Source organism: candidate division WOR-3 bacterium (assembly GCA_039802005.1).
Classification (GTDB): Bacteria; Hydrothermota; Tepidihabitantia; order SM23-42; family JAOAFX01; genus JAOAFX01.
In genome coordinates this window covers 1,451-59,121 of sequence record JBDRVV010000014.1, presented here as the reverse complement: position 1 = coordinate 59,121, position 57,671 = coordinate 1,451, and the positions used below count along the sequence as shown (strand labels likewise).

The 57,671-nt window shown below is 38.2% G+C and carries 36 protein-coding genes and 3 tRNA genes (1 of these 39 cut by a window edge); 28 read left to right on the top strand and 11 right to left on the bottom strand.

The window, feature by feature from the left end; translation table 11 throughout:
• From ABIL69_06125 to ABIL69_06110, 4 genes are all read left to right on the top strand, one after another.
• A protein-coding gene (locus ABIL69_06125) for a PilC/PilY family type IV pilus protein (GenBank protein ID MEO0123565.1) crosses the window boundary here: on the top strand, nucleotides 1-1,047 show its 3' end. Its footprint begins 2,595 nt before the window's first position; only the last 1,047 of its 3,642 coding nucleotides appear in the window; the start codon falls outside the window, past its left edge; it ends in the stop codon at nucleotides 1,045-1,047.
• Nucleotides 1,048-1,059: 12 nt separating this feature from the next.
• A complete protein-coding gene (locus tag ABIL69_06120) occupies nucleotides 1,060-1,413 on the top strand; it encodes a hypothetical protein (protein ID MEO0123564.1) in 354 nt (117 codons plus the stop codon).
• 106 nt (nucleotides 1,414-1,519) lie between these two features.
• The gene (locus ABIL69_06115; protein ID MEO0123563.1) at nucleotides 1,520-2,434 is read left to right on the top strand and encodes an Ig domain-containing protein; all 915 of its coding nucleotides are present in this window, start codon (nucleotides 1,520-1,522) and stop codon (nucleotides 2,432-2,434) included.
• A 213-nt stretch (nucleotides 2,435-2,647) separates the two neighbouring features.
• Nucleotides 2,648-3,355 (top strand): hypothetical protein, encoded by a 708-nt coding sequence (locus ABIL69_06110; GenBank protein MEO0123562.1) that lies wholly within the window; start codon nucleotides 2,648-2,650, stop codon nucleotides 3,353-3,355.
• Nucleotides 3,356-3,386: 31 nt separating this feature from the next.
• Here ABIL69_06110 and ABIL69_06105 read toward each other — a convergent pair whose 3' ends face one another.
• Complete coding sequence (locus ABIL69_06105) at nucleotides 3,387-3,797, bottom strand: hypothetical protein (protein ID MEO0123561.1); 411 nt, start codon at nucleotides 3,795-3,797, stop codon at nucleotides 3,387-3,389.
• 254 nt (nucleotides 3,798-4,051) lie between these two features.
• Here ABIL69_06105 and ABIL69_06100 point away from each other — a divergent pair, with 254 nt between their 5' ends.
• The 23 genes from ABIL69_06100 (at nucleotide 4,052) to ABIL69_05990 (ending at nucleotide 41,836) form a co-directional block, all read left to right on the top strand.
• Nucleotides 4,052-4,756, top strand: a complete 705-nt coding sequence (locus ABIL69_06100; GenBank protein MEO0123560.1) for a YggS family pyridoxal phosphate-dependent enzyme — start codon at nucleotides 4,052-4,054, stop codon at nucleotides 4,754-4,756.
• Nucleotides 4,731-6,215 (top strand): nucleoside kinase, encoded by a 1,485-nt coding sequence (locus ABIL69_06095; GenBank protein ID MEO0123559.1) that lies wholly within the window; start codon nucleotides 4,731-4,733, stop codon nucleotides 6,213-6,215. Before ABIL69_06100 ends, ABIL69_06095 begins: the two co-directional genes overlap by 26 nt.
• A 57-nt stretch (nucleotides 6,216-6,272) precedes the next feature.
• Nucleotides 6,273-6,347 (top strand) — tRNA-Asp (locus ABIL69_06090).
• Nucleotides 6,348-6,637: 290 nt separating this feature from the next.
• The gene (locus ABIL69_06085) at nucleotides 6,638-7,618 is read left to right on the top strand and encodes a DUF6588 family protein (protein ID MEO0123558.1); all 981 of its coding nucleotides are present in this window, start codon (nucleotides 6,638-6,640) and stop codon (nucleotides 7,616-7,618) included.
• Nucleotides 7,619-7,830: 212 nt separating this feature from the next.
• Nucleotides 7,831-7,912 (top strand) — tRNA-Leu (locus ABIL69_06080).
• A 38-nt stretch (nucleotides 7,913-7,950) separates the two neighbouring features.
• Nucleotides 7,951-9,162: a trigger factor gene (gene tig / locus ABIL69_06075; GenBank protein ID MEO0123557.1), complete on the top strand. Its 1,212-nt coding sequence runs from the start codon at nucleotides 7,951-7,953 to the stop codon at nucleotides 9,160-9,162.
• A complete protein-coding gene (clpP, locus tag ABIL69_06070) occupies nucleotides 9,137-9,724 on the top strand; it encodes an ATP-dependent Clp endopeptidase proteolytic subunit ClpP (protein ID MEO0123556.1) in 588 nt (195 codons plus the stop codon). Before tig ends, clpP begins: the two co-directional genes overlap by 26 nt.
• Complete coding sequence (clpX, locus tag ABIL69_06065) at nucleotides 9,724-10,938, top strand: ATP-dependent Clp protease ATP-binding subunit ClpX (protein MEO0123555.1); 1,215 nt, start codon at nucleotides 9,724-9,726, stop codon at nucleotides 10,936-10,938. Before clpP ends, clpX begins: the two co-directional genes overlap by 1 nt.
• A 16-nt stretch (nucleotides 10,939-10,954) precedes the next feature.
• Nucleotides 10,955-11,713 carry a hypothetical protein gene (locus ABIL69_06060; protein ID MEO0123554.1) on the top strand — a complete coding sequence of 253 codons (759 nt, stop codon included), beginning with the start codon at nucleotides 10,955-10,957 and terminating at the stop codon, nucleotides 11,711-11,713.
• The gene (locus ABIL69_06055) at nucleotides 11,710-13,548 is read left to right on the top strand and encodes a sensor domain-containing diguanylate cyclase (GenBank protein ID MEO0123553.1); all 1,839 of its coding nucleotides are present in this window, start codon (nucleotides 11,710-11,712) and stop codon (nucleotides 13,546-13,548) included. Before ABIL69_06060 ends, ABIL69_06055 begins: the two co-directional genes overlap by 4 nt.
• Nucleotides 13,529-14,698 carry a HAMP domain-containing sensor histidine kinase gene (locus ABIL69_06050; GenBank protein ID MEO0123552.1) on the top strand — a complete coding sequence of 390 codons (1,170 nt, stop codon included), beginning with the start codon at nucleotides 13,529-13,531 and terminating at the stop codon, nucleotides 14,696-14,698. The genes ABIL69_06055 and ABIL69_06050 overlap by 20 nt, the downstream gene beginning before the upstream one ends.
• 1 nt (nucleotide 14,699) lies before the next feature.
• Entirely contained in the window at nucleotides 14,700-16,208 is a 1,509-nt protein-coding gene (locus ABIL69_06045) for a response regulator (GenBank protein ID MEO0123551.1), read from the top strand.
• Between the two features lie 40 nt (nucleotides 16,209-16,248).
• Nucleotides 16,249-16,692 carry an Hsp20/alpha crystallin family protein gene (locus ABIL69_06040; GenBank protein ID MEO0123550.1) on the top strand — a complete coding sequence of 148 codons (444 nt, stop codon included), beginning with the start codon at nucleotides 16,249-16,251 and terminating at the stop codon, nucleotides 16,690-16,692.
• A 3-nt stretch (nucleotides 16,693-16,695) separates the two neighbouring features.
• Nucleotides 16,696-19,035 (top strand): endopeptidase La, encoded by a 2,340-nt coding sequence (gene lon / locus ABIL69_06035; protein MEO0123549.1) that lies wholly within the window; start codon nucleotides 16,696-16,698, stop codon nucleotides 19,033-19,035.
• On the top strand, nucleotides 19,035-20,084 hold the full coding sequence (locus tag ABIL69_06030; GenBank protein MEO0123548.1) for a GWxTD domain-containing protein: 1,050 nt from the start codon (nucleotides 19,035-19,037) through the stop codon (nucleotides 20,082-20,084). The genes lon and ABIL69_06030 overlap by 1 nt, the downstream gene beginning before the upstream one ends.
• Nucleotides 20,081-21,361: a GWxTD domain-containing protein gene (locus ABIL69_06025; GenBank protein ID MEO0123547.1), complete on the top strand. Its 1,281-nt coding sequence runs from the start codon at nucleotides 20,081-20,083 to the stop codon at nucleotides 21,359-21,361. Before ABIL69_06030 ends, ABIL69_06025 begins: the two co-directional genes overlap by 4 nt.
• A gap of 3 nt (nucleotides 21,362-21,364) precedes the next feature.
• On the top strand, nucleotides 21,365-22,018 hold the full coding sequence (locus tag ABIL69_06020; GenBank protein MEO0123546.1) for an NYN domain-containing protein: 654 nt from the start codon (nucleotides 21,365-21,367) through the stop codon (nucleotides 22,016-22,018).
• 1 nt (nucleotide 22,019) lies between these two features.
• Nucleotides 22,020-22,856: a histidinol-phosphatase gene (locus tag ABIL69_06015; protein ID MEO0123545.1), complete on the top strand. Its 837-nt coding sequence runs from the start codon at nucleotides 22,020-22,022 to the stop codon at nucleotides 22,854-22,856.
• A gap of 160 nt (nucleotides 22,857-23,016) precedes the next feature.
• Nucleotides 23,017-26,493, top strand: coding sequence for a S8 family serine peptidase (locus tag ABIL69_06010; GenBank protein MEO0123544.1), 3,477 nt, complete (start codon nucleotides 23,017-23,019; stop codon nucleotides 26,491-26,493).
• 57 nt (nucleotides 26,494-26,550) lie between these two features.
• The gene (locus tag ABIL69_06005; protein ID MEO0123543.1) at nucleotides 26,551-31,128 is read left to right on the top strand and encodes a C25 family cysteine peptidase; all 4,578 of its coding nucleotides are present in this window, start codon (nucleotides 26,551-26,553) and stop codon (nucleotides 31,126-31,128) included.
• A 136-nt stretch (nucleotides 31,129-31,264) separates the two neighbouring features.
• Complete coding sequence (locus ABIL69_06000; protein MEO0123542.1) at nucleotides 31,265-35,848, top strand: S8 family serine peptidase; 4,584 nt, start codon at nucleotides 31,265-31,267, stop codon at nucleotides 35,846-35,848.
• Between the two features lie 91 nt (nucleotides 35,849-35,939).
• Nucleotides 35,940-38,573, top strand: a complete 2,634-nt coding sequence (locus tag ABIL69_05995) for a M28 family peptidase (GenBank protein MEO0123541.1) — start codon at nucleotides 35,940-35,942, stop codon at nucleotides 38,571-38,573.
• Nucleotides 38,574-38,833: 260 nt separating this feature from the next.
• Nucleotides 38,834-41,836, top strand: a complete 3,003-nt coding sequence (locus ABIL69_05990; GenBank protein MEO0123540.1) for a C25 family cysteine peptidase — start codon at nucleotides 38,834-38,836, stop codon at nucleotides 41,834-41,836.
• A 400-nt stretch (nucleotides 41,837-42,236) separates the two neighbouring features.
• Here the strand turns inward: ABIL69_05990 and ABIL69_05985 are convergent, their stop codons facing one another.
• From ABIL69_05985 to ABIL69_05940, 10 genes are all read right to left on the bottom strand, one after another.
• Nucleotides 42,237-42,872 (bottom strand): DUF4388 domain-containing protein, encoded by a 636-nt coding sequence (locus ABIL69_05985; GenBank protein MEO0123539.1) that lies wholly within the window; start codon nucleotides 42,870-42,872, stop codon nucleotides 42,237-42,239.
• Nucleotides 42,872-43,816, bottom strand: coding sequence for an acetyl-CoA carboxylase carboxyltransferase subunit alpha (locus ABIL69_05980; protein MEO0123538.1), 945 nt, complete (start codon nucleotides 43,814-43,816; stop codon nucleotides 42,872-42,874). Before ABIL69_05980 ends, ABIL69_05985 begins: the two co-directional genes overlap by 1 nt.
• 6 nt (nucleotides 43,817-43,822) lie before the next feature.
• Entirely contained in the window at nucleotides 43,823-44,656 is an 834-nt protein-coding gene (locus ABIL69_05975; GenBank protein ID MEO0123537.1) for a hypothetical protein, read from the bottom strand.
• Entirely contained in the window at nucleotides 44,657-45,781 is a 1,125-nt protein-coding gene (locus ABIL69_05970) for a hypothetical protein (protein ID MEO0123536.1), read from the bottom strand. It lies immediately after the preceding gene.
• 45 nt (nucleotides 45,782-45,826) lie between these two features.
• Nucleotides 45,827-46,660, bottom strand: coding sequence for a deoxyribonuclease IV (locus ABIL69_05965; GenBank protein ID MEO0123535.1), 834 nt, complete (start codon nucleotides 46,658-46,660; stop codon nucleotides 45,827-45,829).
• A 13-nt stretch (nucleotides 46,661-46,673) separates the two neighbouring features.
• Nucleotides 46,674-48,815 (bottom strand): type I DNA topoisomerase, encoded by a 2,142-nt coding sequence (gene topA, locus ABIL69_05960; protein ID MEO0123534.1) that lies wholly within the window; start codon nucleotides 48,813-48,815, stop codon nucleotides 46,674-46,676.
• 44 nt (nucleotides 48,816-48,859) lie between these two features.
• Nucleotides 48,860-50,401 carry a hypothetical protein gene (locus tag ABIL69_05955; protein MEO0123533.1) on the bottom strand — a complete coding sequence of 514 codons (1,542 nt, stop codon included), beginning with the start codon at nucleotides 50,399-50,401 and terminating at the stop codon, nucleotides 48,860-48,862.
• A 22-nt stretch (nucleotides 50,402-50,423) separates the two neighbouring features.
• Nucleotides 50,424-50,497: transfer RNA gene (locus tag ABIL69_05950), tRNA-Pro, on the bottom strand.
• 277 nt (nucleotides 50,498-50,774) lie between these two features.
• Complete coding sequence (locus tag ABIL69_05945; protein ID MEO0123532.1) at nucleotides 50,775-51,902, bottom strand: hypothetical protein; 1,128 nt, start codon at nucleotides 51,900-51,902, stop codon at nucleotides 50,775-50,777.
• Nucleotides 51,903-52,764: 862 nt separating this feature from the next.
• Nucleotides 52,765-54,990, bottom strand: a complete 2,226-nt coding sequence (locus ABIL69_05940) for a hypothetical protein (protein ID MEO0123531.1) — start codon at nucleotides 54,988-54,990, stop codon at nucleotides 52,765-52,767.
• Nucleotides 54,991-55,135: 145 nt separating this feature from the next.
• On the opposite strand from ABIL69_05940, the gene ABIL69_05935 reads away from it, so the two are divergent.
• Nucleotides 55,136-57,523 (top strand): YCF48-related protein, encoded by a 2,388-nt coding sequence (locus tag ABIL69_05935; GenBank protein MEO0123530.1) that lies wholly within the window; start codon nucleotides 55,136-55,138, stop codon nucleotides 57,521-57,523.
• The last annotated feature ends 148 nt before the right edge of the window (nucleotides 57,524-57,671 follow it).

Here is a 57,671-nt window from a genome sequence, read left to right as displayed (position 1 = left end):
ATTACCGACCCATTTGACCCTGTTCCGATGTGGGAATTTACTGTGGATGACCTTGACCTCACAGTGTGTTATTCTACGGTTGTGAAGGTAAAGGACAAATGGTATTTAGTATTTGGCTCAGGTCCCGTAAACTGTTCTGGCGAGGCTGCACAGCGGGCAAGAATTTTTGTTCTTGATTTGAAGAGCGGAACACTCCTGCGAACATTTGTCTTCCCTGAGAACAATTCTTTCTTTACCAACATTTTTGGTTGCGATTGGGGTCTTGATTATACCGTTGACAGACTTTATACAGGAATGTGTTATGGGACTTCACCCAACTGGTACGGGAAGATATATAGAATAAAGACGAACGACAACCCTGACCCGGCATCTTGGGATACAACAACTGTTATGAACCTCGGTTTGAATCTCCCGATTACCGCTGAAGGGAGCATTGCGACTGATGAATATAACCACCTCTGGGTATATTTTGGAACCGGTAGGCTCTTTAATGAATTTGATATGGCTGATACAACGATTCCTAAACTCTATGTTGGATTCAGGGACGATACTACACATACCCTTGATCCATTCCAATTGTTTAATGCGACAAATGTCTGGGTTGATACTAATGATGTTGTACATATAGGTGCCCAGACAATTACCTATGATTCGTTGATAAATCTTGTTAACAACAAAAAAGGATGGTACAGGTGGTTTTCAAAACCGGGTGAGCGCAATTTGAATCCCACACTGGTGATTGGCGGGGCTGTATTATTTACTACATTCCGTCCGAGTGCTGCAGTATGTTCTTATGGTGGTGAAGGAAAACTTTATGCCTTATACTATAGAACTGGTACTGCATACAAAGATCCATTCCTTGGTGTCTCGGGTGATACAAATAGGGTCTTTATATCACTCGGTCCTGGAATGCCATCAGAACCATCACTTTATATCACCGCTGACCAGACAAAGGTCTTCATTCAGGTAGGTGGTGGTATAGTTTCACCTGAAACAGGTATCCCAGGTTTGCCAAGAAGTGGTGTGATACTGTGGAAGGGAAGATAAAGGAGGTTTAATATGAAGAGGATCATTCTTTCTTTGATTTTGTTATGCCTGCCATTACTTGCAAAGGAAATATGGCTCGGTGTGGTGGATGGTATGAAGGGTGATACATTATGCCTCGTGGATGGTTTGAATATTTATGTACCTGGATTATCCGGTGGAAATTTCTATTCTGAAAATGGTATTCCCTTAGATGTATCTGCCATTACTTTTCCACTAAAAGCATCCCTGGTTATAGACGAACGTGCCCGCGATATCTCTGATATATTGACTGAAACGGGAGTAAAACCCGGATTCGGACATTTGGTTAAGGTTAAAGTCCATAATTTCTGCGAATTCAAAGACGGCAGGCTCGTAGACAAAAAATAATCTGCAAAGAAAAGGGGTCGGACATTGATAATATAATGGTTCCGACCCCTCCCTTGACTCCTTAAAAATTCTGGATAAAATATTAAAATGGAAACTGGAGGCTCAATTGAGAAAAATTAAGAGATATTATGGATTATGGATTGCACCAATATTTTTGCTATTTTTTGTCGTCTTTTGCGGTGGTAAAAAAGAGGAAGGCACTGCAGGAAATCACCCACCTGAAATACACGAGGTTTCTCTATTGCCTTTAAATCCTACGATTCAATCAGAGATCACAGTTAGGATTCTGGCATCAGATAGCGACGGCGACCCCTTGACATATAAAGTAAAATGGTTTGTGAATGACAAAGAGATTGGCGAAGGGATGTCATTAAAATATGAAGATGCAAAAAAAGGCGACAAAATTTTTGCAGAGGTGACACCATTTGATGGGAAAGATTGGGGTAAAACAGTAAGGACCAGGGAAGTCAAAATTGGAGGTTTACCACCAAAAATTATTTCACTCAAAATTACTCCGGAGACAATCTTTGCTACTACCCCAAGTGTTGTGGTCTCTGCAATGGTAGAAGATCCAGACAAGGATTCGGTACAGTTATTTGTTCACTGGTTGGTTAAAGATGAGGTAATACCTGATACCTCGAATGTTCTTGATTTAAAAAAATACAATCTGAAAAAAAATGATGTGATAACTGGTGTAGCCTTTGCATCTGACGGTGAATTTAAATCAGAGCCTTTCCCATTTGAAATTCATATCGCAAATTCTGCGCCTGTCTTTAGTACCAAGATTGATTCTATAAAGGCAAAGCCGAATGAGATATATTATCAGGTGCCGATTGTTGACCCGGATGGCGATAGATTGACATTTGAAATACTCTCCGCACCTAAAGGGGTTATAATAGATAATAATACGGGTGTGATTTCCGGAAATGCAGGCGATGTCAATTCCTTTGAAGTTCTGGTTCGCGCGACCGATACCGATGGTGCTTATCTTGATGCGAAGTTTACACTGACTGCGCCGTAAAAGAGTAGTCAGTAGGACAGTAGCCGGTAATCATTAAGCACTGACAGACAACAAGAATAGTAAGGAGTAGTGATTTTAGGAGCGATAAATTTTAAAGTAATAAGTAAGGAAATAAATGGGCATAAAGTATGATTAAGGATCATAAGTATTATGAGGTGAAAAATAATGGGTCTTAAATTTAGAATCAGAAAATGTTTATTTATTGGAATTTGTTTGGGTTTTGGGATTTGGGATTTGGGATTTACTCAATCACTTGTTTTCCAAACTGGAGATACATTAAAATTTTATAAAAATGATAGTCTGATAGAACAAAGGGTTCTGAAAAGAGAAGAGAATACAAATGATGGAAGTTATTATATTGAAAAGGCTGGTGTATCACCAGATAATAAAAGATTTTTTATATGTGAAGAGAGATATTTTCCTGAAAAGGATAGCATATATACAAAACTAAGTGTGTATTATTCCAATCAGAAAAGAATATTTACCCATATAATGGGCGGTAGTAGAAAAATATGTGCAGACCTTACAAGGGTCTATCCGGATAAGATTGTTTTTTTTGTCACCGATCGCTTGAATGACAACCCGGTGATGGTGATAATAAAAAATAGTAATAATAGAAAGACAATTGATTTGAGACACTGGACGGGTATTGCTAATTATGCATTTTCACCAGGTGGAAAATATATTTTATTCCACGCCAGAAAACCTTATAACAACAGACTCTGGGATTATATCTATTTTTTAGACCTGCAGACAAATAAATCATGGGAGTACTTATTCCCTTTTTGTTTTTCCTGTAAAAGGGGTTGGATTGATTTAAAAGTATATGATGATGGCAAGAGTGAAGTGATTTATAGAAATGAGCATAGGATTTTTGATAAAGAGGGGAATCTGATTGATGTATTTGTGAAATTGGATTAGCGCAAAGACCTAAAAAGTTTCGCAGAGAACACTAAAAAATTGCCTGGAAGCCTAAGGTTGCGAGGATGCCAAGAATAAATACCCCACCAAGACAACTGAAGACTTTTGCCTTTGCTTTACTTGGTGCTGAGCGCACAGCCTGATAGTTTAATTCAACAATTGTCTCTTTATTCGCTTCAATCCGTACCTTTACAGTTCCTTCGCCGAATTTTGCAATACGCCACAAGGCACCAATATTCCCGCTTTTGAACTGATAGGATGCAGTTTCAATTGAATCCTGGGGGAAGAATCCCACATTATATTCGTCAGGTTTGAGCGGATATTTGACTATTGGAGTATTGCCGATATAGTCATCATCAACAAATACAGGCAGACCATCTTTATCTGCCTTTACAGTTAAATAACCATCATTTAGTTGGAGAAATAATAAAAATATCATCATAGAAAATTATATTTAAAAACAATCTTTAGTCAAGATAAATTGAAACTGAATTCTCCCCACATTTGTTCAAATTTTTCTTAATCTGTTGAAATGTAGTGGCTGAGTTTACTCGGCTTTTAAATATCTGCAGACCAAGGTCTGCCACTACAATCTTACGAAATTTTTATCTACTATTTTTTAATTTTGGGTTTATCCGTTATTCAGAATTTCAAATCGCAACATTGACAATTTTTTTCATTTTTGTATAATTGACAATGGAGATCAAAGAGAATATTGCCCGGCTCAAAGAAAGGATAAAAAATGCGGCAGAGCGGGTGGGCAGAAACCCCGAAGAAATAACAATCATTGCCGTGACCAAGACCGTGCCGCCAGATATTATCCAACAGGCGATTGATTGCGGGATTGCGATCATTGGTGAAAATAGGGTACAGGAGGCAAAGGAGAAATTCGCAATTATTGGCAATAAAGTACAGTGGCATCTGGTCGGGCATCTTCAGACGAATAAAGTCAAGGATGCCTTGAAGATATTTAGCCTTATCCATAGCCTTGATTCGATAAAACTTGCTGAAGAGATTGAGAAAAGGGCAACTGGGATGGTTGATTGTTTGATTGAGGTTAATACATCGGGTGAGCCAACAAAATTTGGGGTCAAACCAGAACAACTATTTGAATTTTATGAATCTATAAAAGATTTTAAGAAAATCCGTATTCAAGGATTGATGACTATCGGACCGGGCTGGGCAATCACTGACCCTGAGGCATCAAGGGGTTCTTTTAAATTATTGCATGACCTGCGTGATGAATTAGCACAGGCGTTTGACCAGGATTTTCCTATTTTATCAATGGGGATGACTTCTGATTTTGAAATAGCAATAGAAGAAGGCTCAAATATGGTCCGTATCGGAACTGCAATCTTCGGACCAAGGGGTGAATATGGACAATCAAAAAAAATGCATTGACGAAATAAATTGTCTGAATCAATGGCGTCGTTATCAATCAACGCTTTCTTTTATCCTTTATGTGGCAACAAAAAAATTATTTCCAGATTCTGCGTTGCGTATTGAACATTCAATGAGTCAGGGATTTTATTGTCTTCTCAATAGAAAATTGATTGATAAGGATTTGATTGCAATTGATTTAAAGATGCGCGAAATAATCAGGGCAGATTTACCGATTCAGAAATTTTTATTGCCAAGAGGTGAGGCTATAAGAATATTTGAAAGACAGGGGCAGAAGGATAAGGTAAGACTTTTTAGAAACATAAATATAAATAAAATAAAGGTTTTTAAGATAGATAAATATTTTGATTTTTATCCCAACCCACCATTTGAAAGAACTGGTATGGTTGATAAATTTTATTTAACCAATTTCCCCCCGGGTTTTATAATTGTATTTCCGAACTGGCAGAATCTTGATTCCTTACCACCATACATACCACAGCCAAAATTAGCACGGATTTTTAGTGAATACCTGAAGTGGGTCCAGATTCTTGGTATTACTGATATTGCTGATTTAAACATTGCTATAAAAAATGGAGAGGGTCCGGATATAATTAGAGTGGCAGAGGCACTTCATGAAAAAAAGATTGTCTATATAGCTGACCGCATCACATCAGAAAAGAGGCGTGTATTATTAATTGCTGGTCCAAGTAGCGCAGGAAAAACAACATTTACAAAAAGGCTCGCTGTGCAGTTAATGGTAAATGGTTTTAGACCGATTTTGATTTCAACAGATGATTATTTTTTGCCCCATAGTAAAACTCCAAAAGATAAATTTGGCAGGCTTGATTTTGAGACAATAAGGGCGGTAGATATACCTCTATTAAATAAGCATCTCCTTTCTATTATAAAGGGTGAAAGGGTTTTAATACCAAAATTCAATTTTATAAAAGGCAGGCGTGAAAAAGGAAGGGTTGTAAAATTACCAAGAAACGGAATTGTTATGGTTGAAGGGATACACTCTTTGAATGAAGAATTGACGCCGCTTGTTCCCAAAAATATAAAATTCAAGATATATATCAGTGCCCTTACCCAGTTAAATATTGACGACCATAATCGCATTTCAACGACTGATACGAGAATGATGCGCAGGATTGTCAGGGATACACATTATCGCGGTTATACGGTCCAGGGTGTTTTGACACAATGGGGTAGGGTCAGGGCGGGTGAAGAACAAAATATTTATCCGTTCCAGGAAGAGGCGGATGAAATGTTTAATTCTGCCCTTATATACGAATCAGCGGTGTTGAAGAAATATTGTGTACCGCTCCTTAAAAAAGTAAATAAAGATGATCCCCTTTATCCTGAAGCAAAAAGACTTCTTGATTATTTTGCATTTTTTTATGATTTAAACGACCGCGATGTCCCTTCAAATTCAATTTTGAGAGAATTTATCGGCGGCAGTTCATTTGTTTATTAAGTCTTGACATAAAGAAAAAATTTTATATAATTATCTTGCTTGTTCAATGCAATAAACGGGGTCGTAGTTCAGCTTGGTTAGAACGCCTGCCTGTCACGCAGGAGGTCGCGAGTTCAAATCTCGTCGGCCCCGTTTTCCTTAGCTCTGAGGTATCCAGCATAAAAATTGCTGGATTTTTGCCATATCTTATACTCTTGAGATATTAAGTCTTCATACTAAATGTCATTATGCATTTTTTCTGTTGTATTTCCACAGATATGCAGGTAATCTTACTTTCAATCCCCTTCTTTCCCCCTTTTGTAAATGGGGATAATGGGGAATTATTAAATAAAGAACTAACTCTTATAATATTGCAAAATTTGTAAAGGAATCAATATTTTTGGTTCTTGACAGATTGTCATATATAGTTATACTTATCTACTATGAAAGTAAAAAAAATCATATTATTGGTCGTTTTATGTATCGCTTCTCTCTTTGCACAGCAGAATTATGAGGCACTGGCAGAGAAGATAAAAAAAGTAAGCGAGGACCTGCTTGAAGGCTATACGCAGCCGTTAATAACATCATTCGGAACCGGAATTTCAACAGGCCTTTTTCATAGCGCAAGGAGTCATAAATTTCTGGGATTTGATATCGGCGTAAGGGGTATGTTCATTCAGATACCAGAAATGGGTAAGTATTTTGACGCAAAGGTTCTAACCTGTTCGCTTGCCAATAATACACTTGTTTATGATTCCCTGGTTCTTGATAGTGTGAGTACAATATTCGGACCTAAAGAGAGAACAAATGTGCCAGTTACAGGTAATGCAGTTGGTATCCCACCCTATATCCCTGGTGGTTTTAATCTTCCGGTCGTTCCACTTGCAATACCCCAATTGAATGTTGGTCTTATAATGGGGTCAGAGATTTGCATCAGGTATATGCCATTTACTTTTAAGGGTTCAAGGGTACAATTTCTTGGGGTAGGATTGAAACAGCATATAAATAGTCTGCCGTTTATGAAGAATGTGTCCCTACCTTTTGATATTGCTATTGGTGGTGCTACCCAGGATTTTGGGATAATGGATTCTACAGGTTATAAGATTGTTGCAAGCCATACCTGGAATGTGCAGATGATTATTTCCAAAAACTTGATTGTTTTTGAACCCATGGCAGGATTCGGCTTTGAAGGCACAAAAGTTCACTTTACTTATGAATTTGAATTCGAAATCCCTGATACATTAAATCCCGGAAATAAAATAAAGACTACCAAGGAGGTGGATGTTGAACTTGTTGCCCAGAATAGTTATCGAGCAATTTTAGGTGCTACATTTAAACTGGGAATTTTCTTCATTCATTATGACTATAATTTTGTGCCCCATTACCAGACCCATAATTTGATTGCGGGGTTTACAGTGAGGTGATTTGGAAAATAGAACATCCATCGTCATACGGTTGCGATAAACGTTTCTTTTATCGTTTTGAATATTGGTTGATTTAAAATTCACTTTTTTTCAGTTGCATATAACTGCCACATCAGGGGTAGATAATATAAGTAGTGAGCTATTTTCTCCGTGATATTGACATCATATTTTTTTAGGATATAATTAAGTAATGAGCGTTTATTTTAGTTTTTGCGAGGATGGCGGAACTGGCATACGCGCTGGATTTAGGATCCAGTCCTGCAAAGGTTGGGGGTTCAACTCCCCCTCCTCGCACTATTTTAATATCATTAAGGATAAATAAAGGGGGTTTTTTGGAATATCAGATAGTAAATGAAACCGAGACCGAGAAAGAGATTGAGTTTAAACTCGGTACCCAGGAACTTGAACCTTTTATAGATAATTCTATTGAGAAATTGAAAGACAGAATTTCAATAAAGGGTTATCGGAAGGGCAGGGCTCCAAAGTCTTTGATCAGAACCAGGTATTATGATACACTCAAGGCTGAGGCTATAAATGATTTAATACTTGATCTTTATAAAAAGGTATTACAGGAAAAAAACTGGAAACCTGTATCAAATCCAGAATTGGTAAGTTTTAATGATACGGGTGAGATAAAATTCAATCTCAGGTTTGAAGTCCAACCCGAATTTGATGTAAATGATTATAAAGGTTTGGAATTGTTCAGGGAAGAACCTTTACCCTTAGACTATTTATATGAACAGACATTGAATCGCCTTAAAGAGAATTATGCTGATGTTGTTGAGACATCAAAACCTGCTGCAGTTGATGACTTCATAACGCTTGATTTGGAGATCATTGAAAATAACAATGTCGTTGATAAACAGTCAGACCTTGTTATAAAACTCGGCGATAGAAGTTTTCCTGATGAATTGAATCGGGCGCTTGTGGGAGTTAAAAAGGGTGAAAAGAAGGATGTCCAGATTAATAAGCAGATTTATCGGCTAAAAATTAAAAAAGTTGAAGAGAAAATCTTAGCCAAGGTAGATGAAGAATTTGCAAAAATGTTAAATTACAATAGTCTTGAGGAAATGGAAAAGGGTTTAAAAGATATGCTTCAGAAACAGGAAGAAGAAAGATTGAATGATGAATTGAAGGAAAATTTAGCCCAGATACTCCTTGAACGGTTCCATTTTCCCGTGCCCAAATCACTGATCGAAAGGGAATATCAGGTTATGCTCAGGAGTTCAAACCTTAATGATAACGAAAGCAATCGTGAAAGATTTATACCTATAGCGGAGAAAAGGGCAAGGTATAATATGATTCTTGATAAGATTGCTCAGAAAGAGAATATACAGGTGAGTGAAGAGGAACTAATTAATCTAATTCAGAAAAATGGATTTAACATTGATGAAGTCAATGAGGAACTTAAAGAATATTTTAGAAGGGCACTAATGCGTGATATGGTCGTTCAATTTTTATTAAAAAATTCAAATATTGTACAAAAAGGTAGAATTTTATCGCCAGAGGAGGCAAAAAATGCTAACCGTTCCATTCGTCATTGAACAGACCGGCCGGGGGGAGCGGGCATATGATATCTATTCTCGTTTGTTGAAGGAAAGGATTGTTTTTATCGGCACACCGATTGACGATACTGTAGCCAACCTTGTCATTGCCCAGCTTCTATTCCTTGAGGCAGAGGATGCAGCAAAAGAAATATACCTTTATATAAACTCACCTGGTGGAATTGTATCATCCGGATTGGCAATATATGATACAATGCAATATATTAAACCTGCAGTATCAACGATCTGTATTGGCATGGCAGCAAGTATGGCGGCATTATTACTCGCCGGCGGTGCCAAAGGCAAGAGATATGCATTGCCACATTCACGGATTATGATTCACCAGCCTGAAGGTGCATTTCAGGGACAGGCTACCGATATTGAGATTCACGCCCGCGAGGTATTGAAGATTCGCGAACTTTTAAATAAACTTCTGGCAAAACATACCGGAAAAACAGAGGATAAAATTGCAAAAGATACCGATCGCAATTATTTTATGTCGGCTGATGAGGCAAAAGAATACGGTATTATTGATGAGGTGATTGAGACGAGGAAGGGATGATGACAAAGATCTTCTGTTCATTTTGCCAAAGGCCCAGGACTGCGGTTAAAAGACTCTTTCGTGGTAATCATGCTTATATCTGTGATGAATGTGTCAAATTGTGTAATGAGTTGCTTGAGGATGAGAAGAAATCTTTACAGCAGCCAAATTTTGTTCTTCCCAAACCTCAAGATATAAAATCTTTCCTTGACCAGTATATAATTGGACAGGAACGAGCAAAGAAGGTCATATCAGTTGCGGTTTATAATCATTATAAGCGCACAATGATAACAGATGATGATATTGAATTACAGAAGAGTAATATTCTTCTCATTGGACCGACAGGCACCGGTAAAACACTACTTGCTGAAACCCTTTCCCGTCTGCTCCATGTACCATTTTCCATTTCTGATGCTACACCACTCACCGAGGCAGGATATGTTGGTGAAGATGTGGAAAATATACTTCTTAGATTGATACAGGCAGCCAATTATGATATAAAGGCAGCTGAGATGGGCATTGTATATCTTGATGAGGTTGATAAGATTGCGCGGAAGAGTGATTCTCCTTCTATAACCAGGGATGTTTCAGGTGAAGGTGTTCAACAGGCTTTACTGAAAATCCTTGAAGGAACTATTGCCAATTGCCCGCCCCACGGAGGGAGAAAACATCCAGAACAGGATTATATACCGATAAATACAAAAAAGATTTTATTTATACTCGGTGGTACATTCGCAGGTATTGAGGATATAATAATGCGGAGATTAAAAAAGACCAAGATAGGATTTCTTACGGATGCCGAGATAAAAGACTTGAGCTATGACGAAATCATCGCCCGGGTTGAACCTGAAGATTTAATTAAATATGGAATGATTCCTGAATTCGTGGGCAGGGTTCCGGTAATCGCTCCATTCCATAAATTATCCAAGAACGCAATGATTGAAATACTGACAAAACCTAAAAATGCACTATTAAAACAATATGCCAAGTATTTTGAAATGGAAGGTGTAAAACTTGAATTTACAGATGAGGCGGTTGAAGAAATTGTTCTACAGGCTATGAAGTACAATACGGGTGCCAGGGCATTACGTTCTATTGTTGAAAACCATATGCTGGATATAATGTTCAATCTTCCCAATCTTACGGGGATTGAAAAATGTGTGATTACCAAAGATGTGATAATAAATAATGCGTCCCCAGAATATGTGAAGGCAACAAAGAGACGTGCTCAGTAAAGTCTAAAAACTGTTTATGAATTTGATTCGTAACCTTTATCTAAAAGCTCAGAAACGCAAATTTTATAGAGCTTTCAAACCAATTGGTATCGGCAGGAGAGAGAGTTTTTTTATCGCACCAACCGACAATATAAAAGATTTTTTAAAGGAACTTCCGTTTATTGCTGGGATAAGAAAACTGGGTAGTGTTACACTCTTTGTCCCCGAGGTCTTCTCGCCGTATCTAAAGTTGTTAAGGACAAATTATTTCCAAATTTTCTATTATAAAGAAATTCCCAAAATTTTAACACGCGAGTTTAATCAACTAAAAACTGAATTTAAAAAAATAAATTTTCATTGGCTTATTGACCTTAACCAGAGGGCAAATCTTAATTTACCCGACCTCGTAGATGCCGAAAAAAGGGTTGCCTTTTATGATAAGGGGAATTTTCCATTTTATAATATTTTAATCAAAGGCGGGATTGAAGCAATGAAAAATTTTTTCCAAATTCCTTCAGTTGATCCGATTTCGTTGTTTAAATTTAACAAACTTGAGCTCAAAAGTATATTGAAAGAGTTACCCCAGGAACAGCCAAGATTGTTTTTTAATCAGGTTGATAAAAGCATTAAAGAATTGGAAAAAATACAATGGCAGGGTGCGATTGTATATCATAATAAAAATGATGAGATAGAGATTGGATTGAAAAAATTATATTTATGCGATGCCTATTGCGGACCCGACGATGCATTATGTGAAATTGCAAGAATTTTCAAAAAAGATATCAGTATAATATGATCACGATTGAGAAGAGAATAGATAAATTTCTTTCCGTTCTAAACAGCATTAGAATACAGGAAATTGATGTAAAGGAGTTTGCGCGGCTTCTGGGGACAAATATTGCGAGTCAGGGTTGTCTACTTATGCAGGACAATAAGATTTTATATCAATATAAGAGTACACCGGACCAGATTAAGTATCTGCGAGAAAATTACTTTTTTGAAGAATTCGAAATAAGTGGATTAAAATATAGTCTGTATATGATGTTTGAACCCGGGGAAATGTTAGACAGCAATATTATGGGAAAATTGAGAAGTATCGTTAAACTCATAACTCAAATTATTGCGGTCAGCAATGTTGCGAGGGAAAGGATTTCTGAGTTTCAGGTAATCAATGAATTAAACTTGAATGTTATTACAACCCTTGAATTGAATAAGGTTGTATGGTTTGTAGAAAGTGCTGCCCAGAAACTTCTTGATACAAATAAGGTATTTTTATATTATATGGTTGAAGACCATCTTGTAGGCAGGAATAAAAAAAAATCTATAAAATTACTTCCCGATGCAGTATATCGTCAGATATCACAAAGCAGACAGATTTTGAAATTGGAAAAGTCCAAAAATAAATTTTTGAAATTTTTTCTTGATAGTTTGAATCCGGGTGTCGTACTTATCGTTCCTTTTACAGTAAAAAATATGGGCAGGGGATTCTTTTTACTGGATGACTATGATAAAATGAGAAATCAGACAAATGCAATAATGCGCTTGAAATTTCTTGGAAATCAGGCATCTATTGCCCTGGAAAGGATTGAACTGTTCCAGGCATTGAATAAGGCACTCCTTGAAAGCAGGGGACTGCAGGATATTGCAAAACTTTTATTATCTCCTTATGAATTAAAACATTTCTTCACCGAGGTTTTACGCCGTGCTCAGCAGATTCTTGGTTTTAAGAAAATTATGTGCTCAGTTTATGACCCTGAAACAGACTCGTTTGAGCGTTTTCATAGTGCAGGCATTTCATTGAAAAAATTCCGTGAAGCAAAAAAGGTCCACCCTCCGTATAAACTGATAAAAATTTTAATGGAAGACCGGTTCCGAATTTCTAATTCATATTATGTACCAAGCGAAGAAGTTTTTAAAGAAATAAGAAATTATGAAGTATATAAAATCCCATCGGTGCCAAAAAGGGTGCATAATCTATGGTCGCAGGGTGATATTTTGATCAGTCCAATCTATTCAAGGAACGGTGAGATATTGGGTATTTTATCCCTTGCCGATCCAGTGGATAACCGTGTGCCAGACCTTAATAAGATTAGATTATTAGAGGCATTTGGTGATTTTCTCGGTCTGGCAATGGAAAATAACAGACTCTTTGAAAGGAACCTAATAATTTCGTATACGGATGAACTTACCGGTGTTTACAATTATAGATTTTTAAGGGAAAAATTGAATGAACTAATTGAAAAGTCGCATAAACAATTTGCGATTGCAATGATTGATCTTGATCGATTCAAAGAATATAACGATCAATACGGGCATATCGCAGGAGACCATTTGTTAAAAAGAATTTCACAGATATTTAAAGAAATTATAAAAGACGGTTATGTCACCCGGTATGGCGGTGATGAATTTATAATAATCTTGCCAAATGCGGGTGCCCGTGCAATAAGATCTCGTATTGAAAAGGCAAGGGCACTGATAACCAGATTGAAAAAGGATGAATTGTTTGTCAATTTCTCTTGCGGCATTGCTACTTATCCTGAGGACGGTAAAGACTTTGGAATACTGATTGATAATGCAGATAAGAGATTATATCTTGAAAAAAGAAAGAAATATGAGGCTATTAAGGCGTAGAGAAGAAAAAGGAGTTTTGCCTGAGACCAGCGGATTTACATCGCGGACTCTGGTCATATATTTCTTAATTGGCATCGGTCTGATTGGTATCGGCACATATATTTATTCCAACTTTTTAATCCAACGAATACGCAAAGAAACCGAAACTACATCAAGGATATTTGCCAGTTATGCATCGGGTCCCGGGGCAAGTGAAGAAGAGTTGCTTGCATTGTTATTCCGTGAGGTGATTGAAAAAATTGATTTTCCGGTGGTCTTAACCGATGCACAGGGTAGACCATATTCAGCAAAGAATGTTTCAGATACGAATCTGGTAAGGGTAGCGAGGAATCTTGATCGTGAGCACAAACCGATACCGATAGTAATAAGAAGCGGTTCTGACTCTACTTTTGTGGGGTATGTCCATTATGGGCTATCACCATTCACAAGGTCGCTTAGAATTCTTCCTTTTCTAATGACCGCATTTTTACTTGCCTTTTTGTTTTTGGGTTTCTGGGGGTATCTTATTTATAGAAGGAGTGAAGAAGAAAAGATATGGTATTCACTTGCCAAAGAGACTGCACATCAACTTGCAACTCCACTTTCTTCTCTTTCGGGTTGGCTTGAAACATTAAGAAAGAGTGTACCCAAAGAGATCTACGAAGGTATTGCTGAGGATGCCCAGAGAATGAAAGAGGTATTAGAAAAATTTTCCAGAATCGGTATGCCGCCGCGACTTGTGGAGAAAGACCCTATACCAATTATACAAAAGGCAGTAAACTATGTAAAACGGCGTGCCCACAATCAAATTCAATTCATTGAAAATTATCAACCATTGCCCATGATAAAATTTGATGATATTTTACTTGATTGGGCAGTTGAAAATATTTTAAAGAATGGCCTTGATGCGATAGGTTCAAAGCCAGGAATTGTGTCAGTCAAAACCCAAACCGCTGATGGTGGGGCATTGATTGAAATAACCGATACCGGTGGTGGAATAAAACAGGCGAAGGATATATTCAAGCCCGGATATACAACAAAAAAATATGGATGGGGTCTGGGATTGGTGTTGACAAAAAGAATAATTGAGGGCTATCATAATGGAAGATTGATATTAAAAAAGACCGGTCCTGGTGGTACAACATTTCAAATTTTTATACCAAGGAGTTAAAATGAAAATTTTATGGATTGATGATGAAATTGAACTTTTGAAACCATTTATTTATCTTTTAAATCAGGAAGGTTATGAAGTAAAAACAGCAACAAGTGGCGAGGATGGGGTAAGGATTGCCAGCCACGAGGTGTTTGATTTGATTTTTCTTGATGAGATTATGCCCGGTGTTGATGGACTTGAGGTTTTGAAAAGAATAAAACTTGATAATCCCCAGCAACTTGTTGTGATGGTGACTAAGAGTGAAGAAGAAACACTGATGAAACAGGCTTACAGTGGTTGGGTTGATGATTACATCACAAAGCCGTTCAGTTTTAATCAGATTCTTTCTGTACTTAACAGGATTTTAAAAAGAAGGCAATTGATTGAAGAAAAGATGGCTGAAGAATATGCGAACCAGTTTAATGCAATTTCTCAACCTGTTGATTATAATGAGTGGATTGATTACTACCGGAACCTTGTGACCTGGGATTTGCGTTTTTTGGAATATGGGAGCAAGGAATTAAAAGAGATACATGATGAAAGAAAACAGAGTGCGAACTCTGGTTTTTCAAAATATATTATTTATGAATACAAAAATTTTATTAAAAATAAAGGTCCAATACTCTCCCATAATTTATTTAATTTGGTCGTTTTCCCGGCATTAAAAAACGGTCCGCTATTTTTTGTTATATTTGATTCCATGCGTCTTGACCAGTATCTAAAACTCCAGCCTTATCTGCGTGATTTTTTTGAAATAAATACACAGTATTACTATTCAATTTTGCCATCGGCAACGCCATATTCAAGAAATAGCATTTTTGCCGGTTTATTACCGCTTGAAATTCTTCAGAAATATCCACAATACTGGCTCTTTGAAGAAAAAGGTCAAAATCGTTTTGAAAAAGAGTTATTTACAGAATTGTTGAAACGCAACAACCTCAAAATCACTTTTAGTTTTCATAAATTGTCAACTATTGAGGACCTTGAAAAAAATATTCAGAAGATTGCCCAGGACCGTAGTGATATAACGATTGTGATAATAAACTTTTTTGACCTTTTGTTGCATTCAATTCCGGGAAGGGGAGATATGAAAGGACTTTTAGATGATGAACGCGTATTGCTAAATCTTTTGAGCTACTGGTTTCCAATATCACCTATTTTTGAATTATTTAAATTGATTGCAAACAAAAAGCGGCAGGTAATTCTTACAAGTGACCATGGTTTTATACATGTGCGGAGACCAACGATTGTATACGGGGGCAGAGATATTTCACCAAATTTGAGATATAAATATGGTCCAGCATTGAGGGCTGATGAGAAGGCCGCATTACTATTAAACAATCCTGGTGAATTGTATTTACCCGCTGAAGACCCTTCGGTCCGTTTTCTTATTGCACGCGAAGATTATTATTTTATATATCCAACCAAACCGACTGAATACGAAAGAGAGTTTAAATACACATTCCAGCATGGTGGAATCTCAATGGAAGAGATGATTCTGCCTATAGGATTTTTGAGACCCCGCTAATCCTTTCTTGACAGGAATAGTATTTGATATATAATTTACTATGAAGCAGAATAATACGGGTATGGATAATATTGATATTTCTGAAATCAGAATAATTTTTGAGAAAGATAAAACATTGGCTGAAGAATATAGCACAGATTATTTTATAAACTGGCAACCCCTTTATGATTTGTATATCATCGATGAGAAGATATTTGTTATTATTGAAATACCCGGGGTGGAATTAAAAGATATTACGATATATGTCGGACAGAATCATATGACAGTTACGGGAACTAAAAAGCCTAAAATAGCAGAGCAAAGTACAAAGAGACAAAATGTGGTTTTTCATAATCTTGAGATTGCCTATGGTAGATTTTTTAGAAGGATAGAATTTCCTTTACCCGTTGACCCACAATATGGAAGATATAAATTAAAACATGGGATTTTGACAATAGAATTTTCTGTTTTAAAAGAATATATTATACCGATTGAGGAGAACTAAAATATGGAAGAGAAAGAGATTGCGATTCCTGATGAATTAGGTATTATTCCAATCAAGGGCGGTGTTATATTTCCTGATCAGATGGTACCTCTGATCATACAAACACCAAGGCTTGCTAAATTGATTGATGAGATACTCACCACAAACAAACTTGCTGGTGCTATAACCCAGCGAAACCCCGATATTGAGGAACCAAAACCTGAAGAAGTTTATCAGGTGGGATGTGTTATACAGATTACAAAAATGCTTAGATTTCCTGATGGGACAATCAGATTGCTGGTTAAGGGACTGAAACGTTTCAAGGTTCTGGAATTTACTCAGGTTGAACCATATCTCAAGGCAAAAATTCAGTTATATACAGATGGGTATAAAAAGAATGTATCAATTGAGGCTTTGATGCGGAATGTGGTAACAATGTTCCAGCAACTTGTATCATTGGCGCCATACCTACCCGATGAACTTGGAGCAATTGTATTAAATATTGATGATCCGGACCGTCTCATTAATTTTGTTACCGGATACACAAACCTGGATGTGAATGAAAAACAGGCAATTCTTGAAATTGCTGAACCCAAGGAAAGATTTTTGAAATTGATCCCACTTTTGCAGAAAGAGATTAGTATCTTAGAACTCGGAGCCAAGATTAGAACTCAGGTTAAGAATGAGTTTGACAAAGGTCAGAAAGAATTTTATTTAAGGGAGCAGTTAAAGGCAATCCAGAAGGAACTCGGAGAGACCGATGAACATACCCGTGAAATTGAAGAATTAAGAAAAAAAATTCAAGAAGCTAAAATGCCAGAAAATGTGGAAAAGGTTGCGTTGAAAGAACTTGACCGCCTCTCCAAAATGCCACCCCAGGCTGCAGAATATACAGTTTCAAGGACATATCTTGATTGGTTGATTTCTCTGCCCTGGTCAATCTCAACAGAGGATAATCATGACCTCATAAGGGCAAAAAAAATCTTAGATGAAGACCATTATGACCTTGAGAAAGTAAAAGAAAGAATACTTGAGTATTTAGCAGTGAAAAAATTAAAACCAGACTCAAAAGGCACAATTCTTTGTTTTATCGGTCCACCGGGTGTAGGTAAAACATCATTGGGAAAATCGATTGCCCGTGCATTGGGCAGGAAATTTGTTCGCATATCGCTCGGTGGGATAAGGGATGAGGCAGAAATTCGAGGGCATCGTCGTACTTATATCGGTGCGCTTCCGGGTAGAATTATTCAATCTATAAAGAATTGTGGTTCAAAGAATCCAGTCTTTATGCTTGATGAAATTGACAAGGTAGGTACTGATTTTAGAGGCGACCCTTCAAGCGCCCTTTTGGAGGTTCTTGACCCTGAACAAAATTATGCTTTTTCTGACCATTATCTTGAAGTTCCTTTTGATTTATCAAATGTAATGTTCATTGCCACAGGCAATCTAATAGATCCAATAATTCCTGCATTGAAAGATCGTATGGAGATAATAGAACTGCCTGGTTATATCCTTGAAGAGAAAGTTGAGATTGCAAAAAAATATTTGGTTCCACGGCAGACTGCTGAAAGTGGTTTGAAACCAGAATATATTCAATTTGAAGAATCAGCAATAAAAATGATAATCAATAATTATACTAAAGAAGCAGGGGTGAGAAATCTTGAACGAGAAATTGGTTCAATATGCAGGAAGGTTGCAAAGCGTTTTGCTGAAGGGAAAAAGAAACCCGTACGTGTGGACGAAAAGAATCTTTGTGAATTCCTTGGACCACCCAAAACATTCTCTGAGGTTGCTGCACGCCGGGGTGAAGTAGGACTTGCCACAGGACTTGCCTGGACACCTACGGGCGGGGAGATAATTTTTATTGAATCAATAAAAGTTAAAGGAAAAAAGGGTTTGATCCTGACCGGTCTATTAGGTGATGTGATGAAAGAGTCCTGTCAGGCGGCAGTCTCATATCTCAAGACAAAGTTTGATAAGTGGGGTATAAAAGAAAATTTTGATGATTACGATTTACATATTCATATTCCTTCAGGCGCCATACCCAAGGATGGGCCGTCTGCTGGACTGGCAGTAATTATGTCATTAAGTTCATTATTTAGAAATCAGGTGATAGATCCAAAGATTGCCTTCACGGGTGAAATAACCTTAACAGGAAGGGTCTTACCAGTTGGTGGTATCAAGGAGAAGGTTATTGCTGCAAAACGCGCAGGTATTGATACGATTTATTTACCCGAAGAAAATAAGAAGGATCTGCTTGAGATACCCCCACATGTGAAAAAGGGACTCAAATTTCATTTTGTAAAGAAAATTGACCAGGCTTTAAATTCAGTGTTTAAAAACAAAAATCTGGAAAAGATATAATGATGTTAATTTATTTAATATTATCAACAATAAAATGGCAGGTTGCATACGCACCTCTTGATGATTCATCTTTTAATATGAATGTTATGTTGGAAATTCCTGCCCAGATTTTGAGATTTACTTCAGTTGATTCAATTACTATGGCAACCTATGAAATCCAATTGGTAGTATTTGACAAAAAGAAACACCAGGTTGCAGGCGATTACTGGCTCAGAGAGAGGGAAAGAGATTCTACAAATTACTATGATTCAATCAATCTAATCATACCGAGAACAGCATCAAGGTTTAATCTTAAAATAATTGATTTACAGGGTGCTGAACTTCTGAATGTAAATGACAATATCCAGACTTTTGAATATCTCGCCAATGTGCGTTCGCGATTTATAAATGATACGATAATTATCACATTTACGGTGATCAATCCTGAAAACAGGTCGGGAGATATCAATATCTATCTGCAGAATATGAAAAAAACTGAGTCGTTGAAGTCTGGTACCTATGAGGATACAGTTGACTTTTTTGTCGGGCATCTTTCAAATGGAAAATATAAATTAGATTTTGTCATAGAAAACAATGGGAAAAAAATTGAGGTATTGAACATTCCCATTGATATTGATAGGCCATTTTATTTAGATGAAAAGACCTGGTATTTAAGGGTAAGCCAGCTTGAATATATAGCAACACCGAATGAACTGAGCCAGTTGAGGAGAGCAAGGTTAGAAGAAAGGGATTCACTCTGGAAGGCATTCTGGAAACAATATGACCCAACACCCAATACTGAGTATAATGAAAGAGAGCGGGAATATTTTGACCGCATTGCCTATGCCGATGAGCATTTTTCATTCGGTGACAAAGGCTGGCGGAGTGATCGTGGAAGAATATATATTAAATTCGGACCTCCAGATGAAATACAATCCAGACCCTATGAACTTTCAACAAAACCCTATGAAATTTGGTTTTATTATAAACTGAATTTAAAATTCGTATTTTATGACCGACATGGATTCGGCGAATATATCCTCATAAATCCCCAGGGAGAAAGAATATGATTTTTATACAGATATTGTTTTGTTCAATAAATTTTTATGTTCAGCCTGTTCTGTACTACACCCCATTAAATGTCAAAGACTCACTCGGTATTCAGACAAGAGTTGAAAATATTTTTTACCTTGAATTTAATTGTGCGATACCTTATAATGAACTTTATTATAAAGAAATTGACGGAAGGATAATTGCTGATTGTCTTTTAAAATGTAAAATAGTAAATCAATCAGGAACTGATTCTATTTATGATTCCTTATCAAATAAATTTACAATTCCTTCCTTTTCTCAAGCAGCAAAGGAAGAGATGGTATTTTATCTGCAATTTGGTAAATATCTGCCTTACGATGATTACAATTGGAGTGTTGAATTAGTTTGTGGCGCGAATAAAGGAGTGGTTAAAGGTAAGAAATCAATCACTGAATTAGATTATTTTATGAGTGATCTTTTACTGGCAAGTTCAATAATAAGTGACACAACTGGGGGGTATCTGACAAAAGGCAATTTAAGAATTATGCCTAATCCTTCAGGTATTTTTGAAGAAGGTACCAAGAATCTATTTTTATATTACGAAATATATAATATCATCCCGGATACCACAAAATTAACGGTCTCATATATAATTACAGATACAAGCGAAAAAATTATAAGAAAAGTTACTAAATCTATTGAAAAAAAATTCATCCAACAGGCACTGAATTTAGGTATCAATATTGAAACCCTAAAACCCGGGAACTATCAGCTTAAGGTTGTTGTTTTTGATTCACTTATCAATCGTAAATTAGAAAAATCAATCAGTTTTGCAATAAGGAAAACAAAAGAAAAGATAGAAATTACTTCTGAAGATTTACCTTATTATGATGCAATTGAATACTTTGTAAGCAGTCAGGAATATAAATATTTTAAAACACTCAAGGATGAGGGAAGGAGGTTATATTTAAAGAGATTCTGGGAGAAACACGACTATAAGGAAATTTCTCGTCGTTATGAATATGCTGATGCAAATTTTCAGGAGGGATATCTGCCGGGCTCAAAGACTGATCGGGGACGTATATATATAAAATTTGGCCCACCGGACGAGATTGATAATAAACAATTTGAAGAATCCAAACCCTATGAATACTGGCAGTATTATAATGGGCAAGAATTTATCTTTGTTGATATACGGGGGACACAAGAATATACTCTGGTATGGACCAATGCCCCGAATGAAAAATCAAAGCCTTCTTTGTATAATTATCTACCGCTTTTTAAAAGACGTGAATTAGGAAAAGACAAGGAGTAATATATGGAGACAATAGAAATTAAAAAAGAAGATATAAATGAAATTTTGGAAAAAAAATTCACCCTTTTATTTCAAACCTTGGAAGATATTAAATCCCTAATGACAAAAAGTATTGAATGGAACAGCAAGGTTTATGAAGAAGTCCGTTTGCTCAGAACCTTGCTTGCTGCCTCCAGTCTAACAAAGAAAGAGAACATTGCAATATTTGTTGATTCGCAAAACTTATATTATTCGGCGAAGATGAGTTATGGTGCAAAGGTGAATTATGAGAAATTATTGAGATTAATCACCGGGGACAGAAATCTGGTTAAGGCATATGCTTATATTGTGCAGCCACCGGAAGGAGATGTAAAACCTTTCGCAACCAGCCTTGAGCATATCGGTTACATTGTTAAAATAAAAGATGTGCGCACCCGTGCCGACGGTTCAGCAAAGGCAAACTGGGATATGGGTATTGCCCTTGATATTTTAGGAATGATTGATTATGTTGATACAATAGTCCTTGCATCAGGCGATGGTGATTTTGTGCCGCTCGTGGAATTTGTTAAGAACAAACATAAAAAGGTTGAGATTTTTTCATTTCCAGATAATACGGCTTATGATTTGAAAGAAAAGGCAGATAGATTTGAACCTCTTGATGATCGAGTGATTTTATAATATGGTTGATTATCATATCCACACAGGTCATTCAATAGATGCGGATGGCAGCCTACGCGATTATTGTGAAAAGGCGCTTAGTCTTGGGTTAAAAGAAATCTGTTTTACTAACCATTGTGAACTGGATAAAGAAAGAAATGATAATTTAATAAGATTCAATGGTGAAATTAAGCCAATTGGTAATAAAAGCCTCTTGAAATTACAGAACGAAATATTTGATTTAAGAGAGCAATACCGAAGTAAAGGTTTGAACATAAAATTTGGTATTGAAGTGGGATTCTTTGATGGCGTGGAAGAACGTTTAAAAGAAGTGATTAAAGGGCTTTCTCTTGATTATCTTCTTGCTGGTATCCATTGTCTTGACCATATCTGTATTGATAGTTCCAGAGAATGCAATTATTATTTTGAAAAACATAACGCGGAAGTTTTGCTTGATAAATATTTTTCAACAATGGAAATCCTTGTCCGTTCAAGGCTTTTTGATGCTGTTGCTCATTTTGATGTATATAAGAAATATGGATTGAATTTTTATGGAGAAAGGATTAAAAAATTTAATCGTGAGTATGTATATCAAATTTTCCAACTTATGGCAGAATATGAAACAGGGCTGGAGATAAATACTGCAGGGCTTAGAAGAAATAACGAATTTTATCCATCGGTTGAATTTATCAAACTTGCGAAAGAAGCCGGTATTGAGATAATCACAATTGGTTCTGATTCTCATAAGGTGGAAGACCTTGGGAGAGGAATAAAAGATGGACTTGAATATGCAAAATCTTCTGGTTTTTCAAAGGTGTATGTATTCAATAGACGCTGTCGTTTCCCCCTTGACATTTAATAGATTTTTATTATAATTTACAATAGATGGTGGATTAAATGTTATGGATTCTAACTTATAATTATGCACAATTATTGATTAAAAAAAGAAAGGGGGTGGTACGGATAAAAATGACAAATAAGAAAAATGAGTGGAATAAAATGAAAAAAAGGGAGGTATAATGCAAATCATTTTGATATTGAGTCTTATGACTGTTGTAGACCCATATCTGGTATCACAACAGAGTGGGACATTTACACCACCCTATCTGCCAGAATATGATTATGTTGCGATAGGGGAATATTATTTCAACCCGAGAGAAAAACTTCCGGAGATTCCGGCAGAGCTCACTGGTGAATCAGATTATTATCTTATCCATATTAAAGGTCCTATCTATGAGGATATGAAACAGGCAATTGAATCCCATGGAGTGAAACTGATTCAATACATTCCGTTTAACGCATTCATTGCAAAGATGGATAGAAGTAGAAAGGCAGTTGTTGAAGGATTACCTTTTGTTAACTGGATTGGAAACTATGAACCCGCTTACAAGATTAGCACTTTATTTAAGGAGTTACCAAATGAAAGGGAATGGCTGGTGATTTTATTTATGGATGAAAACATATATCTTGTTAAAAATCGTCTGGAGAAGATCGGTTGTGAAATCCTTGAGGTGTCTGATACCGAATATGGTAAGATTTTAAAGATTCGTTCTGATCGTTCTCATCTCAATGAAATTGCGCGGATGAACGAGGTAATGCATATAGAACCATATCTCCATCCGGTTGCCTATAATCAATCAGGTCAATGGGTTACCCAGACCTGGAAACAGGTGGACAGGAAGATATGGCGTAAGAATCTTCAGGGGCAGGGACAGGTTGTTAGCACCTGCGATACTGGAATATTGACGACCCATGATATGTTCAGGGACCCAGCAGTCAATATTTCTACCTTTGGTAACTATCCGACCCATAGAAAAATCATTGCATACATTTTACCTACAGGTTCATCTGCTTCATTTGGTGATAATGCGAGTGGTTCCTGGCATGGAACCCATACTGCAGGAACAATCTGCGGTGACGATTCTTATGTTGGTGGAACAAACCCGAATGATGGTATGCCATTAAAGGCAAAGAATTTCTTTATTGATATCGGCACATCAAGTGGTACCCTTTCAGTTCCTTCAAACCTTGCCAATATGTATCAACCCGCTTATAATGGAAATGCAGGTGGTGCAGCACGAATTTCTTCTAATTCCTGGGGTTCAACGAGTGGTGCGGGTTCTTATTCATCTTATTGTGTCAATACCGACCAGTTTATGTGGAATAATCGTGATTTTTTGATTGTTTATGCAGCAGGTAATAGTGGACCGGGTGCTGGAACTGTATATCCACCGGGGACATCAAAGAATATCCTTACACTCGGCGCAACAATGAACAGCACTTCAGCCACAATGATGGCAGATTTTTCAAGTCGTGGCCCAACATCAGACAATAGAATCAAACCAACCGTAACTGCACCTGGTTATTTCTTATACTCATCAGTTGGTCCAAATAATAACTCCTATCTCGGCATGGCTGGTACGAGTATGGCAACGCCCTGTGCCGCAGGTAATGCAGCACTTGTCAGACAATATTTTGCAAAGGGATTTTATCCAAGTGGTGATTCAAATCCCGCAAACCAGTGGAGTTTTATCCCCGCATCATTGGTCAAGGCTATTATCGTTAATGGTGCACACCCATCAATTATTGGTTCAACAATCCCTGATAACAATACTGGTTGGGGCAGGGTATGCCTTGATGATGCTTTGTATTTTAGTGGTGATGTTCGTAAACTATGGGTCACTTATGATAGTGTTTCAACCGGGCAGTATGATGAATTTACAATTACAGTAAATGACCAGTCCGAACCATTAAAGATAACCCTTGTCTGGACCGACTATCCGGCCGCGGCTGGTGCAACAGTAACACTTATTAACAACCTTGACCTGCAGGTTACAAGCCCGAGTGCCACCGTATATCTGGGTAATGTGTATAGCGGTGGTCAATCAGTCCCGGGTGGCTCTGCTGATAATCGCAATGTTGAAGAAAATGTGCGCCGGAATGTACCAGAGCTGGGTAACTGGGTGATAAGGGTAACAGGAACAAATGTTCCACAAGGGACAAATCAGCCTTATGCCCTTGTTGTCTCAGGTGGGCTCGGTCCTACCGCAAATCCAGTTTTGCACATTTCTGGACAGCGGTTTTATGACCCGCCACCAAATGGGAATTTCAATGGTCGTTGCGATGCAGGTGAAACAGTCTATCTGACTGATACACTAAAAAATCTTTCCGGTGTTGCGGTGAGCAACTGCGTCGGTGTATTAAGAGAGTCAAGCCCATATATCACATTGCTTGATTCTGTCGGCAATTTTGGGAATATCGCAGTTGGTGGAACAGGTAATAATGGCAGTTCACCTTTCAGATTTTCTATTTCGTCTACAACGCCTGCCGGGACATTCGTTGATATGATTCTCCATCTCACTGGTGACGGTGGATATGTACAGGATATCGGATTCAGCGTTGAGATTGGTGTGAATGAAGTCCATATTATATGGGGTCCAAAGACAGTCCAGGTTGCACCGGGAGATACACACTTCCTTTATGGCTTGGGTTACAATCCACAGAATGACCGGATTTATGTCACCAATTTCTATCGTAGAACAACCGGTATTGTGATGTACAGTTCGGATAGCAATGTTACCTATCTTGGTTATATCCCGTCACCCGATTCCTGTCCAACCGATATTAAGTACTGTGCTTACGACAACACATTCTGGGTTGCGGCAGACCCCAATCCTACCGCGCCGAGTAAGATAATCTATAAAATCAACACAAGTGGCACGGTTTTGAGACAATTTGCCAATCCAGCAAATGATTATCCAACCGGACTTGCCTGGATGCCTACACGAAGGTGGTTATATGCGGCAGACCGCAGAACATCGGCTGGTGCGACACCAATAATTTATCGTTGCGATACCCTGGGTGGAAATGTTTCTTCAGTCAATCTGACAATCGGCGATAACTATGGACCGCGGGGATTGGCGATTGAGCCTTATGGCCCCGATACAACGCTGTTACTTGTATACACACATTTCAGTAGTGATGCAACCCCGGTATTACTTAAGATTGCACTATATGAACTGCGTAGAAGTGATGGTGCAGTTTTAAACTCAGTGACCCTACCGGGCTGGAATGTCCGTGGTGTTGAATATGACCCGAGAGATGGAAACTACTGGTTGACGATTGCCCAGAATCCAAATAGGGCGATAGTAAAAATCCTCGGTTTCCGCGGTATTCCTGGTGTGGGAGTTGATGAAAATCTAACTCCATCTCCTATAGAGCACATAAGCCTTTCTCCTGGAATGCCAACCCCATTTAGCAAGAATGTGAAATTTACTTATTCGGTTCCGGTTAAGATGCGGGTAAAGCTTGCGGTCTATGATATTTCGGGAAGACTCGTAAAGACATTTGCAAATGGTGAGGTTGAACCAGGACCTAAAACGGTTATCTGGAATGGTCTTGCTGATGACAATAAAGAATGTGCCAGTGGTGTCTATCTCTGCTATCTTGAAACCGACCACGGTTCAGTCGTGCGCAAACTCGTTTTGACTAAATAATTGATTAAGGGGCTCTGGCTTTTAAGCCAGAGCCCCTTTTGAGAAGTAAAGGCAAATATGTTTAGTAAAATGAGATTATTCGCAAGCATTTGCCTCGTTTTGAGTTTTTGTTTTTCTTTCCATATAAATATTCCTGTTGATAAACTTAAGTATGAAATAACGAATTTTGATGGATACCAGAGAATTTTTCTTGAGGATGGGGGAAATTTTGGTAAGCCGGGTACACCAGAAATTCCGGGATTTATTTATACATTTCTGTTTTCTCCAGATGAAAAAATAATAGCAGTAAATGTGAGCAATATAGAATGGTCAGAAATTTCTGGAGAATTTTATATTTATCCAGCCCAGAAAAGTGCAATCATTGGAGAACCAATAGAATTTACTAAACCAGACTTTGAAATTTATAACAGAAATGAATTTTATCCGAATAATTTAATACTTGGTTTTCATTCTGGAAACTTGAGGGGTTATAGTATTGGGCAGATATTGATTGCGCCGTTTAGATATAACCCAGTATTAAAAAAACTTGAAGTTTTAAAGAAGTTAGAACTGGATATCAAAACTGGAAATCAAAAAACTGGTATAAAACCGATTCGTCAGACAATATTTTCAAAATCAATTTTTGATGAATTTGTTTTTTCAGTAGTAAAACAATCAAATGCCTCAATACTTTCTAATACTCCAGACTTTCATATTGAGGAGAATGTAGAGGATTTAATCCCATCTGAACTACCTTCACTTTTAGGACCTCCAGTTGACCTCCTGATAATCACCACCGATTCAATGATTTCTGCTTATGAAAAATTTGCCCGTTACAAAAGATTGCTTGGGTTGAATACGGCAATAAAAACAATGTCCTGGATTAAACAGCATTATCAGGGAATTGACGACGCGGAAAAACTGAGAAATTTCATAAAAGATGCAGTTGAAAAATGGGGTGTGAGTATTGTTATTTTAGGGAATGATGTTCCAGAAATCCCCACACGCTGGGTGTGGGTAGAGTATGTGATGGGAAATTACCCTGCTAATGTAACCACGGACCTTTATTTTTCAGACCTTGATGGAAATTGGAATTTTGATGGCGATGACCGATTCGGTGAAGTTGCTGATTCAATTGATTTATATCCAGATGTTTTTGTGGGAAGAATTCCTGCACACAATGCTGAAAATGTCCACGCATATTTGAATAAGATAGTTGCCTATTTATTTGAACGAGTAAATCCCCCAAATTCGCTTGAGCCATATTACAAAAAGGCGTTATTTGTTACGAGTATGTTCTGGTCTCAGAATGATTCTTATTATCTTGCAAGAAATCAGTTAAGTCCTCTCCTTCCTATTTATTTCAATAAGTATTATTTTAACGAAGAACCTAAACAGAAGGTTTTGGATGGAATGAACGATGGGTACAATTTAGTTACCTGGCTTTCTCACGGGGATGTGAATATGTTGCGAGTGCGAACAAGCCCGCGTGAATATGTGACGAATTTTTCTTTTGATTCATTAACAAATAATATTTATCCCCTGCTTGTGGTCATTTCTTGTTATACAGGTCCTTTTCAGGAAGATTGTATTGGCGAGCATTGGGTTATGAATCCACAGGGCGGTGGCATTGGCTATATCGGTCCGACGAGTTCCAGTGCGGCGTATAATCATCTTGATTATGTCAGAACATTATTCCCATTACTATTTTCAACCTCATTGGGTTCTGCCCTCGGTTTTTCTAAAATTCCATGGATACCTTATTCTCAGTTTGACAACTGGCACAGAGTTTTTCAGTATTCATTGAATCTACTTGGTGACCCTACAGTCAAATTGTGGTCAAGTGTTCCCCATAACATAGATTCCGTTATAGCAATTAAGGATACACTTCAGATTGGTGATGATACAATCGCGTTAAGAATATTCCCACCCGTAGATAAGTTTAAAGTTATTCTTTACAAAGAAAATGAAATATTTTTAAAAGATTCTGGATTCGTTGGTATATCAGAAACACCGGTAAGGACAAAATCGCCTGGATATCTAAAGTACACAATAATTAGTGAAAATATTATACCGTATATAGATTCAGTATTTGTTAAACCTGATGCACCGTATGTTGTTTATCACCACCTCAGAATGATTGATACAATGGGCAACAATAATGGAATTCCGAATCCGGGTGAGAGAATTGCACTGTATCTAAGTATGGTAAACAATGGTAATCAGATATCGGATTCAGTATTTTTAAAGATCTATAGTTCAGACAGTTTTATTGATATTTTATGTGATACTGCTCATTTTGTAGGTATTCCACCAGGAGAATTTAAAGAAAATTTAACGCCTTTTATAATTGATATTAATCCGGCAACACCAGATGGTTATGGACCATTGCTTTATATGGATATCAATTTTAATTCAGAAGTGATTTATGATACCTGTCAGTTTGTTGTTGAATCTCCTGTGTTAACACTTTTTACGCAGAAATTCACTACAAATGGAAGTGTATATAAAATCGTGCCTTTTGTTGAAAACAATGGACATTGTATTGCCGAGTCAGTCTATGCAAAAATTACGAGCCTTTCAGATACGATTACAGTCATTGATAGTATTGTGCAATTTGATGATGTTAGGCCCAATGAAATCGTATCCGCAAATGATACTTTAAAAGTTTTAAAAGTATATCCCGGGAATGTTTCTTATAAATTCTCTTTATATACTAAAAATCTTAAAGTTCAGGAAAAAAAGGTCACACTTGGCTCTCCCTCACGGATTGATTCACTATGGTCATACGGAACGCAGAATTCAATAATCCTTAATTGGACTATGGTAATGAATGCGAAGGGGTATAGGATATATCGCTCAACGGTTCCCAATAATAATTTTGAGTTTATTAAAAATCCATTATTGCCTGCTGCATATTTTGAAGATCTAAATGTTGAAAAAAATAGAGATTATTATTATTACATTGTTGCGGTTGATACTTCACTGAACGAGGGCTTGTCATCAGATACGATCAAGGCAAGGGTTAATCCTATAGTTGCCCAGGGTTGGCCAAGGACTGTATTCGGTTATCTCTTTTCTTCACCAAATTTCGGGGACCTTGACCCATCTTATCCCGGTTTGGAAATTGTCGTCTGTTCAAGAAATGGGGATGTATATATGTGGCATAGTGATGGAACACCAGTGAACAGTGACATTTATGGAAGAATTTTTACCTGTGGCGCTGAGATCTGGTCTTCACCAGCAGTTGGTGATGTTGATGATAATGGAACATTAGAAGTTTGTTTTGGAATAAGACGATGGTGGGATAATTTTTATATTTTAACAAAAGTTGATACAACCTGGACGCCTCTGGTAGGATGGCCCAAGACATTAGGTGGCGGCATTCTCGGCTCGCCAGCACTTGCTGATATTGATGATGATGGAGACCTTGAAATTTTTGTTATAACTGAAGATGGTAAATTATATGCATTCCATCACGATGGAACCGGGGTATATTCACCTGATGGGTTGCTAAAAAATTTGTATGGCTGGCATGCGGGTTCTCCTGCAGTCGGTGATTTAAATAATGATGGAAATCTTGAGATAGTCGTCTGCGGGGGAATAAATTCTGATTCTTTATTTGTGTGGGATCGTTACGGCAATTATCTAAATCCTTTTCCAATTGCGGTAGCAAAGAAGATGGTTTATTCACCGGTTTTGGGAAATGTGAGTGGTGATGCAGACCTTGAGATATGTTTTTACACAGATTCTACGGATATGGTTAACCTTGTTGATGCCAGCGGTCATTTATTGTGGCAGAAAGATATCCCATCGCTTGGAGATGTTGAGGCATATCCAGTTTTGGCAGATATTACTGGAAATGAAAGGCCTGAGATAATTGTTGGTAGCAATCAGGGTTCACTGTTCTTATCAGTTCTTGATTCGCTGGGTAATATGATTCCGAGATTTCCCACATCATACGGGCATGATTTCAAATTGCCGATTGCAGCTGACATAGATGGAGATGAGGTTATGGATATCTTGTGTGGTGCTGCGGATTGGAATTTATACGCTTTTAATAACAAGGCTCAACTCATGAGTGGGTTTCCTATACACTTTGGAATAAGGATTGAACAGTCGCCAGCAGTTTATGATATTGACAATGATGGAAGACTTGAACTGATGGTTGGAGCGAATGATTTCAAATTCTGGGTATTTGATTTGAATGGAAGTTCTTATGATTGGCCTAAGTTCCGCTATGATCCATACAATTCAGGATGGTATAGGTCTCATTATTGGGCGGGCGTAAAAGATGCAATCTCAAAAAAGAATAATAATGGATTTTACTTCGGTATATCGCCAAATCCGTTCCGGAATCACCTTGTGATTAAATTCCAAATTCCAAATACCGAATTCCAAACAAATTCCAAATCCCGAATCCCCAACAATTCCGCAATTCGCAATCCGAAATCCGAAATTTCGTTAATGGTTTATGATGTAACGGGTCGGGTGGTTAAATCTTTTAATCCTGAATTCTGTATCCTGAATCATGCATCAGGTATCATCTGGGATGGTTGTGATGATTTAGGTCGTAGATTGCCTGCCGGTGTTTATTTTGTTAAACTTGAAGCATCGGACTTCAAAGAAGTGAGAAAGACAGTTCTTTTGAAATAAATGAAATTGCATAGTAATTTGATATTTGACATCAATTTGAATTTAAATATAATATTCTATATATGAAAGGAGGTGATGATAGGGAAAAAAACAAGACATATGGTCAACTTTTGAATAACTATAGAAAGGAGTGAAGATGAAAAAAATAATGCTATTGATGATTATTGCAATATTTGCCCTGGGTGCAACCAAATCGGTAACTCAGGTGCAAATGCCCGTCCAAACGGCAAAAATAGAATTGCAAAAGGAGAGTGTGGAAGGGGATGTCCAGCGTTCAGACATAATCCCAACATTCTCCAGTAAGGTAAGCTCCCAATTTATTCCTGTTGCTTATGGTGATGCAACAAAGATTGCCTTTTCAAACGGAATTTCTTTTGATACAAAAACCCTTGGCAAGAATGGTGAGCCTGATTTACCAGTTGATTTGAAGACGCAGTATCGGGATGATGAAACTGGATACTACATTGTTCAATTTTCAGGGCCGATCTATGGTCCAGAAAAAGATTGGCTTGAGTCACAGGGTGCAAAGATTCATTTTTATATTCCAAATTACGGCTTTGTCGTTTCAATAAAAGGCAAAACACCACAGAATGCAATACTTGCAAATCCCGCTGTGAACTGGATGGGTATCTACCAACCTGCATATAAGCTCTCAACTCTTTTTGACCGGGTTGGTACTGAGCATAAGGTTACGATACTCTTATTCAATGATGCAGATATGAATTCTACTGTGGAACAGATAAAGGCAATCGCAAAAAATAATGAGGTTGTGACTTCTGATAATGGCATTAATAAAATGGTCTGGTGTGTGATTAATAAGACTGATATCAACAGGCTTGCAAACATAAAAGAGGTTTACTGGATTGAACCTTATATCCAGCCGGTAATGCACAACCAGCAATATCAGTGGGTCGTCCAGTGCGGATATCTTGCAACAGCGCCGGGTGGAAATGACAATACCTATCGTCGTATGTGGGCAATGGGTATTTATGGTCAGGGTGAAATAATAAACCACTGTGACTCTGGGATTAATACACAGCACTATATGCATCGTGCTGGTAGTGCCCAGATCACGACCTGGGGTGTATATCCAACCCATAATAAGATCGTTGCCTATGATTCGGGCGCACCTGCCCAGATAGTATTTGGTGATGGCTCGGGTGCTTCATACCATGGAACCCATACCGGGTGCACGACTGCGGGCAATGATACTACATTGGGAACTGATTATCGGGATGGTATTGCGAAAATGGCTCGGTTATACCACAATGACTGCGGCGATAATACGAGCAGTTCCATTTACACATTTGGTGACCTAAACGACCTTTACATAAGACCTTATAACAAGTATTATGCGAGCCATGGTATCAGGGCTTATTTGAGTACGAACTCCTGGGGGGCAGACGCAGGCGGTGCATATACAAGTATGTGTCTCAATGTTGACCAGTTTATGTGGTCGCATAAAGACTTCTTGTTGTTTTTCTCCAATGGTAATGCAGGTGGCGTCAATACTGTGGGTTCCCCTGCGGCAGCAAAAAACTGTGTGTCAGTTGGTGGAACATATAACAGCACATCCTGTCGGACATATTACACAACGACAAGCCGTGGTCCAACTGATGACAACAGGATAAAGCCAACGATTCTCACACCGGGGGTAAGTATATCGTCCGCTACAACTGGAACCACGGGCTTTTCAGGTATGTCTGGAACGAGTATGGCTTCGCCTGGAGCATGTGGTGCAGGTGCACTGGTTAGACAATACTTAAGAGAGGGTTGGTATCCTACCGGTAAAAAGGTCGCCGGAAATGCCTGGTCTTATATCAGTGCGGCAATGATAAAGGCAATCTTGATTAATTGTGCAGATCCAAATATCACTGGTTATACGGTTCCGGATAACAATGTGGGTTGGGGTCGGGTTGACCTTGATTCCACACTATATTTTGCCGGTGATACCCGAAAAACATTATTGCTTGATGATACAATTGGTGTCCTGACTGGCGAGAGAAAGGATTATCGTTTTAATGTCCCTTCGGGCGCAACGAATTTGAAGATAACAGTTGTCTGGACTGATTATCCGGGTAATCCTGCCGCCAACAAACAAATTGTCAATGACCTTGATTTGTATGTCCAGATAGGCTCTACTTATTATCGTGGTAATCAATATTCGGGTGGCTATTCGGTAGCGAATCCGGCAGGAAGAGATTCTTTGAATGTGGAGGAGTGTGCAAGAATAGATTCGCCGACCGCGGGAGATTGGCTTGTACGGATAGAAGGCAGGAATGTTCCATATGGTCCACAACCTTATGCACTGGTAATCACCTACTCGGCAGCGACTGTTGCTGGGGTTGTTTCTACAGATAAACCTGCTTATCGTGCTAATGATTTTATCATTGATACTGTAAGGGTAAGGGTTGAAGACCCGAATTATGGGGCCGTTGGTATTCGTGATACAGTTCGTGTTGTTTTGACAGGAAAATATATTGAGACACAACCTGAGACATTAAAGTGTGTTGAACTTGCTGAGAGTGCCTATGTATTCAAAGGTGAAATGCCTTTGCTTTTCCGTGGAGCAGTACATGGTGATGGCAGGTTATCGGTCTGCCAGGGTGATACGATTTATGTTTCTTATACCGATAACAATCCTTCTTATATTTCTACGACCTGGGCAGCAGTAGATGCCTGGTATTTCACGATCTCTAATGTCCATTGTGAAAATATTGATGCCACTTCAGTAGATGTTTGCTGGACAACGAATGAAGGTGCAAATTCAAAGATTTATTATGGAACAAACCCGAGCAATCTTAACCTTGTTGCGCAGGTTGACACACCATATTGTATGCCGCATCGGGTAAAACTTACTGGTTTGACACCGAATACAATTTATTATTATGATGTTGAATCCAAAGATTTCAGGGGTAATGCAGTTCGTGATAACAATGGTGGAGCACATTATACATTCAAGACCAAGGCACAGGCAGGAATTGATGTGCTCGTTGTTCTTCTTAACAATAATCTCCAGGGAACTGAATTTGCTCATCCTGATTTTATGAAGAATGCCCTAAATGCTGGTGGTTGGACATACAACTGGTGGTCAACAAAAGACCAGGGACAGTACAGACGGGATAATCTCAAGTGGTTTAAGGCAGTATATTTCCAGGTTGGGCAGGAAAATTATCCGGTTTGGACTGTTGCTCAGAAAGAAACAATAAAAACCTACCATAATGGTGGTGCAAGATTTGCAATGACTGGTCATGATATTGGCTGGGATACATGGCAGTACAGCCGGGTTGATACGCTATTTGCTAAGGATTATCTGCATTTTCGGTACATAGGTGATATTACTGCGACTTCATGGACTTCATTGCGGGGTATAGCGGGTGATCCGATATCGGGTAATTATACTGGCGGTGTTGTCTACCAGCCTTTCCGTCAGGGCGCGGCTGGTGATTCAATTAGACTGTCGGGCACCGGAGCGTCAGGTACTGGAACCTATGTCTGGCACGGTAACGTAGCAAATGATTCTTGCGGTATCAAATGGGAATCTACTAATAATATGGGAACGCCGGGTGATGGTGTATGGGGTGGTCAGCGTACAAGGGTTGTAACTAACTGCTTTGAAATTACTCAAATTGATACTACCAATCCTAATAGCACAACGAGAACTGATATTCTCAATAATATGTTCATTTGGCTAATAGGTCATGATCACCCGGATGTTACTATATCTTCACCAGTGGGAGGACAGACTTATACATCAAGCCCGATCTCAATCGCCTGGACTGCCACTGCTTATGGTGGTGCCCAGATTGATACCACCTGGATTGAATATTCACCGGATGGTGGTTCAACCTGGTATCTCATCACTTCAGGAACCAATCTTACATCACCTTATTCCTGGAATATTTCTGCCTTACAGAACGGCACCAAATACCGCGTCCGTGTGACCGTAAATGATAAAAATGTCTATCCTTCTATGAAGGGCTTTGCTGAGACCGGTAATTTCCGTATTAATATTGCAGGCAATGATGACCTTGGACCAAAGGTTATTCCGAATTCAATAGTCGTTGCAAACAATCCGAAATTTGTGACTGCCACTGATACACTATTAACATTCACTGCCGTGGTCAGCGATTCTGAAACCGGGTTGAGCACAATTGGTGCGGCAAGTTATATTGTTAAAAGTCCAAGCGGAAATTCCAGTGGTGAAGTGCCAATGCAGGTCGTTGATGGTGCCTGGGATGAAATTGTTGAGGATGTCATCGGTTCAATCAGACTATTATATACTCCTGGCGTTGACCGTGTTTGTTCACTATTTGTCCGTGGCCGTGACAATGCAACATTCCGTGCACAAAACTGGGGTGCCTGGTATTACAGGACATTTACACTCATTAACGGCGATATTCGTCCCAATGTAGGTATAGAAGAGGCTAATCTTTCACCATTGATCTACAATTTATCAAACCCGATGCCCAATCCGACAAAGGGAATGGTTCGTATTAATTATGCAATTCCGAAGGCTGGTAGAGTGACCTTGAAGATATACAATTGTCTCGGACAGGTTGTGCGAACGCTTGTTGATGTTGAAAAAGAGCCCGGCTTCTATTCCATAATCTGGGATGGAAAGGATGATGCAGGAAGAAAACTATCTGCAGGAATATATTTCTACCAGATGAGTTCTGATAACTTCGTTGATACAAAGAAGACGGTACTACTGAAATAAAAAGACAATGGGTGGGGGATGATATAAAATCTATCCCCCACCCATTTATTAGTGAATAAAAATTAAAACGAAATAAACAAAGGAAGATAAAATGAAGGGTATTAGAGTTGTGTTGATATTTTTTTCTTTTTTTGCTCTATTTACTTTAGCGAATGCAGAAAGCAATCTGGTGAGGATTGAACTGGGAGGGGGAAGGCTTACACCACTTTTTGAAAAAGAAATTGATATAATAAAAGAATTGGATAATTGTGCAATTGCAATAATTGATGATAAAGAATTTACAAAACTAAGAGATTTTGATTATCAGATTCTTTCTAAGAGCCCACAGGAAGGAGATTACTACTTACTTTATCAGTTTAACAAGCCTGTTGAACTTGATAAATATGGAGATTTATTGACAAAAGATAATAATGTTTTTTTGTTAAAATTAAAGACTGACGCACTTTTGCTTTTAAACCGAGAACCGGTTGAGATAGTGCGGTTATCGTTTAAACCAATAATAAAGACTAATGCAATGACTTTTCCAGAAGTGCGTAGTAATCCAACGATACAACAAATTGTGAACAGCGTTAATCCAGATACGATTTTAAGTTTTGTAAGGAGATTGCAAAATTTCAGAACCAGGTATTCAACCCATGACTCCTGTTTTGCTGCTGCTAACTGGATAAGGAATAAATTTCTGGAATATGGATGTGATTCGGTTTATTTTCAATATCATACTTCTGGGTATGCTCCAAATGTGATCGGAATAAAAAGAGGAATTTTATACCCCAATATTTATGCGATAATTGATGGACATTTTGATGCGACATCTAATCAGGCGCCGAGCATAGCACCGGGTGCGGATGATAATGCAAGTGGCACTGTGGCCGCGCTTGAGGCAGCAAGGGTAATGAGAAACTACCAATTTGAATATTCAGCAAGATTTATTGCCTTCAGCGGTGAAGAGCAAGGACTTTATGGAAGCACATATTATGCAAACAATGCCCGGCAGCAGGGTGATAGTATACTTGGTGTTCTAAATGGCGATATGATCGGGTATGTTGATGCTTCACCTGAAGATTGTAATGTCTTAACCAACAGTGCCAATACCCCGTTTGCAGATTTCTTTATCGCCTGTGCTGATACCTATACGAATTTGCTCACCATTAAGCAGACTGTATCGTCAATTCCGTCTGATATTCAACCTTTTTATGACAACGGTTATCATGGTTTATGTAATATAGAAGATTACTGGCCTACAAATCCTCATTATCATACAACACATGACACAATTGGTGCAGGATATAATAATAACGCCTTTGCTACAGAAGTTATAAAAGCCGAGGTCGCTGCGCTTTGTGTTTTGATAAAACCTTATGAATCTAACCGTCCAAATGTTTTACTCAATCGTACCGCAGTTGTGGAAGATAATAATAATAATGGTAGGCTTGATCCTGGTGAGAATGCTGGGATTGTATGCTATGTCAGAAATGCAGGTGGTGTGCAGGCGACGAATACAACGGCACGCTTGCGTGAGAATGATGATTATATTATACTAATCGATTCAACCACAACATACGGTACGATACCTGCGGGTGATTCCGCAAATAATTCTTCGGATCCATTCCGTGTTTCTGTCTCATCAACCTGTCCTATTGGTCATACTGTTGACTTTCAACTGTATATAGTTTGTGCTGAAACATCCTGGACAAGGAATTTCAGTTTAACCGTTGGTCGTCCAATGCCCACTGATACCGGTTATTACTATGTTTACTGGTCAGGTTGCCCATATCAGCAGGCACCGGTATATAACTGGTTTGCGATAGATACGACACAAACTCAGAATCCTGGAACATCGTTAAATCTGAGCGATGACCAGGTGAGACGTGTGGGGTTGCCTTTTACCTTTAAATACTATGGTCTGAATTACAATCGTATTTCAATATCATCAAACGGATTTGTAACTTTGGATTCAGCAACATCCAGTTATGCAACGAATTATGGTTTGCCGAGTACAAATGCACCACGAACTTGTATTGCAGGTTTATGGGATGATTTGGATCCTGGGGTTAGTGGTGCGCCAGGCGATGTTTATTATTATAATGATGCGGCAAATCATCGGTTTGTGGTGGAATGGTTTAGGGTTCCCCATTATGGTGCCAATACGACTTTGGAGACATTTGAGATAATTTTGTATGACCCCGCTTATTATCCGACGCCAACAGGGGATGGTGAGATAATAGTCCAGTATATGAATTCAATGCAGCAGACAGATAATACTATAGGTATACAAAATTATGCGCGGAATGTCGGTATTCAGTACTACCTTGATGGGACATATCACCAGTGGGGCGTTCCAATTACTTCTCAGTTTGCCTTAAAGTTTACGACCTGGCCACCGACGGTTGGTATTGAAGAGAAAGATGGTTTGTCATTGAGACCAGAAAATCTAAATATCGTATTAATGCCGAATCCATTCCGGAATCATTGCATGATTAAATTCCAAATCCCAAACAATTCCGCATTCCGCAGTTCGCAATCCGAAATTTCGCTAAAGATTTATGATGTTTCTGGGCGGGTAGTTAAATCTTTTAATCCTGAATCCTGTATCCTGAATCATTCATCAGGTATCATCTGGGATGGCTGTGATTTTCTTGGTCGTAGGCTTCCTGCGGGTATTTATTTTGTGCGGCTGGAGGCGGGAGATTTTAAGCAGAACGAAAAAGCTGTTTTATTGAGATAGGGGTTAAGAGGGATTAAAAAGGGAAGAGAGAAAAGAAATTGGACAGAGTGTCGGAGCCTCGGTGGAACGGAGCATTGGGGAGACTAAAACAAGGTGCATTGGCTTGCTAATGCGTTGTTGTCTATCTGCTATTTGGATCTCCATCTGTGGGGTATGTAGCGGATTGTAATTCTGGGCCTAAGATTTAAAGGTTGAGAGGGCAAAAACAGACTTATTCTTGACTTAAACCTTGGTCTGTTTATAATTTTATAGGAACTGCGATGCATTACTTCCGAAGATGGCTTTTTATGATTGCAATTTTTGTTATTACAGGATATTGTCAGGAGATTGGTGCGCGATATTTAATAATCACCCATGATAATTTTTATAATGATATTCTACCACTTGCGCAGTGGAAACATAAGAAAGGAATGCGCACAAAGGTTGTAAGATTATCTGAAATTGGCTCAACTGCGCCCCAGATAAGGGATTATATTGTTAATGCTTATAATAACTGGATTGTAAAACCTGAGTACATTCTTTTTGTTGGTGCCCCCAATTATATACCCTTTCCTCTTGTACTTGGTTGGAATTCAGATAATTATTATACTAACATGGATGACAATTTATATAATGAAATTCTCTCAGGAAGGTTGACTGTCCATAATACAACCGAAGTTCAGACCGTTGTTCAAAAGATTATTGCTTATGAGCGTTACCCGAATACTGCAGATACCTTCTGGTTCAAGCGGGCATGTCTTATTGCCAATGAAGACAATGGTTATTATCCACCAATCGGTAATGATACAGTCTATTGGAATGATGTTCGTCAAGCAAAGAATCTAATGCTTTCTAATGGCTATGATTTGATTGATACCCTGTCCGCTGGTCTTGGTAATAATGCCTACAGTGTATATCAATCAATAAATAGTGGCAGGGGATTTTTGCTTTATCGTGGAACAGGCCTTGGACAATGGTATCCACCTTTTGATTGTAACCCAGATCTGACCACAAATGGCACAAAATTACCTATCGTTCTTTCAATTACTTGTAGAACCATTGGCACCGGTTCGACACCTGCCCAGGTAGAGAGATGGTTTCTCACCGGTTCACCCACAAATTTGAGAGGCGGCGCTGGTTTGTTTGCTACAACTACAGTCGGTGGCGGGTTTATTACATTCTTGAGGAGCGCGGTATCGCGCGGCTTTTTTGATGCAGTATTTTTTGATGGGAAAAGGACTTTTGGCGAAGCGTGTGAGGGCGGCAGAGTAAGGGTTTATACTATGTATCCATATTCCGGGGGTGATGAGGAATATGTTGGGTTCACTACAATCGGCGACCCGGAGATGGGTATCTGGACTGCACCGCCCTGCTCACTTCTGGTAATACATCCGCAAATGATTCCTTATGGTAGTGCAAACTTTACAGTAGCAGTCAATAAAGCAGTGGATTTATCACCAATAAGTAATGCCTTTGTTTGTGTAATGGCAAAACAGGATTCCGGGGTCTATGTCCTTGATACAACGGACATTAATGGTCAGGCTTACTTTTCAATAAATCCATTGATTGTTCAAGATACAATTTATGTCACGGTAACAGGGAAAAACTTAAAACCGTATGAAGGTTATATGACTGTTCAAAACTCAGAAATACCTTATGTAGTATATTTGAAATCCGTTATTGATGATTCATTATACGGTAATAACAATAATCTTATTAATCCGGGGGAAATGATTAATTTACCATTGTGGATAAAAAACTGGGGAGACAGCACAGCCCATAATGTTTTTGGATTATTGAGGACGAACGATATATATACAACGATTTTTGATTCAATAAAATGGTTTGGTGAAATTCAGGGCAGAGATTCATCTTATACGGGTGATAGTGGATATGTTTTTTCTATAGCCACAAATTGTCCTGACCTACACAATATAACTTTTGATTTGATCTGTAAAGATATGAATGATTCGATATGGATTTCGCATTTCAACCATCCGGTTTTTGCTCCGGAATTGACTCTCCTTGAAATTTTAATCAGTGGTGGAAATGGCAATTCTAATCTGGAACCGGGTGAGACCGTATTTGTCAAGGTAAAGATAAAAAATACGGGACATTCACCAATTGATAGTGTGTATGCAATATTGCAAGGCCTTTCAAATTATACGGTCATTACTGATTCAACTGGAAGTTATCCGCATATTGGTATTGATTCTTCAGCAGTAAATGATTTAGACCCATTCATTGTATATGCAGACTCATTAACCCTTCCGGGAACATCCGCAGAATTTCAGATGGTATTATATTCTTTATTCTATCATGATACAATATCATTTTCTATCGTTATCGGAAAGAAAGATTATTTTATTTGGAATCCTGATTTGACCCCACAGCCGGGGCAGAATATGCACAATATACTAACCAGTCTGGGCTACTCAGGTGAAATCAGTGCAAATCTACCTCAAATTTTGAATCTCTACAATTGTGTATTTGTCTGTTTAGGGGTATTCCCAAATAACTATGTTATTCAATCGGGTAGTGCCGAAGCGCAGAGGTTGGTTGATTTTGCATTGTCTGGTGGTAGATTGTATATGGAAGGTGGTGATGTGTGGTATTACGATCCGATGATGGGTGGCTATGATTTTTCAAATCTATTTGGATTAAACCCAATTGATGACGGTGGGTCAAATATGGGACCAATCGGAGGTATTGCTGGAACATTTACCCAGGGAATGGATTTTAATTACGCTGGTGAGAATGAATGGATGGACCATATAAGTCCTTTAAATCCCGGTTCATTTTTAATCTTTAGAGACACAGATAATTATTTTGATTGCGGGGTTGCCTATGATGCGGGAATCTATCGTACAGTTGCGACTTCTTTTGAACTTGGAGCACTTTTTGATGGAACACCACCTTCAACCAGGGCTGTTTTGCTTGATTCAATTATGCATTTTTTTGGTTGTTTACACGGAATCGCTGAAGATAAAACTTCAAAACTACAACCTGTAAAATTAGATTTGCAGATTTGCCCGAATCCTTGCAGGGATCACCTTGTGATTAAATTCGAAATTCGAAATCCGAAATCCGAAATCTCATTGAGTGTATACGATGTTTCGGGTCGGGTAGTTAAGCAATTTAACCATTTAACCATTCAACCATTTAACCAGTTGGTTTGGGATGGTCGTGATGATTTAGGTCGCAAGTTGCCTGCCGGTGTTTATTTTGTGCGGTTGGAGGCTGGAGATTATAAGCAGATTGAGAAGGCGGTGTTGTTGAGATAAGGGTAAAGAAGGGTGAACAAGGGTGAAGAGGGGTGAAAAAGGGCTTCTCCCTTGATATTTCTTTATCTCTCCTGATATCCCTTGCTTGTAGGATAGAGATTAGGGCTGTTGCTGGAGTAGGGACTTTAGTCCCGTGTTTCAAATCCCCCTTTTCTAAAGGGGGAAATAGGGGGATTAGACTGATAGACGAACTCGTTAGCCGATACGGGCGGCGAAACCATATAACGATAGACGAATTAAATAGGGGTAAAGAAGGGTAAAGAGGGGAGAAGAAGGGTAAAAAAAGTTGGACAGAGTATCGTAGCTTTAGTGAAACGGAGAAGGGAGTGCATTAGCTTGCTAATGCGCCGTTGTTGAATTATTGGAATTTAATTGTTGTTTGGGATTTGGCGCTTGGAATTTATTTTTTCTTAAATATTCCAAAAATGCCACCCTTTTTATCATCCTCATCTGAACCGGGTGGGGTTGGTTCTATCTTCTGTTTTTCTTCTGATTTTTCTTGAATTAGTTTAACAAGCCCGGAAGAAATCAGTCCATAAAGGATTCTTCCGGTTTCAAATTCAGAAAGTTTTACTCTTTGTGAAATTTCCCTGATTGACAGAGAACCATCAACGAATGCCAGAACCTTCCATTCTTCAGGCCTGAGATTTATTTTTTCAATCCCTACATCAGGAACCTCAACAATCTTTGGGACCATATCAAAAGAAGGAATCAACCGCTGAATTTTATTTAACTCATCAATACGTCTTGCTGCATCAAGTATGACTTGTTGTATCGGCAGCTCCACAGTTTTCTCAAGGGTTTCTTCACCCGGCTTGAATAAAAATCTACCTTTACGCCACTGTAATATTGAGTCAATCGCCTGTTCACCTATTAAGTTATTGGTTTTTGCATGAACGACCATACCGTTTTTAAAATAGACAACCCCAACATCGCTTGGGGTCTGAATTCTTAAACTACCATCTTTGGCGCCTAATTGTATTAATTGAAATACATCAGTTAATTCAAAATCTTCTAAATTTCCCTCTAAAGCCATTATTCCTTATATACCCCCATTTTTCTATATTTCTCAATCCTTTTTTCAATCAATTCATCAACCGGGATTTGGAGCAGTTCTTCAAGATTTTTTAATACCGCTGATTTTATGTTTTCGGCAGTCTTTTGATAATCCATATGGGCACCGCCGAGTGGTTCAGGAATGATTTCGTCAATGATTTTGAATTGTAGCAAGTCCTGGGCAGTAATTTTTAATGCCTCAGCAGCGTCTTTATTTTTTGAGGCATCACGCCAGAGTATTGATGCACATCCTTCCGGTGATATTACAGAATATATTGCGTTTTCCATCATCAGGACCCTGTCCCCTTGAGCAATGGCAAGGGCACCGCCAGAACCACCTTCACCTAATATAACAACAAGAATGGGAACCTTTAATAAGGCAAATTCAAAAAGGTTGTAGGCAATTGCCTCAAATTGACCCCGTTCTTCAGCACCAACACCTGGATATGCCCCGGGTGTGTCAACAATGCTTAACACGGGTATGCTGAATTTTTCTGCCATTTTTACTATTCTAAGTGCCTTGCGGTATCCTTCAGGATGGGGCATTCCGAAGTTTCGTTTTATTTTTTCTTTTGTATCACGGCCCTTCTGTTGGGCAACGATGGCAATAGAGTATTTACCAATTTTACCCAATCCGGCAACGATTGCCGGGTCATCGCTGAATCTGCGGTCACCGTGTAGTTCAATAAAATCAGTGGTTGTGGCATTGATAATATCAATCGCGTACGGTCTACGGGGATGGCGGGCAAGTTGGACTCTCTGCCACCGACTTAGATTTGAATAAATCTTCCGCTTTAACCGCTCAGCCTGCTGCTGAAGTCTTTCAATTTCATCGTCAACACCACTGAGTTTCTTTAATTCCTCAATCTTCCTTTCCAGTTCAATAACTGGTTTTTCAAAATCAAGGTAAATGCCGCCGTTCATAGTCTATTAAAATGAAAAACCTATTCCAATTGTATTTATCATACCTAAATTATATGGATAGATTGATGCACCATATTTAATTGCCAGATTCCGGTTGTGAATGCCAATATAAAAACCTGGGTAAATTTGGTCACGATAATTTATTGACAATCCAGTTTCAAAATTGTCGGTTAACCTTATTTCACCGGCGATAGCGGATTCAAATGAGGTGGTATTTACAAGATAATGTATATCACAACTCACTGTAAATTTGTTAATCATTCTATAATATCCAAGACTAAATTTTGCCGGTAAATTCACTTCTTCGTTTGCAATTTTAATGGTCCCGCCTAAATTTGTCGCCCCGGCACTCAAACCGCTAAAACTGTTTATATAGGCAAGCGAAAAATCAATACCCAGAGTTGCATCTGAATAGATATATAAATTCTCATAAATATATTTTGCCTTTATTCCGATTCTTCCATTGGCAGAAAAATTTTTTGCGATACAAAATCCAAGGGAAAAATCACTACCTGTATAAAATCCTGTTGAATCTTCGGTTGGGTAATCAGGTCTTGCTTCGATCATCCCATAGTCATAGTTCATTATATTGACGCCGATGTCAAAATCGTTGAATTTTCTGCTAATACCAAGATTCATATTTTTCATTGAAGTATATATGCTGGTGTAAAAAAAACTTAAGCTATATCCGTCTTGTCTGGCAACAAAGAGCGACGGATTATAGAATATCGCCTCGCTACCAACCGAAGTGGAATAATAAGTCATGACACCCTTCGCTGACGCTGGCATTAAAAGTCCATTTATTCCTGCTGAAGAAAGCAATATAAATATTAACACCATTTACTCCTCAATTATTTCAACATTTGCCCTTGGTAATTTTACCCTTTTATTATTTTCAAGTTCTACCTCAAGAACACGCACCTTTGATTCAGTCTCTATATTTTCTAATGGAACTGGAAGGTCAACGACCTTACCAATCATTCCAAAATAAGGTTCTCTTATGATTCTTACTGCCATTCCGATCTCCAAACCTGAACCGGTAGAGATGTGGGCAATCTTTTTATCTGGTGCCTTTTCAAGGGGAACTATGACCTCAGGACGCATAACCCCTGCCCTGATCTGAGTAGCACCGTTGATCGAAGCTTTTTTACCAACAAGCGATTTGAGAAGATTGTATGTTCTATCTGCCATTCTTAGTCTACCAAAGCCTTCGGTAACGATAATCGTTAATCCAACATTTTCCGAACCCGTAATGGCGACACCAATGTCATAACCCATAAACTTTTTTAAATCCTGGTCCTCAATGCCGCCGACGATAACACCTTTTGCACCAACATTACGTGCCTTGATTAGGGTCTCGTAAGGCGCAAGTGAACCACCAATTATTATCTTATCTTTAAATGATTCATTTATATCTTGTTCAGTAAGGATTTTATCAGGACTATCCGTGGCGATAGCAAGTTCGCCAATCGTCTCACCACCTATGCCGAATATACCCTGGATAAAACTTCCTTCGGTTTTTATTAAGACTCCTTCATTTGGAAATACTTTACTAACCTGACCATCAATATAAGCAATCACCTGTACCGGAATAGGTGGTTCTCTCAATATTACCTGTCCTGTTATCTTTGAAATACTTTCTACCTTACCAGTTATTGGACTCTTGACCGTTGATTTGAATAGTCCAAAAAATCCCTTACTCCGGGCAATGACTTCATCCTTTTGCACATCGTCTCCAGCCCTTTTCATCATTGCTTCTTCAATTTCCTCAGGAAGTATTCCTAATAGCCCGGCAACATTAACGGTCTGGACACTGCCCGGAAGGGATGTCTTTGCAACAATTTGCTCCGCCTTGACTTTATCGCCTTCCTTAACAAGGACCTCACCCGGCAAGGGCAGACGTCTCTGTTTCTCAACGACCGTATAAGCAAGAACCTTTAAGCCTGGAGTATAAGCATGTGCCAATGAAGCCTCCTTTGAACATATATTATATATATTTTTTTACTAAGGTCAAGGATTTCTTATCATTTCTCTTGCCATCGCCATATTCATTAGGTCTTCTTTAATCCCTGCCCTTGGTGTTTCCATAATAAAGGGTAGGTCTTTAAGTCCAGGATGGTTTATTATAAATTTCATACCTTTTCCAATCTCTCCTTTTCCAATATGCCAGTGTCTATCCTTTTTTGAACCCAATTTTGCCAGTGAATCATTAAAATGAATGAGGTGAATATTTTCAAAACCAATATATCTTTCTAAATTTTTTATTGTTTCATTAACCCCTTTTTCTGTTCTTAATTCATAACCCGCGGCAAATGCATGGGCAGTATCAAATACAATGCCTAACCTATTGGAATTCACTCCCTTTAATATTTCACTCAATTGCTCAAATCTATAACCGAACTCATTCCCACTTCCTGCTGTATTTTCTATAAGTATTATGACATTATTATTGATAACAGACAATGCCCTAATAATTGCCTCAATCATTTTTTTTATCCCTGATTTTAAATGCGGGTTAGAACCACTATGGGTTATTAAATATTCTGCCTTCAATTTTTCTGCCCTTTTTAAATCTTCAATTAATGAATCGACTGACCTTTTATATAATAGGTCATTATTAGAACCAAGGTTGTTCAAATAGGGGAGATGGATAAAGACCGGTGCTATACCATTCTCTTTTATTTGTTTTGTAAAGATTAAACAATCTTCATCGTCAATGTCTTTATATTTCCAACTTCTTGGATTTCGGGAAAAAATCTGTATTGTTTCAGAGTTTGTTTCTTTAGCCCTTGTGTAAACATATCTAAAACCACCAGCAATTGAAATGTGAAAGCCTAATTTCATTAGGGATAAAAACTTATTTTTTGCAACTGAGACAGAATGGTTTGTTTTTCTTTAAAACCGTGCCTTTACCACATTGCGGGCATTTTTGTTCTGTAGGTGGATAAAAAGAACTGAATCCACATGCCTTACATTTATATATCCGACCCTTTTTACCAGATAAGATTATCACCGTGCCGCTACAAACAGGACAAGGAACATCGTGGGTAAGGTTTTCCGTGTATTTGCATTCTGGATAACCACTGCAGGCAAGGAATTCACCATATTTTCCTTTTTTAATCACGAGTGCCTTACCGCATTTTGGACAGGTTTTATTTGTGATTTGAACTTCAAGATTTTCTGAATATTTACACTCAGGAAATCCTGAACAGGCAAGAAATTTGCCGTATTTACCCCATCTAATCACCATAGGTCTCCCACACTGCGGACAAATTTTATCAATTGTCTGCTGAATATTTTTCTTTATACTTTCTGCATCTGCATTTGCTTGATTTACAACTTTTGCAAACGGTTCGTAAAATTCTTTAACAACTTCTTGCCATTTTTTCTTTCCTGCTTCAACGAGGTCAAGTTCTTCTTCCATTCGGGCGGTGAATGGTATTTCAAAGATATTGTTGAATCTGGGGATAATTATATTATATACTTCTCTGCCCAGGTCGGTTGGAATTAATTTTCCATTATTTTTAATTATATATCTACGGTCAAATAAAGTTTGTATGATATGGGCATAGGTAGAAGGTCTGCCAATTCCATTTTCTTCTAATTTTTTGATTAATGTTGCTTCAGTAAATCTTGGCAGGGGTTCGGTCTGTTTTTCTTCAATATTGATTTGCTGTAAGATTACCGTATCACCGACCTTGAGTTTTGGTACAAAACCTCTTTGGATTGTTTCACCGGTTAACAGCTGATAACCAAGGAATAGAGGCTTTGTTTCTTCTGCCTTGAATTCAAGACCCATATATTCAAAAAAGACTTCTTTTAATTCATATCGAGCATTTGCCATCTGTGATGCAACAAAACGGTCGAATATCAATTTATATATTTTATACTGATCAGGGGTAAGGTAATCAATTATTGAATCAGGTTCAATGTTGATTCTTGTTGGTCTGATTGCTTCATGCCCGGACTGCGCACTTTTTTTATCTTTGAACTTTCTTGGTTCCTTGGGAAGATAGTCGCTTCCAAACTTTCCATCAATGTATTCTCTTACCGATTCGATTGCCTGGTCATTCACCCTTGTGGAATCGGTTCTCATATATGTAATCAAACCAATTGTCCCTTGCGGAAGGTGTATTCCTTCGTACAAGCTCTGGGCGATCTGCATTGTTTTTTTGGGAGTTATGTTGAATTGCCTTGAAGCCTCCTGCTGAAGCGTAGATGTGATGAAGGGTGGAGCCGGGATCTTCTCGGGGGTTGTTATTCTGTAAATCGTTACCGTAAACTTTGTGTTCGGTTTCAAAATATTTTTGATATTATTGAGCTCTTCTTCTGATAGCACTTTTCTTTGGACACCTTCAATTTTTATCAGATTGGCATTGAAGGATTCATTTGCATTTGTTAAAAATGTGCCCGAAATATTCCAGTAAGGCGTTGGTTGGAAAGATTCAATTTCTTTTTCTCTTTCACATATTAGCCTTAATGCAACGCTCTGTACCCTTCCTGCTGAGAGTCCCGATTTTATGACCTTCCATAAAAATGGACTTGTAAAATAACCTACAATACGGTCAAGAACCCGGCGTGCCTTATGCGCATCAACCAGATTGGGGTCTATTGAAACCGGGTTTTGAAGTGCTTTTCTTACATATTCGGGGGTGATTTCATGAAATAATGCCCTTTTTATAATTGGTGCACTTGAATTCAATTCTTCAGCGATATGCTGGGCAATTGCTTCACCTTCACGGTCAGGGTCTGACGCTATGTAAATTTTCGCCGAATTCTTACAAACATTCTTGATTTCGTTAATTATTTTTGCCTTTCCCTTTATTTTTATATATTTTGGTTCAAAGTTATTTTCTATTTTTACCCCAAGATCTGATTTTGGCAGATCCTTGATATGTCCCCTTGATGATACAATTGTATATTCCCTGCCAAGAAATGATTTTATCGTCTTGGCTTTTGTTGGAGACTCCACAACTATGACTTTTTTGCCTTTGCTCACAATTTTTATTATATTTAATTATTTTGCAGTGTCAAGATATCTCTCTATTTCAGATGGACTAAATTTGCAGTAAAAATTTTACCTGAAATTTCTGCCTTGACACTATAAACGCCGGCTGGTAGTTGTCTACCAGCATCATCATCAAAACGCCATACAATTTTATAATTATCCTGATAAATATAGTTGCTATTGATTAATTTCTTAACTTGATTCCCAAGACAATCATAGATTGCTAAATTTACAACAGAAGAAGGCGGAACAGTCAAGTGTATGATTACCTGTTCTTTAGATGGATTTCCAATAATTTTGATTGGTCCATTCTGGACAATGTTTTTTCTGTTTTCTGCAATAGAGAAATTATGACCGGTGGGTTTTAACCATGGATCTCCAAGTAAGGTCATACCATAATGCCAGCAGAGTTCATCAAATGTAACACCATTTGCAGTTATATGTGTAAACCAATCTTTAAATGCCTGTCCAAGTGTCTTTTGCTGTGAAAGTGGTTGGTAAAAATAATAAAAATCAAGCATACTGCCGGTCTTTGTAGAGCCAACTTCACCAAGTCCATAGCCCTGATTAAAAATAGATTGTCCACCTCCATATCCATTTGTCGTATATCGGGCAAATGAACAGGCAAAATGATTGTAGAAATTTGCAGGTGGGTTTTGAGTCATATATTCATTTGCATAGTAATAGTCATAAGAATTTCCGTTATTATATTTAAATTGATGCAAACTCGGTGAAGAATGGGCAAATACTGCAACCCATGCCTGGGGTGTATTTAATTTTATTCGATAGATAGATGCCCTTGTTGTCTCCGCATCCCAGTAGTTCATTGTATCTGGATATAATACTGAGACTTCATAAGCCCACTGGGGTGCCCATGGAATCCAGTCATCATCACAAAAGAAAAGTGCTTTGCGTTGTAATTGCAGTGTATCATGACGATAGGCATTATCCTTACGAAAATAATTTTTTAAAGTAACAGTATCTACTCCAATACCGGTAGGTGTGAGCCTTCCAATATAGATTTCAGGATTTATGTTTCCAGTATGACCATCGTACTTTCCATTCCCGGTGCTCATTGTATCAAGCCAGGTCCCATTCAAGTCCATATAAAACAAATCTATGGGAAATTGGGCATACCCATATTGTCCAAAATCATTTGCAATTTCAAACCAGGCAACTGGCAGGTTGCCAATAAATAGTGCACCTTCAATATTGTTGCTGCTATAGAGATTTTGTAAAAATGTTCGCAGGGATTCTGGTGTGCCACCAGAGATTTGATAACTGAATATAGTGTATCCTTCTAATTGTAGATTGTTGATCAATTGATTAATCTCGCCTGTCAATGCACCTGCAATGCTCTGCTGGGTTAAAATAGCAACATTCCCAGCCCTTCCATCTCCATAGACAATTTTATCAAGTGAACAGAAAAATTCTGTATACGGATTTTGCGCTATCCATTCTTCATAGGTTTCTGGTCTTGAACCTTCTGGTCCGACCCATTTTAATAACGGTATATCGCTGTAATCAATTGCTGGTAGTAATGAAGTTATAGACAAAAATGTAAAAATATGCTTCATTGTTTCCCTTTAATATTTAATATCGGGGCGGAGGGATTTGAACCCACGACCCCTTGGTCCCAAACCAAGTGCGCTAAGCCGCTGCGCCACGCCCCGTAAATGGTCTTTAATTGTTATACGGCTTCAAAACCCGTTGTTTAAAATTATATTTGATTTTATAAGAAAGTCAATATTTGAATACCCTGAATGTGATAATAAGGGATAAGGACCTTCTTCTTCCCTTTTGTCTATCATTATACGGTTTCGCTACTAGTCTAATCCCCCTTTAGAAAAGGGGGATTAAGGGGGATTTGAAAAAGGAGGATTAAAGACAACACTAAAAAATAGAAATCGGTATCCAACCTCCTAACTCACTCCCTCACCAAACTTCACATTATCTCAACAGAACCGCTTTCTCAATCTGCTTATAATCGCCAGCCTCCAACCGCACAAAATAAATACCTGCAGGAAGCCTACGACCAAGAAAATCACAGCCATCCCAGATGATACCTGATGCATGATTCAGGATACAGGATTCAGGATTAAAAGATTTAACCACCCGACCCGCAACGTCATAAACCATTAACGAAATTTCGGATTTCGGATTTCGGATTGCGGATTTGTTTGGATTTTGGCCATTGGGATTTGTCTGGGATTTGGGATTTGGAATTTGGAATTTAATCACGCAGTGGTTCCGGAATGGATTGGGAAAAATTATCAATGACGCCGATGGGTTAAAGGTTTCTACTCCAGGTTCTTCTATATCAACAAAATAGAAATTCAAATGTTTTTCCCATAAAGCACAAAGGGAAGGTGATAATTCACCTATAGGTGGATGATTTCCAAAAGACGCAGTCATCCAGTAGCGGACAGGCCAGAGACTATCAAAAGAATAAAAACCATTGCTGTTCGTGAAAGTAGTACAGCATTTACAAAAAGGTCCCTGGGTTATAATGCTATCATAAACAGTGGCAGTTACTCTAGCATTTTCAATTGGAATACTATTTAGATATACATAACCGCTGATTACACATCCTGGATAATCGTCATTTTCACTACCCAATGTTGGTGTGTAATCAATATACCAATCCTCTGCAGGTGTAGGATAATTATAATACAAGGTGAACAAAAATCTTGAAGCAGAGGTGTTAGGAGGTGGTGCAAGAATAGGAGAATGAAAAGTATCAGCGTAGGAAATGTCATCCATGAAATAGTCTGATTTGTAAATATATATATATCCATTTTGTTGGTTTAGGTGGAATGTTCCATTCAAAATTGATCTATCAATCACCGTATAACCGTAAGGCGGATTAGAGATATTGGTATCAACATAGGCTGAACATCCGGGCGTATAAACCAAGGCTCCCAATAGAGGTATTTCCCAGCCGTAATTTATTGGATGAAATTCAAATTTCTGTCCAAGGAGCGTATCAGTCTGGAATTCATTGATAACACCGGTAAGCAAGGGATTGGCAAAAACCGGAAAAATAAACAATAAAAAGTTTACAGCCAATCTCTTCATAAAGTCCTCCTGATATATTTTAATTTAAAAATTTTTAATGTCAAGGAAAAAATTAAGTGAGCGAATTTTGATTTAGTGCTCTGGTGAGCATTAGCTTGCTATTTCGTATTAATGGGGAATGGAGATAAAAGCCTCACGGCTTAACTCTAATCATAAAACTATCCGCCCATGAACATAATTCTTGCTCTCGCTTGGGGCAGCAAGGTGTGGGGTTTGGGATTGGAAATAAGATAGGGTTTGGTTAGCGGTTTTGTTGAATGTAGGGCGAGGCTTTCTTCAAGAACCGATGGTTCTTTCAGAACCAGAGGTTAGCCTTGCAACAGAAATAAGCAAACCTAAAGGTTTGCCCTACAATACTCTGTCACCCTGAATTTATTTCAGGGTCCTAAAAAGTGTTGATTTTTCAAGCGCCGTCGCGCTGAAGATCGGGATGCTGAAAATGGCATGAGATGCCGAAATAGATTCGGCATGACATTGTTCAGCATGACAATACTGGTTAAATGTTAGTTATGACACAGGCTCCAAAAATTGCCTTACAGAATTATGAGACAATCCGATTATGTAACCATCCAACCATAAAACTATTGAACAACTCAAGCAAGGGTTATCAGGGAAGTGGATTTAATTCGTAAGAATTTTATGAAAGGCTCACGCCTTAACTCCCACCATCCAAAGATTTTTTATGGGGTAAATTGAAACTCGGAAAACGGTTGCGAAATGCGTAACGGTTTAGAAAGTCGGTTTCGTTTCACGACCAACGACGGACGAAGCGCTTTTCGCAACCGACAAACGAAACAGAGGATTTTATATTGATATCTTATTTGGTTTCGGCTTTGTCCGAGTCAGGGGATATAAAGGGAAATCAAAGAGTCTCAAATATTTTTTGAGACTCTTCTGAATCAGGGATTATTCTCAAGACTTTTTGCAAAATTTTTCGTGCATCGTTTTTATTGCCATGTTCTATACAACTCTTAGCAAAATTTATCGCCTCGGTCTCAAACTGACTCAAAATTCTAAATCTCATATCCACCGACCAGCTATCAAAATTCTTCTTAAACGGCTCGCCACGAAACAACTTAAATGCCCTTAAATATTCTTTTTTTGCAAATCCCCATTCACCTGCCCGCTCCAGCGCCTTTGCCCGGGTAATGGTCTGCTCAAATTCCTGATAGTCGGTGGTAAAATAAATGTTTTGATTGATTAGATAAGATTCCCCGTTATGTCTTTTTATCTCTAAATAATGGGCAGGAATTTTAAGAGCCCTTTTTATTCGGACTAAACTGTGGGAGAAAATCCTTGCTGGATTCTTACTTTTTGACCAGAAATTTTCGTAGAGTTCATTTAAATTCAATGATTTTTCTGGTTCATTGATTCTGGTGATAATAAACAAAAGTATTGCACCATCCTTTGGCGAAAGATAAAATTTGTGATATCTTTGATTGCGGAAAATGATTAATTTGCCTAATAAATTTATGTGGTACACATCGGTTTTTGTATTAAATATCGGCAGGCGCAGAATTGCCTTAGGTAGATAAGTTGGTCTATTCTTTGCAATCCTTTTCTGAACAAAATCGGGGTAGAAGAATAGATAACGATAAAAATAAAACAGGATGCCTTTCCTGACGGCAAACTGATATGCTTCCATATAACCCCTGTTTTTTAATACCCAGGCAAGTTTGATTGTAGATAATTTGAAAAATTCTTTATTTTGTGGAATTTTTTGCAGAAGGATGTTGGTAATCAACAACTGCCTTTTCATTTTTCTTTTTTTCAAAAATTTCTTCAAATCAATCAATAACGACCTTGCTCTTTCTTTTTCACCCAGACACATATAAGCACTTGCCATTGCCAGATAGGCATTGTTAATATCGTTCAGAAGTCCTGCTCCTCTTGAGGCATTTAAAGCATTTTGTGCTAAGCTAAAAGCTTCTGATGGCCTACCTTCAATCAATGCAAACAGAGCCCGAAATCGTGACAACTGGGCATCCTTTGCCCAATCATAGATTTCTGCTTCATTTAGAAGTTTCAATGCATTATTTTTGTTGCATCTCAATAAATGAACATAAATAGCGAGTAACATCTTCAACCTTTTCTTTCTTTGTTCGTCAACGCCTTCAAGGGCTTTGAGAAGCAATTTTTCTGCAGTATTATAGTCTTCAAGGTCTATGAACTGGACTGCAAGGTCATAGAGGAGTTCATAAAATGGACTTTTGTGTTGTGATACAAGATGATAGCAATGACGGGCAAGACGGAATGCTTCAGTCAATTTTAACATTTGCACCAGGGTGTGGCATTTTGAAATAAGTAGGGTAAAACGAATTGGCATTAAATCTTTGGCTTTTCTATTATTATCAGGTAGAAGTTTTTCAATTTTTTCTGTCCACCTCCTTTGTTCTTCAGGATTGCCAAGCCAGGATAATGCAACAAGCAAAGCCATACCAATTCTTAATGCCGAATAATTCCACTCATTCTTGATAGATTTTTTATAGAGTATTTTTGCTTTTTTGATATATTCCGACAATGGGATTTTGCCGAATTCCATTGTCAATCTTTCAATCTTGCGCCTTGTATTCAAGAGTTTTTCCGGTAATTTTAAAACTAATTCATTCTTTGGTAGCGGGGGTAAGGAATTTAAAATTATCGCTGATTCTTTCATTTTGCCATCATTAAATAGCCGCTCTGCATCTTCTAACTTTAACTTTGTTTCCTGAGAAGGAATAATGAATTCGGTAAAGTCATTGCAAATGTTCAAACGATCAAAGCCAGAATATCCATATCTTTTCCAGATATTCCATATTCCACGGCTGGTGATTTTTATTTTCTTCTTGAGCAATACCTTCCGTGTCTGTTCCAGCGTGAGCCACGGGTAATTTTCTTTATACTTTATAACCTTATTTTCAATATACCCTGGAGACCGATTCCAGGGACGAAACAGCGGTTGCGTCCTAAATTTTTTAAAATATTTCAGCCATTTAAAGACTGTTTGATAATGGAGATTAAATTTTTTTGCGGTCTTTCTGATTGAAGATTTATTTTTAAAATATTCGTCAATGACCCCATAAAATAATTCTCTTTGTTTGTTATGCATCTGCGGTAAATTATATACTATAATTCAGAATATGTCAAGTAATTATAATATGTATCGCTGTAACCAGTAGTTACTATTGCGATTGTGTTGTGTGTGGTTAATTTGGTACACATTTATATATAAATATTTAGAGAAAGGGGGTATTATGAAAATTGGAATTTGGTTTGGTATGTTCTTAATCGTTTCTTTTGTTCATTCAGCTAACCTCCCCTGGGCCTGGCAGAATCCATTACCTGAAGGTAATGAATACACTGATGTCTGTGTAATCAACGAAAATATTATTTTTGTTGTTGAAGAAGAGGCAGGAACCATTTTAAAGACGACAAATGGTGGCTTGGCCTGGGATGTAAGTTTCACACCTTATCCTGATTCCCAGCCTGGTTATTATGAACTTTATGGTATTGATTTTCCTGATTCGCTAACTGGCTATGCAGTCGGTAATTTCTGGGGTTCAAACTGGAATACAACATATCATGCTGTAATTTTAAAAACCACAAACCAGGGTGCAACCTGGACATTCCAGTATCTTGGCGCACAGAATACCTGGCTTATGGATGTTGATTTTCCGCAGGGAAACAATCAGGTCGGATATGCAGTAGGGAGAAATGGAATGATATTAAAAACGACAAATGGTGGGCAAAATTGGGTTCAGCAAAATTCTGGCACAACCTATGAATTGCTTGCAGTACATTTTCCCGTTGATGCAAATACTGGATATGTTGTTGGTGGGAATAGAACTACAACCCCGGTAATCTTAAAAACAACGAACGGTGGTTCCAACTGGAATAGCCAGACAAGTCCAGCAAATGTGACTTACTGGGATGTGTGTTTTATTGATAATCAGAACGGTTATGCAGGGGGGTATACATTAGGTAGTGGTGGCAATGGTACAATTATTAAAACAACCAATGGAGGTAGTACGTGGCAACAGATATGGTATCAACAATACCGTGAAATTTATTCAGTACATTTTTTGAATGCCCAGGTCGGGTATGCCGGTGGTTGGGCACACTCAAATTCGGGCTGGAGTGGAAGTTTCATTATGAAAACAACAAACGGAGGTAGTAGCTGGACTCCAGTCTTTCTTCCGAAATTTATGACTTATGTTTTACCGATTGGTTTTGCCAATACACAGACTGGCTATGCTGCAGGATATGTCTATGACCAGAATGGTGGCCATGGCCAACTTTTGAAAACTACGGATGCGGGCACATCCTGGAATTTCTTAAATACAGGTCCTGAAGGAATTTTTTGGGCTGTTGATTTTCCGGAGAGCGACCAGGTTGGTTATGCGGTTGGCGATGCAGGATATATATGCAAGACAACTGATGGAGGTGCAACCTGGGTACAGCAAACAACAGGAACCGGGCAGGTATTCTATGATGTTGATTTTCTTGATAATCAACTCGGTTTTGCAGTTGGTGCTAATGGAACATTTTTCAAGACAACCAACGGTGGTAATGTCTGGACTCCAAAAAATTCAAATACTACAGCCACCCTGTATGCAGTGAAATTCATAAATTCGCAAATTGGTTACATTGCTGGACTGGGAAGTACTGGTGGAGTGATAATGAAGTCTACGGATGGTGGTGATAACTGGATAAGTCAAAACATTCCTAATAATAATACTTATCGGGCAATCCAGGATTTATTTTTCTTTAATGCGGATACTGGTTATGCAGTTGCGGGTGCCACACCTTCTTATGGTGGTGCAGTTGGACTTGTATATAAAACCACTAATGGTGGTCAGATCTGGGTTGAAAACTATGCACCATCTTCAGCAAATTTCTATGCCATAGATTTTCCAGAAAATTCACAGGTTGGTTATATTTCAGGTTTAATGGGAGGTACCGGGACTTATAAAATGATAAAGACAACCAATGGGGGCAATTCCTGGACAGGACAAAGCCTGGGGGGTGGTATTGTTCCCGCTGTTGGCGTATCCTTTGCGGATAATCTTATTGGATACGCAGTTTTCAGACCGGGTGGATACCATATGATGATGAAGACAACGAATGGTGGTTCAAACTGGTTTGCTATCAATTCTATGACCTGGCACGGTTATGAGGATATCCAGGCGATCAATGCAAATGTCGTTTATGCAGTGGGCAGGGGCGGAATGATCCGCAAGACAACAAATGGTGGAAGCGTTTGGATTGAGGAAGATAAAGGTGATGGAGATATAAAGGTTGATAATCATTATCAAAGTTTGTGGGTTTATCCGAATCCCTTCAGGAATCAATGTTTGATTAAATTCCAAATCCCAAATCCCAATGACCAAACAAATCCCAAATCCCAAATTACAAACAAATCCGCATTGCGCAATCCGAAATCCGAAATTTTATTAAGTATCTATGATGTTTCAGGCAGGGTTGTTAAGTCTTTCAGTCTTGAATCCTGTATCTTGAATCATGAATCCAGTATCATCTGGTTCGGCGATGACAATCTGGGTCGTGAATTACCTGCCGGTGTCTATTTTATTGTCTCTGAGGATAAGAATTGCTCACCCGCACGGGTGGTTAAAATAAAGTAAAAACCCAACCCCCTTTCTGGCCTCTGGGGTGCCTGTGGGCACCCCAGGGGATTAAAAAAATGTTAGTTTATTTACAAAATATTTTTAGAACATAAATTGAGATGTTTTGTATGAAACTGAATAAAAAATTTCTCAAAAGACATTCTGG

Excerpts from the sequence above, each read along its gene's own strand:
- ABIL69_06060 (MEO0123554.1), top strand. The coding sequence starts at position 10,955 with ATGAATTTGATTCGTAACCTTTATCTAAAAGCTCAGAAACGCAAATTT.
- clpX (MEO0123555.1), top strand. The coding sequence starts at position 9,724 with ATGACAAAGATCTTCTGTTCATTTTGCCAAAGGCCCAGGACTGCGGTT.
- clpP (MEO0123556.1), top strand. The coding sequence starts at position 9,137 with ATGCTAACCGTTCCATTCGTCATTGAACAGACCGGCCGGGGGGAGCGG.
- ABIL69_05980 (MEO0123538.1), bottom strand. The coding sequence starts at position 43,816 with ATGAACGGCGGCATTTACCTTGATTTTGAAAAACCAGTTATTGAACTG.
- lon (MEO0123549.1), top strand. The coding sequence starts at position 16,696 with ATGGAAGAGAAAGAGATTGCGATTCCTGATGAATTAGGTATTATTCCA.
- ABIL69_05940 (MEO0123531.1), bottom strand. The coding sequence starts at position 54,990 with ATGCATAACAAACAAAGAGAATTATTTTATGGGGTCATTGACGAATAT.
- ABIL69_05955 (MEO0123533.1), bottom strand. The coding sequence starts at position 50,401 with ATGAAGCATATTTTTACATTTTTGTCTATAACTTCATTACTACCAGCA.
- ABIL69_06000 (MEO0123542.1), top strand. The coding sequence starts at position 31,265 with ATGAAAAAAATAATGCTATTGATGATTATTGCAATATTTGCCCTGGGT.
- ABIL69_05935 (MEO0123530.1), top strand. The coding sequence starts at position 55,136 with ATGAAAATTGGAATTTGGTTTGGTATGTTCTTAATCGTTTCTTTTGTT.
- ABIL69_05965 (MEO0123535.1), bottom strand. The coding sequence starts at position 46,660 with ATGAAATTAGGCTTTCACATTTCAATTGCTGGTGGTTTTAGATATGTT.
- ABIL69_06005 (MEO0123543.1), top strand. The coding sequence starts at position 26,551 with ATGTTTAGTAAAATGAGATTATTCGCAAGCATTTGCCTCGTTTTGAGT.
- ABIL69_06100 (MEO0123560.1), top strand. The coding sequence starts at position 4,052 with ATGGAGATCAAAGAGAATATTGCCCGGCTCAAAGAAAGGATAAAAAAT.
- ABIL69_05995 (MEO0123541.1), top strand. The coding sequence starts at position 35,940 with ATGAAGGGTATTAGAGTTGTGTTGATATTTTTTTCTTTTTTTGCTCTA.
- ABIL69_06095 (MEO0123559.1), top strand. The coding sequence starts at position 4,731 with ATGGACAATCAAAAAAAATGCATTGACGAAATAAATTGTCTGAATCAA.
- ABIL69_06010 (MEO0123544.1), top strand. The coding sequence starts at position 23,017 with ATGCAAATCATTTTGATATTGAGTCTTATGACTGTTGTAGACCCATAT.
- ABIL69_06045 (MEO0123551.1), top strand. The coding sequence starts at position 14,700 with ATGAAAATTTTATGGATTGATGATGAAATTGAACTTTTGAAACCATTT.
- ABIL69_06025 (MEO0123547.1), top strand. The coding sequence starts at position 20,081 with ATGATTTTTATACAGATATTGTTTTGTTCAATAAATTTTTATGTTCAG.
- ABIL69_06015 (MEO0123545.1), top strand. The coding sequence starts at position 22,020 with ATGGTTGATTATCATATCCACACAGGTCATTCAATAGATGCGGATGGC.
- ABIL69_06120 (MEO0123564.1), top strand. The coding sequence starts at position 1,060 with ATGAAGAGGATCATTCTTTCTTTGATTTTGTTATGCCTGCCATTACTT.
- ABIL69_06020 (MEO0123546.1), top strand. The coding sequence starts at position 21,365 with ATGGAGACAATAGAAATTAAAAAAGAAGATATAAATGAAATTTTGGAA.
- ABIL69_06055 (MEO0123553.1), top strand. The coding sequence starts at position 11,710 with ATGATCACGATTGAGAAGAGAATAGATAAATTTCTTTCCGTTCTAAAC.
- ABIL69_06030 (MEO0123548.1), top strand. The coding sequence starts at position 19,035 with ATGATGTTAATTTATTTAATATTATCAACAATAAAATGGCAGGTTGCA.
- ABIL69_06050 (MEO0123552.1), top strand. The coding sequence starts at position 13,529 with ATGAGGCTATTAAGGCGTAGAGAAGAAAAAGGAGTTTTGCCTGAGACC.
- ABIL69_06105 (MEO0123561.1), bottom strand. The coding sequence starts at position 3,797 with ATGATGATATTTTTATTATTTCTCCAACTAAATGATGGTTATTTAACT.
- ABIL69_06040 (MEO0123550.1), top strand. The coding sequence starts at position 16,249 with ATGAAGCAGAATAATACGGGTATGGATAATATTGATATTTCTGAAATC.
- ABIL69_05945 (MEO0123532.1), bottom strand. The coding sequence starts at position 51,902 with ATGAAGAGATTGGCTGTAAACTTTTTATTGTTTATTTTTCCGGTTTTT.
- ABIL69_05990 (MEO0123540.1), top strand. The coding sequence starts at position 38,834 with ATGCATTACTTCCGAAGATGGCTTTTTATGATTGCAATTTTTGTTATT.
- ABIL69_05975 (MEO0123537.1), bottom strand. The coding sequence starts at position 44,656 with ATGGTGTTAATATTTATATTGCTTTCTTCAGCAGGAATAAATGGACTT.
- ABIL69_06085 (MEO0123558.1), top strand. The coding sequence starts at position 6,638 with ATGAAAGTAAAAAAAATCATATTATTGGTCGTTTTATGTATCGCTTCT.
- ABIL69_05985 (MEO0123539.1), bottom strand. The coding sequence starts at position 42,872 with ATGGCTTTAGAGGGAAATTTAGAAGATTTTGAATTAACTGATGTATTT.